This is a genomic window from Georgenia satyanarayanai (genome assembly GCF_009193135.1).
In the GTDB taxonomy this organism is placed as follows: Bacteria; Actinomycetota; Actinomycetes; order Actinomycetales; family Actinomycetaceae; genus Oceanitalea; species Oceanitalea satyanarayanai.
The window spans coordinates 1-55,850 of sequence record NZ_VUKC01000020.1 but is presented as its reverse complement, the minus strand read 5'-3'; the positions used below and the strand labels follow the sequence as shown (position 1 = coordinate 55,850).

Genomic DNA, 55,850 nt, shown 5'->3' with positions numbered 1-55,850 from the left:
TTGAGGCTCAACCGTTCCAGCGCGGGGATGATCTCGCTGGTCGACATCTCGGCCAGGACGGCGATGAGAGCCGGGAGGTCCTGGGCCGACAGCGCGTCCTCGAGGTCGGCGCAGTCGTCGGCGGTGGTGCTGTCCTTCACGGTGCTGGCCTCTTCCCCGAGTCGGTCACGTCCTGTCGTCGCTCGCCGCAGTCGGCAGCCACTGCCGCCCAGGCACACGCCGGTGGCCTCGATGTGTGCGGGCCCACCGCGCGGAGGCGATGACTGCCATCGACGATAGGCCACGGCTCTGGCGAGGACCTCGTCAGGTCTCGGTCACCGGTCGCGCGCCACCACGGTGTTCGACGCCTGCGCCCGGGGCCGCAGGACCATGAGGTCGACGTTGACGTGGTGCGGCCGGCCCAGGGTCCACGCGATCGCGTCGGCGACGTCCTCGGCGAGGAGCGGCTCGGCGACGCCCTCGTAGACCTTCGCCGCGGCTGCCTCGTCACCGAGCCGGTTGAGGGAGAACTCCTCGGTGCGGACCATGCCCGGCGCGATCTCGATGACGCGCACCGGCTGGCCGACGAGCTCGAGCCGCAGCGTCGTCGCGATGACCCGCTCGGCGTGCTTGGCGGCGACGTAGCCGCCGCCGCCCGGGTACGTGCCGTGGGCCGCCGTCGACGTCACGACGAGGACGTCCCCGGCCCCGGAGTCGCGCAGGTCCGGCAGCAGCGCCTGCGTGAGCCGCAGCGTCGACAGGACGTTCATCTCGTACATGACGCGCCAGTCCTCCACGCTGCCCGTCTCGACCGGGTCCGCGCCGCGAGCGCCGCCGGCGTTGTTGACGAGCGCGTGGAGCGGACCGCCCGAGCGCACGGACGCGACGAGAGCCGCGACGTCGTCCTCGTCCGTGAGGTCCGCGGCGACGGCGACGGCACCGGTCTCCTCGGCGAGCGCGGCGAGCCGGTCCGCGCGGCGGGCCGTCGCGACGACGTCCCACCCCTCGGCGCGCAGGCGCCGCACGGTCGCGGCGCCGATCCCGCTGGAGGCACCGGTGACGAGGGCGCGGCGGACGGGGGTGGGCGACGTGGTGTCCATGCCCCCATGGTGCCTGGCCGCGCGGGCGGCACGGCGTGGATACTGGGGCGCGTTCGCAGACGGCAGCGGGAGGCAGCATGACCATCGGGTTCATCGGGGCGGGCACCATGGCCGGCGCCATCGTGCGCGGCGTGACCGCGGCGGGCGTCGTCCCGGGCGGGGACGTGCTCCTCTACGACGTCAACGAGTCCGCGGCCCGGCGCCTCGCCGACGACGTCGGCGCCTCCGTGGCGGACTCGGCGGAGGCGGTCGTCGCGAGCAGCGACATCGTCGTGCTCGCCGTCAAGCCGCAGGTGCTGCCCGCCGTCCTGGGCGATCTGGCGTCCGCCGTCGTCGCGCGCCGCCCGGTCCTCGTGTCGATCGCCGCCGGGATCACGCTCTCCGCCCTGGACGCCCTGCTGCCCGGGGGTGACGTGCCGGTCGTGCGGGTCATGCCCAACGTCAACGCGATGATCGGCGCGGGCATGGCGGCCCTGTGCGGGAACGAGGCGGCAGGTGAGGCCGACGTCGCCCGCGTCGAGGAGATCTTCGCGGCCGTCGGCGGCACGGTCGTCCTCGCCGAGAAGGACTTCGCCACCTACACCGCGATCGCCGGCTCCTCCCCCGCCTTCGTCTTCACCTTCATCGACGCCCTCGCCCGCGGCGCGGTGCGCGACGGCATGCCCAAGGCCCTCGCCACCCGGATCGCCGCGCAGGCCGTGCTCGGCAGCGCCCGCATGGTCCTCGAGCGGGCCGAGGACGGCGTCAGCCCGGCCGACCTCGTCGACATGGTGTGCTCCCCCGGCGGGACGACCATCGCCGGGATCGTCGCGATGGAGGAGGCCGGCTTCACCCCCGCCGTCGTGCGCGGCGTGCGGGCGGTCGTCGACCGGGACCGCGCGCTCGCCGACTGAGCGCCCCGCTCTCCCCGCGCCGACCAGCGGTTTCGGCGCTAGCGTCCCCGTGACCGGACGACGAGGAGAGGCAATGAGCGACAGCGGCAGCACGATGAACGGACGCATCCTCGGCATCAGCCTGGCGGCGGCCATGGGTGGTTTCCTCTTCGGCTTCGACACCGCCGTCATCAACGGCGCGATCGACGCGATGAGCGAGGACTTCGGCATCAGCGGCTTCCTCCAGGGCTTCGCGGTCTCCTCCGCGCTGCTCGGCTGCGTGCTCGGCGCGTGGCTCGCCGGGCCGCTGGCCGCCCGGCAGGGGCGGGTGCGCGTGATGATCATCGCCGCGGCGCTCTTCGCGGTCTCCGCGATCGGCTCCGGCCTCGCCTTCGGCACCTGGGACCTCATCGCCTGGCGCGCGCTCGGGGGCCTCGGCGTCGGCGCGGCCTCCGTCATCGCCCCCGCCTACATCGCCGAGGTCTCCCCCGCGGACGTCCGCGGGCGCCTCGGGTCCCTGCAGCAGCTCGCGATCGTCCTCGGCATCTTCGCCGCCCTCCTCTCGGACGCCTTCCTCGCCGACGTCGCGGGCGGCGCCGCCGAGGAGCTGTGGCTGGGCCAGGAGGCGTGGCGCTGGATGTTCATGGCCGAGGCGGTCCCGGCGACGATCTACGGGCTGCTCGCCCTCACCATCCCCGAGTCACCGCGCTACCTCGTCGACCAGGACCGCGAGGAGGAGGCCGCGGAGGTCCTCACGAAGTACACCGGCGTCAGGGACACCGCCGCGAAGATCAAGGAGATCCACCAGTCCCTCACGCGCGAGGCCCGAGAGAACCTCGGCGACCTGCGCGGGGCGTCCATGGGCCTCAAGCCGATCGTGTGGGTCGGCATCGCGCTCGCCGTGTTCCAGCAGTTCGTCGGGATCAACGTCATCTTCTACTACTCGACGACGCTGTGGCGCTCGGTCGGCTTCGAGGAGAGCCAGGCCCTGACGACGTCGGTCATCACGTCGGTGACGAACGTCCTCGTCACGATCGTCGCGATCCTCCTCGTCGACAAGGTGGGCCGTCGTCCGCTCCTCATCGGCGGCTCGGTCGGCATGGCGGTGACGCTCGGGACGCTCGCCGTCGCCTTCTCCCAGGCCCAGGGCACCGGCGAGGACGTCAGCCTCCCCCAGCCCTGGGGCACCGTCGCGCTCGTCGCCGCGAACCTCTTCGTCGTGTCCTTCGGCGCGACCTGGGGACCGATCATGTGGGTGATGCTCGGGGAGATGTTCCCGAACAAGATCCGCGCCACGGCCGTCTCGGTCGCCTCCGCCGTCAACTGGCTGGCGAACTTCACCGTCTCCACGACCTTCCCCACCCTCTCCGAGATCAGCCTCAGCCTCGCCTACGGGCTCTACGCCACCTTCGCCTTCCTCTCCCTGCTCTTCGTCCTGTGGAAGGTGCCCGAGACCAAGGGCCGCGAGCTCGAGGACATGACCGACGACGCACGGCAGAGCAAGGCCCGCACCTAGCCCCTCCGTCGCGGGGGCGAGCCGAGGCGTAGGCTTGCCGCGGACCCCGGGCCACGCCCGGTGGCGGGCCTCGACCTTGGGCCCACGGTCCGCGCGCGGCGCTGTGACTGCGCAGAGCTCATCCGTACCCCGCTCTGGAGTCCCGCGTGCCCCTGCCCCGCCGTGCCGCCGTCCTCGGCGCACTCGCCCTCGTCCTCACCGCCTGCTCCGCCGCGCCCGCCGACGACGCCACGACCGACGACGACGGCGGGAGCGCTGCGCCGTCGTCGTCCGCGGCCGGGTTCCCGGTGACCGTGGCGAGCTGCGGGACCGAGACCACCCTCGACGCCCCGCCCGAGCGGATCGTCACGATCAAGTCCTCGGCCACGGAGATGGTCATCGCGCTCGGCGCGGGTGACCGGCTCGTGGGGACTGCCTTCTCCGACGGCCCGCTGCCCGACGGCGTGACCGAGCCCCCCGTCCTCGCCGAGCGCAACCCCTCCCGCGAGTCCGTGCTCGACCTCGCCCCCGACCTTGTCTACGCCGGGTGGGAGTCCAACCTCTCCGACGACGGCGCCGGCGAGCGGGCGGGCTACGAGGAGCTCGGCGTCTCGACCTTTGTCTCCCCCTCCGCCTGCCAGGACCCGGCCCACCAGCCGGAGCAGCTGGGGTTCGAGGACGTCTTCGCCGAGATCGAGACGGTCGGGCGGCTCCTCGGCGCGCCGGAGGAGGCGGCGAGCCTCGTCGCCGAGCAGCGGGCGGCGCTCGACGCCGTCACGCCCACCGGTGAGGGGCTGAGCGCGCTGTGGTACTCCTCGGGCTCCGACACGCCCTTCGTCGGTGCCGGGGCCGGGGCACCGCAGATGATCATGAGCGCGGCCGGGCTGACGAACATCGCCGCGGACGTCGCGGACACGTGGACCTCGCTGTCGTGGGAGGTCGTGGCGGACCGCGACCCGGACGTCCTGGTGCTCGTCGACTCCGCGTGGAACACCGCCGAGCACAAGATCGAGGTGCTCGAGTCCAACCCGGTGACCGCGGCCATGCCCGCGGTCCAGGAGAAGCGCTTCCTCACGGTCCCCTTCCCGGCGACGGAGGCCGGCGTGCGCAACGTCGACGCCGTCGTCGAGCTCACCCGGCAGATCGACGAGCTCTCGCCGTGACCGACCTCGACCGCCGCGCGCCGGCCACCGACGCTCCGGCCCCGCGGGCCGGGGCCGGCCGGCCGCGACGGCTCGCGCTGGCCGGCCTGCTCGTCGGCCTGGTCGCGCTGCTCCTCCTCGCGATGAGCTGGGCGGTGACCGTGGGGCCGGCGTCGATCACGGTGGGACAGGTGTGGGGCTCGGCATGGCACCACGTGTGCTCGGCCCTCGCCCCGGGCGCGGTCACCTGCGCCGGCGACCCGCTCACCGCGATCCAGGACGCCATCGTGTGGCAGGGACGCGGGGCGCGGGTGGTCGCGGCGGCCAGCGTCGGGGCGGGGCTCGCCGTCGCCGGCACGGTCATGCAGGCCGTCGTGCGCAACCCGCTGGCCGACCCCTACCTCCTCGGCGTCTCCTCCGGTGCCTCCCTCGGGGCGGTCGCCGTCCTCGTGCTCGGGATGACGGTGCTCCTGCCGGTCGCCGCGTTCGCGGGGGCGGTCGGGGCGCTCGTCCTCACGCTGCTGCTCGCCGCGGGGCGCGGCGGTGGGCTGCCGCCCGTGCGCACCGTGCTGGCCGGCGTCGCGGTCGGGCAGGCGTGCTCGGCGCTCGTCAGCTTCGTCATCTTCTGGTCCGCGACGGGCGACTCCTACCGGGAGATCCTGTCCTGGCTGCTCGGCTCCTTCGGGGGCATCACCTGGGGCGAGGCGGCGCTCGCCGTCGGTGGCACGGTGGTCCTCGGTGGCCTGCTCGCGTCACGCGCGCGGGTGCTGGACGCCTTCGCGTTCGGCGACGTCTCGGCGTCCGCGCTCGGCGTCCACGTGAGGCGCGAGCGCTGGCTGCTCCTCGTCGTCGTCACGCTCCTCACCGCCGTCCTCGTCTCGGTGTGCGGGTCGATCGGCTTCGTCGGGCTCGTCGTCCCCCACGCCGTCCGGCTCGTGCTCGGCTCGCGCAACCACCGGGTCATGCCGGTCGCCGCGCTCGTCGGGGCACTGTTCCTCCTCCTCGCCGACACCGCGGCCCGCACGGTCTTCGAGCCGCGTGAGCTGCCGGTCGGGATCCTCACCGCCGCCATCGGTGCCCCGGTCTTCGCGGTCCTCCTGCGCCGGAGCCGGCTGTGAGCGGGTCCGCGCGGACCGGGACCCGCACCGAGGCGCTGACGCTCACCGTCGGCGGGGTCGGTGTGAGCCTGGGTGGGGCCAAGGTCCTGCGCGAGGTGGCCGCCCAGCTGCCGCCCGGTGAGGTGAGCGCCGTCGTCGGGCCCAACGGGTCGGGGAAGTCGACGCTGCTGCGGCTGCTCGTGGGGGCGCTCGAGCCGGACCACGGCACGGTCCTCCTCGACGGCCGCGAGCTCGCCGGGCTGTCCCGTCGTGCCCGCGCGCGCGAGCTCGCGCTGGTCGAGCAGGACTCGAGCGCGCCGGTGTCCCTCGACGTCCTCGACGTCGTCCTCCTCGGGCGCACCCCGCACCGCCCCACCTGGTCCGCGGACTCGCGCGACGACGTCGCCCTCGCCCGTGAGGCGCTCGGGCGCACCGGTGCCGCGCACCTCGAGGGCCGGGACGTCGCCACGCTGTCCGGCGGCGAGCGCCAGCGCGTCCACCTGGCGCGGGCGCTCGCGCAGACGCCACGGCTCCTCCTGCTGGACGAGCCGACCAACCATCTCGACGTCGGCGCCCAGCTCGACGTGCTCCACCTCGCGGGAGGGCTCGCGGCCACGGGTGTCACGGTGCTCACCGCACTGCACGACCTCAACCACGCGCTGCAGCACTGCGCCCACGTCGTCGTGCTCGACGCCGGGCGGGTCGTGACGGCGGGCCCGCCGCGCGAGGTCCTCACCGAGGAGCTCGTCTCCCGCGTCTACGGGGTGCGCGCCGAGCGGGTCACCGTCCGCGGCCAGGACCTCCTCCTCTACACCCGCGCCTGACGCCGACCGGATCGCGTCACGAGCACGGCCCTGGAGGGGTGACCCGCGGGGAAGCTCCGGCGCTACGCCCGTCCGTCGGCGCGGCCGCGGGCGTAGGCCTCGGCGGAGCCCTCACGGAAGAGGTCGTCGGCCGCGGAGCGGGCGAGCACGCGGGCACCGTCCCCGTCCGCCACCGTGACGAGGTGTGCCAGGCCGCGCACGACGGCCACCGGGCGGCCGTCGGCCTTGCCCTTGACCAGCTCGGCGGCCGCGGCGATCTCGTCGGCGGCGGCGATCGTCGTCATCCGCAGCTCGCGGCCGTACCCGTCGCGCCGTCCCCGGTGGTCCTGCAGCACGACGACGCCGGCGGCACCGATCGCGATGTCCGCGACGCCCTCGCGCCACGGCCGCCCGACGGTGTCGGTGACGACCACGCCCGGCCGCACCCCCAGGCGGGCGTCCAGGCCCCGGCGCAGGCGCCGCGCCGACTCGTCCGGGTCCTCCGGCAGGAGCAGCGCGGTGCCCAGCGGCACGTCGGAGGCGTCGACGCCCGCGGCGGCCATGACCAGCCCCTGCGGCGTCTCGACGATCCGCAGCGTCGACCCGTCCGGCCGCGGCCGCTCGGCCACCACCCGCACGGTCTGGGCGGCGATGGCCGCCTCCAGCTCCTCACGAGTCCGGGCGGCGACGAGCCGCCGCTCCGCCTTGGCCACGACCTTGCTCGCGACGACGACGACGTCCCCCTCGGCGACCCCGACGCTCCCGTCGGGCCAGACGAGCTCCCGGAGCGCGGGTGCGACGACGGCGGCGAGGTCGTCCCCGCCGGTGACCGGAGGCAGGCCCTCGACGGCCTGGGCGAGCAGCATCAGCGGCTCAGCTTGGGCAGCACGTCGCGGCCGAAGACCTCGACCCACTCACGCTGGTTGCGCCCGACGTTGTGGAGGTAGATGCGGTCGAAGCCGAGGTCGACGTACTTCTGGATCTCGGCGCGGTGGACGTCGGGGTCGGCGGAGATGACCATCCGGCCCTCGAAGTCTTCGGGGCGCACGAGCTTGGCCATGGCGGCGAAGTCGAAGGGCGAGCGGATGTCGGCCTTGGGGAACTTCATCCCGCCGTTGGGCCACTGGTCGAGCGCGTTCGCGAGCGCCTCCTCGTCGGTGGGCGCCCACGACATGTGGAGCTGGAGGATCTTCGGCATGGCCTCGGGGTCGCGGCCGACCTCCCGGGCGCCGGAGGCGAACTTGTCGAAGAGACCGGAGATCTTCTCCAGCGGCGCACCGACGGTGATGAGGCCGTCGGCGTGCTTGCCGGCGCGGCGGGCGGTGACCGGGCCGCCGGTGGCGACGTAGATGGGCGGTGCCTCCTCCGGCATCGTCCACAGCCGGGTCGACTCGAGCTTGTAGAACGTGCCCGAGTGCTTGGTGTCCTTGCCGGCGAGGGAGGCGGTGAAGAGCTTGCGGATGATCTCGATGGCCTCGAACATCCGGTTGATGCGCTCGGGCGCCTCGGGCCAGTAGCCGGCGGTGACGTGCTCGTTGAGCGCCTCCCCCGAGCCCAGGCCGAGCCAGTGACGCCCCGGGTACATCGCCGCGAGCGTGGCCGAGGCCTGCGCGACCATCGCCGGGTGCCAGCGGAAGGTCGGGGCGGTGACACCGGGCCCGATGTCCCCGCGGGTGCGCTCCCCCAGCGCCGACAGGACGTTCCACACGAACGCGGCCTGGCCCTGCGACGGCGTCCACGGCTGGAAGTGGTCGGCGGCCATGACGCCGGAGAAGCCGTGCTCCTCGGCCAGGGCGCTGATCTCCACCACCTCGGTGGGGTGGAACTGCTCAAGCGCCGCCGCGTACCCGATCGTGAGGTCCATGGGACCAGTCTGTCAGGTGTGACGGACCGCTCGCCCGCCCGCACCCCCTTGGACGGATGAGCCCACTGCCCCGCGGCCGTGGAACAATCGGGTCCCATGACCGACGCGCACGACCCCACCCCCGCCGCCCCGCTGTCCACCTCGTCCGTCCCGGACAAGGTCAGCCTCGACGGCCTGGAGGAGAGGTGGGACGCGCGCTGGGCCGAGCAGGGCACCTACGCCTTCGACCGCACCGCCACCCGCGAGCAGGTCTACTCGATCGACACCCCGCCGCCCACGGTCTCCGGCTCCCTCCACGTGGGCCACGTCTTCTCCTACACGCACACCGACGTCGTCGCCCGCTACCAGCGGATGACCGGCAAGCACGTCTTCTACCCCATGGGCTGGGACGACAACGGCCTGCCCACCGAGCGCCGCGTCCAGAACTACTACGGCGTGCGGGTGGACCCCACGCTCCCCTACGTCCCGGACTTCGTGCCCCCGCACGACGGCGGCGAGGGCAAGAGCGTCAAGGCCGCGGACCAGCAGCCCATCTCCCGTCGCAACTTCGTCGAGCTGTGCGAGCGCCTCACCCAGGAGGACGAGAAGCAGTTCGAGGCGCTGTGGCGCCACCTGGGCCTCAGCGTGGACTGGTCGCTGCACTACCAGACCATCGGGCGCGAGTCCCAGCTCGTCGCGCAGGCCGCGTTCCTGCGCAACCTCGCGCGCGGCGAGGCCTACCAGGCCGCCGCCCCGGGGCTGTGGGACGTCACCTTCCAGACCGCCGTCGCCCAGGCCGAGCTCGAGGCCCGCGACTACCCCGGCCACTACCACCGGGTCGCCTTCCACCTCACCGACCCGGCCGCCGGCGCCGGGCTCGAGCAGGTGACGGACGGCAAGGTCCACATCGAGACGACGCGCCCCGAGCTGTTGCCCGCCGTCGTCGCCCTCATCGCCCACCCCGACGACGAGCGCTACCAGGCGCTGTTCGGCACCACGGTGCGCTCCCCCCTGTTCGGGGTCGAGATCCCCGTCCTCGCCCACCCGGCCGCCGAGATGGACAAGGGCGCCGGCATCGCGATGTGCTGCACCTTCGGCGACCTCACCGACGTCCAGTGGTGGCGCGAGCTCGACCTGCCCACCCGCCCGGTCATCCGCCGCGACGGCCGTCTCCTGGCCGAGGCGCCGGAGTGGGTCGAGCAGTCCGCCGCCCTCGAGCTGTGGGAGCAGTCCCTCGCCGGCAAGACGACCTTCTCCGCCCGCAAGGAGATCGTCGACGCGCTGCGCGCCAGCGGCGACCTCGACGGCGAGCCGGTCGCGACCCAGCGCAAGACGAACTTCTTCGAGAAGGGCGACAAGCCGCTCGAGATCGTCACCTCCCGCCAGTGGTACATCCGCAACGGCGGCCGTCCCGGCACCGACTCCCAGGGGCGTGACCTGCGCGAGGCGCTCCTCGAGCGCGGCCGCGAGCTCGCTTTCCACCCCGACTTCATGCGGGTGCGCTACACCAACTGGGTCGAGGGCCTCAACAGCGACTGGCTCATCTCCCGCCAGCGCTTCTTCGGCGTCCCGATCCCCGTCTGGTACGGCGTCGACGAGGACGGTGAGCCCGACTACGGGCGCGTGCTCACGCCGTCGGAGGACGTGCTGCCGGTCGACCCGAGCATCGACGTGCCCGCCGGCTACACCGAGGACCAGCGCGGCAAGCCCGGGGGCTTCGTCGGCGAGGTCGACATCATGGACACGTGGGCGACGTCCTCGCTCACGCCGCAGATCGCCGGCGGGTGGCTGCGCGACGAGGACCTGTTCTCCCGCGTCTTCCCCATGGACCTGCGCCCGCAGGGCCAGGACATCATCCGCACGTGGCTCTTCGCGACGACGGTCCGGGCCCACCTCGAGTTCGACTCGCTGCCGTGGCGCGACGCCGCCATCTCCGGGTGGATCCTCGACCCGGACCGCAAGAAGATGTCCAAGTCCAAGGGCAACGTCGTCACGCCCCTCGGTCTCCTCCAGGAGCACGGCGCCGACGCCGTCCGCTACTGGGCGGCATCGGCCCGCCTCGGCACGGACGCGGCCTTCGACACCGGCCAGATGAAGATCGGCCGCCGCCTGGCGATCAAGGTCCTCAACGCCTCGAAGTTCGCGCTCACCATGGGCGGGGACACCCCGGCGAGCCTCGACGTCGCCGCGGTCACCGAGCCGCTGGACCGCGCGCTCCTCGCGGGGCTGGCGGACGTCGTCGAGAGCGCGACGACGGCGCTCGAGCGCTACGACCACACCCGCGCGCTGGAGCTGACCGAGACGTTCTTCTGGACGTTCTGCGACGACTACCTCGAGCTCGTCAAGGACCGCGCCTACGGCTCGACCGCGGCGGGGTACACGCCCACCGAGGTCGCCTCGGCCCGCACGGCGCTGGCGGTGACCACCGACGTCGTCCTGCGGCTGCTCGCTCCGTTCCTCCCGTTCGCGACCGAGGAGGTGTGGAGCTGGTGGCGCAGCGGATCGGTGCACGCGGCGCCGTGGCCCTCGGCCGCGCCGCTGCGGCAGGCCGTGACGGACGCCGACCCCGCTCTCCTCCACGCCACCGGCAAGGCCCTCGCGGCGCTGCGCAAGGTGAAGTCCGAGGCCAAGGTGTCCCAGCGGACGACCTTCGCGCGGGTGCGCCTGGAGCTGCCCGCCTCCGACGTCGACCGCATCGGCCACGCGCTCGCCGACCTGCGCGCCGCGGGCCGGGTGCGCGGCGACCTCGAGGTGATGGGGCGGACCGACCTCGAGGACGCCGTCGTCGGCGCCCACGAGCTCGACGAGCCGCCGGCCAAGACGCGCTGAGCGGGGAGAAGCGATGAACCAGCAGCGTCCCGAGGCGAGCACGCCCGGGGTCGGGCGGCTCGAGCCGCACATGTCCCTGCCCCGGGTGCTGGCCGACCGCCTCGCCCGTGATCCCGCCGGGGTGATCTTCGAGCGCAAGTCCTCGCTGGGCACCGAGTTCGTGCCGGTGAGCGTGCAGACCTTCGCCGAGGAGGTCACCGCCGTCGCCAAGGGCCTCATCGGGCTGGGCGTGGAGGCCGGTGACCGCGTGGCGATCATGGCGCACACGAGCTACGAGTGGTCGCTGCTCGACTTCGCGGCGTGGTGCGCCGGTGCGGTCCCCGTGCCGATCTACGAGACGTCCTCCGCCGACCAGGCCGAGTGGATCGTGTCGGACTCCGGCGCGCGGCTCGTCTTCGCCGAGACCCGCGGGATGGCCGCGCTCCTCCAGCCGCTCGTCGGCCGGCTCGAGCACCTCGAGCAGGTGCTCGTGCTGGACGAGAACGCCGTGGAGACCGTCATCGGCCACGGCGCGGACGTCCCCGCCGAGCGGGTCGCCGAGCGCTCCGACGCCACCGACATGTCGAGCCTCGCGACGATCATCTACACCTCGGGCACCACCGGGCGGCCCAAGGGCGTCGAGCTCACCCACGGCAACTTCGTCACGCTCGTCGTCAACGGCAGCGACGACCCGAACTTCTCCGGCGTCGTGCGCGGCGCCGACAAGCGCACCCTGGTCTTCATGCCCCTCGCCCACGTCTTCGCGCGGTTCGTCGAGGTGCTGTGCGTGTACTCCGGCGCGACGATGGGCCACGTCCCGGACGCGAAGAACCTCGTCGCCGACCTCGACGCGTTCCAGCCGACCTTCCTCCTCGCCGTCCCGCGCGTCTTCGAGAAGGTCTACAACTCGGCCGACGCGAAGGCCGGCTCCGGCGCCAAGCAGCGCATCTTCCGGTGGGGCGCGAAGGTCGCCATCACCTACTCCCGGGCCCTGGAGTCCGACGGCGGGCCGTCGGCCGCGCTCAAGGCGCAGCGCGCCCTGGCCGACCGGCTGGTCTACGGCAAGATCCGCGCCGCCATGGGCGGGAACCTCGCCTGGGCGATCTCCGGCGGCGGGCCCCTCGGTGAGCGGCTCGGGCACTTCTTCCGCGGCATCGGCGTCGGCGTGCTCGAGGGCTACGGCCTCACCGAGGTGGGCGCCCCCACCACCGTCAACCGGCCCGGCCTCACGAAGATCGGCACCGTCGGCCCGCCCTACCCGGGCACCCGCGTGGCGATCGCCGAGGACGGGCAGGTGCTCGTCAAGGGCGACCATGTCTTCCGCGGTTACCACGACAACCCCGAGGCGACGGCGCAGGCCTTCACCGAGGACGGCTGGTTCATCACCGGTGACCTCGGGCAGCTCGACTCCGACGGCTACCTGCGCATCACCGGCCGCAAGAAGGAGATCATCGTGACGGCCGGCGGCAAGAACGTCGCCCCGGCGGTGCTCGAGGACCGGCTGCGGGGCCACCCGCTGGTCTCCCAGGTCGTCGTCGTCGGGGACGGGCGTCCGTTCATCGGCGCGCTCGTGACCCTCGACGAGGACATGCTGCCCGGGTGGCTGGCCAACCACGACCTGCCCGCGATGAACGTCGAGCAGGCCGCGACCGACGAGCGGGTGCTCGCCGCCCTCGACCGCGCCGTCACCCGCGCCAACGAGGCCGTCTCGCGTGCGGAGTCGATCCGCAAGATCACCGTTCTCACGACCGACTTCACGATGGAGAACGGCTACCTCACCCCCAGCCAGAAGGTGAAGCGCGCCAAGGTCCTGGACGACTTCGAGCGGGAGATCAACACCATCTACGGCACCTGACGCCGCCCCCGCCCACACTTCCCCCCGCCCCAACTTCGCAATTGGTCGGTCTGCTGACGCTTTCGGCGCCGCTGCCGTCGGTCACTCGACCAATTGCGAAGTTGGGGGGGGGGTTACTCGGCCTGGCGCTGCTCTGCGGTGGCCTCGTGGTGGCGGATGACCTCCTGGACGATGAAGGTCAGGAACTTCTCGGCGAAGACCGGGTCGAGGCCGGCGACCTCGGCGAGGGCGCGCAGACGCTGGATCTGCTCCGCCTCGCGGCCCGGGTCCGAGGCCGGCAGGCCGAGGTCGGCCTTGATGTGCCCCACCCGCTGGGTGCACTTGAAGCGCTCGGCGAGCAGGTGGATGAGGGCGGCGTCGATGTTGTCGATCGTGCCGCGGGCACTGGCCAGCTCGCCGGGGATGGTCTCGCTCATGGCCCGATCCTAGGACGTGTCCCTAGGCCGGCCGGGCACGTCTCACGCACGACGGCGCCCCACCGGGCCTGCCGGTGGGGCGCCGTCGTCGTCTGTCAGGAGCGGGCGCTGTCCCCGCTCACCTTGTACGCGTGCTCGCTCGGGGTCGAGGCGTCACGCCACCGCAGCAGGGCACCGACGCCGTCGACGAGCTCGGCGGCCGCCTCGTCGACGATCGTGATGCCTGCCGCCTGCTCCGCGGCAGCGCGCCCGATCGCGAGGTCGGCACGCACCTCCCGCGGGGCGCTCACCCCCAGGTCGGCGACGAGAGCCTCGGTCGTGGCGATCTCGAGCGCCCCGTCCCCCGACCACAGGCTGCGCAGGCGCAGCTGGGAGTTCCGGCCGACCGTGTCCTCGCGCAGGATGAGCTCGGCGACCTGGCCGCGTGCGAGGGCCGCGACGACGTCGTCGACGCTCTGGGTCGCCGTCCCGTCCCGGCCCTCCTCCTGGCGGAAGCGGTCGAGCACCTCCTCGCGACGACGCGCCCGGAAGATCTCCAGCGCCTCGTGCAGGTTGCGCTCGAAAGCCTGCTCGTTGACGCCCGCGGCGCGGGAGCCGCCCTCGAGCACCGTGGCGATGGCCGCGGACTCGGCCCCCAGCCGCTCGCGCACGAGCGCCACGGCCCGCACGTCGCCCGTGAGGAGCAGCAGCTCGGGCCGGCGCTCGGTGACGATCCGCTCGAGCTCGACGGCGACGGTCTCCGCGTTTCGCTCCCAGGAGTCCTCGGCGCGGGCCTGCAGGCGGCGGGTCGCCATCCCGGCGCGGCGCACCTTGTTGATGACGTCCTGGTCGCCCTCGACGCTGCCCAGCTCGTCACCGGCCTCGTACTCGACGGCGGAGTGGCGCTGCAGGGTGAGATCGGCCCCCGTGCGGTCGATCTCAGCGAGCAGGTAGCCGACCGTGCCGTCCGCGACCTTGGCCAGCGCCACGACGTCGAGGCCCACGACCCCGGTGTCGTCCGACGGCGGTTCGGGCAGCACCCGGTCGACGACGACGCCGTCCGGCCCCGCCACGATCGTGCGCCCGTGCTTGCCGGGAACGTGGGTGGGGACGCGCACCTGTTCCTCGACGTGGTCGAGGGTGCTGGCGCTGACGCCTCGGCCCTCCAGCGTGCGGCGTAGATCGCGCCAGCGGGTGAGCACGGCCTGGTAGCCGTTCTCCGACTCGCGCGTGGCGTCGAACGTGACGGTGACGACGTCGTCGCCACTGGGAACCTGGCTCGTGAGCCAATCGATCTGCATGTGACAGCACCTCACTCGTCTCGCGTGCAGTGCTGTCTACTGTGGTCCACGAAACGCGGGGGCGCACCTCGCGGGCAGTGGCTCAGGCGCTCTTCTCGCGAGGCGGACGGCGCTTCTTCTCCCGCGGGACGAGGGTGGGGTTGACGTTCTGCTGGACGACCTCGGCCGTGATGACGACCTTCTCGACGTCGTCGCGGCTGGGGACGTCGAACATGGTCTCGCGGAGGATCTCCTCCATGATGGCGCGCAGACCGCGGGCGCCGGTCCCCCGCAGGAGCGCGAGGTCCGCGATCGCCTCGAGGGCGTCCTCGGTGAACTCCAGCTCCACGCCGTCGATCTCGAACATGCGCTGGTACTGGCGTACTAGGGCGTTGCGCGGCTCGGTGAGGATCTTGATGAGCGCGTCCCGGTCGAGCGGGGAGACGGTCGTGACGATCGGGAGGCGGCCGACGAACTCGGGGATGAGCCCGAACTTGTGGAGGTCGGCGGGCCGCACCTCGGAGAAGGGGTCGACGTCGGTGTCCGTGGAGCGCAGGGTCGCACCGAAGCCGATGCCGCTGCGGCCGATGCGGGAGGTGATGATGTCCTCCAGGCCCGCGAAGGCACCCGCCACGATGAACAGGACGTTCGACGTGTCGATCTGGAGGAACTCCTGGTGGGGGTGCTTGCGCCCGCCCTGGGGCGGCACCGAGGCCTGGGTGCCCTCGATGATCTTGAGCAGCGCCTGCTGCACGCCCTCACCGGACACGTCGCGGGTGATCGACGGGTTCTCGCTCTTGCGGGCGATCTTGTCGATCTCGTCGATGTAGATGATCCCCTTCTCGGCCTTCTTGACGTCGAAGTCCGCGGCCTGGATCAGCTTGAGGAGGATGTTCTCGACGTCCTCACCGACATAACCCGCCTCGGTCAGCGCCGTGGCGTCGGCGATCGCGAAGGGGACGTTGAGCATCTTCGCGAGCGTCTGGGCGAGGTAGGTCTTGCCGGTGCCGGTCGGGCCGATGAGGAGGATGTTCGACTTGGCCAGCTCGACGGCGTCGTCGGCGGCGGGGGTCTTCTCGGTGGCCTGGACCCGCTTGTAGTGGTTGTAGACGGCGACGGCGAGCGAGCGCTTGGCGGGCCCCTGGCCGACGACGTACTGCTCGAGGAAGTCGAAGATCGCTCGCGGCTTGGGCAGGTCGACCAGGCCGAGCTCACTGGCCTCGGCGAACTCCTCGTCGATGATCTCGTTGCACAGGTCGATGCACTCGTCGCAGATGTACACCCCCGGACCGGCGATGAGCTTCTTCACCTGCTTCTGGCTCTTGCCACAAAAGGAGCACTTGAGCAGGTCAGTACCCTCCGCACTCCGCGCCATGCTCACTCCTCTTCACCGATGGGGTCACCGTCCATTGGACACCATGACCGGCCCGCGTGTCTTGTCACCGGGCCGTGGTGTGTCGGGCGATACGTGGACGCGGCCCGGCACGGGTCCGCCGGCCGGGCGACTGCCCGGCCGGCGGAGGTGGCTCACGCGGTGATCGCGGGGGCCTGCGCCTTGCGGGACTCGAGGACCTGGTCAACCAGGCCGTACTCGAGCGCCTCGGCGGCCGTGAGGATCTTGTCGCGCTCGACGTCCTCGCGCACCTGCTCGACCGGCTTGCCCGAGTGGTGGGCGATGGTCTCCTCGAGCCACTCACGCATCCGCAGGATCTCGCGGGCCTGGATCTCGATGTCCGAGGCCTGGCCGTAGCCCCCGCCCTGGACCGCCGGCTGGTGGATCATCACGCGCGAGTTCGGCAGCGCCAGCCGCTTGCCGGGCGAGCCGGCCGCGAGCAGGACGGCCGCGGCCGAGGCCGCCTGGCCGAGGCACACCGTCTGGATCTGCGGCTTGATGAACTGCATCGTGTCGTAGATCGCGGTGAGCGCCGTGAAGGAGCCACCGGGCGAGTTGATGTACAGGGTGATGAGGCCGTCCGGGTCCGAGCTCTCCAGGACGAGGAGCTGGGCCATGACGTCGTCGGCCGACGCGTCGTCGATCTGCACGCCGAGGAAGATGATGCGGTCCTCGAAGAGCTTGGTGTAGGGGTCCTGCCGCTTGTACCCGTACGCGGTGCGCTCCTCGTACTGGGGCAGCACGTACCGCGCGGACGGCGCGGCCGGTGCGAGGCCTCCGGCGAGGGCGGAGCCGTCGAGGCGTCCGGCGCGGGCCATGAACTGGGATTCGATGCTCACTGGTGCTCCTGGGTGGTCGTCGTGGTCCGCTACTTGCCGGTCGTCCCGCCGCCACCGGAGACGGAGGCAGCGGACTCGACGACGTGGTCGACGAAGCCGTACTCCATCGCCTCGGGCGCGGTGAACCAGCGGTCGCGGTCGGCGTCCCGGTTGATCTGCTCGACCGTCTTGCCGGTCTGCTCGGCGGTGATCTCGGCCAGCACGCGCTTCATGTGGAGGATGAGCTCGGCGTTGATCCGGATGTCGGTGGCGGTGCCGCCGATACCGCCGGAGGGCTGGTGCATCATGACGCGCGCGTGCGGGGTGGCGTAGCGCTTGCCCTTGGCGCCGGAGGAGAGGAGGAACTGCCCCATCGAGGCGGCCATGCCCATGCCGACCGTCGCGACGTCCGGCTGGACGTACTGCATCGTGTCGTAGATGGCCATGCCGGCCGTCACCGAGCCGCCCGGGGAGTTGATGTAGAGGAAGATGTCGCGCTCGGGGTCCTCCGCCGCGAGCAGGAGCATCTGGGCGCAGATGGCGTTGGCGTTGTCGTCACGCACCTCCGTGCCGAGCCAGATGATGCGCTCCCTGAGGAGACGCTGGTAGATCGAGTCGCTGAGGCCGAGGCTGTTGCCCTCGTGGGCACCTCGAGGCTGGTGGCTCACGTACACGCTCCCATTGGTCGTCCGGGGCACCGGCGGTCGGGTAGACCCGCCGTGCGGCGATGTTCCTAGGACACTAACCCCGCCCGGGGCTCATCTCTGCCGCCTGCCGGGCGTTTTCGCTGTTGGCGCACCCGCGCACACCTGCGGGTACGCCGCAGGGCGGCGCCTGTCGGCACCGCCCTGCGGATCACTCGAGTCAGTCGGCGCTGGGCGCGGACTCGGCGCTGTCGGCCGAGTCGGCGCTGTCACCGGAGTCGGCGCTGTCACCGGAGTCGGCGCTCTCGCCGGAGTCGGCGGACTCCTCGGCCGGCTCGGCGGCGTCCGCGACGGCGGCGGCCTCGGCGAGTGCCGCCGCGGCGTCGTCGTCGTCGGAGCCGATGAAGTCGCTGAGGTCGACGTCCTTGCCCTCGCCGTCGACGACCTTGACCTTGCGCAGCGCCACGGCCAGCGCCTTGTTGCGCGCGAGCTCACCGGCGAAGATCGGGATCTGGCCCGCCTGGCCGGCGGACTGGATGAACTCGTTGGGGTCCATCCCGTACTGGCGGGAGGTGGACAGGAGGAACTCGAGGAGCTCGTTCTGCCCGACCTGCACCTCCAGCGCCTGGGCCAGCTCGTCGAGGATGAACTGGTCGCGCATGGCCTTCTCGGTGTCCTCGCGGACCTCCTCGCCGTGCGGGTCGTCCTCGGCCTTGCCCTCGGCCTCGAGGTGCGCCTTGATCTCGGCGTCGACCGCGTTCTTGGGCAGCGGGAAGTCGATCTCGCCGCGCAGGCGCTCGAGGAGCTGGTCGCGGGCTGCGACGGCGCGGTTGGAGTTCTTGTCCTTACCGACCTGCTCGCGCAGGTCCGCGCGGAGCTCGTCGATCGTGTCGAACTCGGAGGCGAGCTCGGCGAACTCGTCGTCGGCGGCGGGGAGCTCACGCTCCTTGACGCTGCTGACGGTGACGGTGACCTCGGCCTCCTCGCCCGCGCGCTCACCACCCACGAGGGTGGTGGTGAACGTCGTGCTCTCGCCGGCGGACAGGCCGGTGATGGCCTCGTCCATGCCCTCGAGCATCGTGCCGGCGCCGACCTGGTAGGACGTGCCGGTGACGGAGTCGACCTCCTCCTCGCCCACGGTCGCCTTGAGGTCGATGGAGACGAAGTCGCCGTCGGCCGCGGCGCGGTCCACGCCCACGAGGGTGCCGAAGCGCTCCCGCAGGGACTCGAGGCGCTGCTCGACGTCCTCGTCGGTCACCTCGACGGAGTCGACGGTGATCTCGTAGGCGGACAGGTCCGGGAGGGTGATCTCGGGGCGCACGTCGACCTCGGCGGTGAACGTGAGCTGGCCACCGACCGCGCCGGTGAGGTTGGGGACCTCGGTGACGTCGACCTCGGGCTGGCCGAGCGGCTTGATGCCGGTCTCGGCGACGGCGTCGCGGTACAGGCCCGGCAGCGCGTCGTTGACGGCGTGCTCGATGACGGCCGCCCGGCCGACACGCTGGTCGATGATGCGGGCGGGGACCTTGCCCTTGCGGAACCCGGGCACGTTCACCTGCTCGGCGATGTGCGAGTAGGCGTGGTCGATGCTCGGCTTGAGCTCCTCGTACGACACCTCGACGGTGAGCTTGGCCCGGGTGGGCTCAAGGGTCTCGACGGCGCTCTTCACTGCGATGCTCTCCACTCTTCGGTTCCATGGGACGCCCCCGCGCGGGGGAAGTGCGGGTGCTGTGCGTTCGCGAACCGAGGCAGACGGACGTGCGCACAGGCGCGTTCCATCGTAGAGCACCCTTGCGAGGGCCCGCGACGGCGCGGAGGAGCCCGGTGGCGTGACGTCCGCCGCAGGCAGGGTCGGGATGACAGGATTCGAACCTGCGACCTTCCGCTCCCAAAGCGGATGCGCTACCAAGCTGCGCTACATCCCGTTCGGCCGGTGGCCGCGTGCCGATTGTAGGCGACCGCCCACGGCGCGTTACACTCGGGTCTGCACGCCGGGAGACCGGCGCGCTGCGGGTGTAGCTCAATGGTAGAGCCTCTGCCTTCCAAGCAGATGGTGCCAGTTCGATTCTGGTCACCCGCTCCAGACACCAGCGCAGGTGCACCCTCCGAGGAGGCGGTCATGGGCCGACGGTTGGCGATCGGTGCCGCTCTCGCTGCCGTCGCGGGTGGCGTCGTCGTAGCGGCCAGGCCGAGCCGCCCGCCGCTCCCCCACCGCACCGGCACGTCGGCCGGAGGGATGGAGTACCTCGTCCTCGGCGACGGCCCCCGGTCGCTGCTCAGCATCCCGGGCGGCCCCGGGAGCGACCTGCCGACTGGCCTGCTCGGGCGGCTCAGCGAGCGTGAGGCGCGTCCCTACGTCGACGCCGGCTACGCGGTGTGGACCGTGACCCGACCCCGCGACATGCCGGCGGGTCACACGGTGGCGGACATGGGCGACGACTACGCACGCTTCGTCCGCGAGGAGATGGGCGGCGCCGTCGACGTCGTCCTGGGCCAGTCCTACGGCGGCATGGTCGCGCTCCACCTCGCCGCCGCCCACCCCGACGTCGTCGGCGCGGTCGTCCTCGCCGGCGCGGCCGCGAGGGTCGAGGAGTGGGGCACGGACGTGGACGCCCGCTGGGCGCGGCTGCGCGCGGAGGGCAGGCACGAGGAGGCGGGCGCCGTCTTCCTCGAGTACTTCCTTCCCGGACCCCGGCACGCAGGGGTCCGCAGGGCCCTCGGACCGCTCACGGGACGGCTCTTCGCCGGGTCGGCGACCCCGCCCGGCGACCTCCTCGTCGAGGCCGACGCCGAGCGCGCCTTCGACGCCCGGGACGTCCTCGCGCAGATCACCGCCCCGGTCCTGCTCCTCGCCGGCGAGGAGGACCGGTTCTTCTCGCTCGACACGGTGCGGGAGACCGCGGCGTGGATCCCGGACAGCACGCTCGTCACCTATCCCGGCCGCGGGCACGTGGCGACGATCTCGAGCAGCGACGTCCCCCGTGACGTCCTCTCCTGGCTCGAGCGGCACGGCCCGGGGACGCGAGACGGCCGCCACCCCGAGGGGTGACGGCCGCCGACGCGTGAGGTCGCGATCAGTCCGCGAACTCCAGGCCCTTCTGGTAGGCCTTGGCCAGGCGCCGGGGCACCTGGATCTCGCGGCCCTGGACGCGGACGGTCTGGAGCGTGGTGGGCTCCGCCTTCCACTGGGACCGGCGAGAGCGGGTGTTGCTACGGGACATCTTGCGCTTCGGAACTGCCATCTGCCCTGCCGCTCCTTTCGTGGTCGAGACGATTGCCGTCGTATAGCGTGCCACGGCGCAGGCGTCCGGGTCCAATGACGGACACCGCGGCCGGGTGTGACATTGCCCCCTCCGGGGCGTCCACAATGGCTGCACCATGGATGTTCGCACCCTTGCCGGCGGCGTGACCACCGCGACCGAGCTGGAGGTCCGCCGCTCGCGCTTCATCACGTGGCTGCGTCGCGCCGACGACGAGACGGCCGCCCGTGCGCTGGTGGAGGACGCGCGGCACACCTTCCCCGACGCCCGGCACCACTGCTCCGCCTTCGTCGTCCGCGTGCCGGGCACCAACCTCGTCGAGCGGTCCTCCGACGACGGCGAGCCGGCCGGCACCGCCGGCATGCCGATGCTCGAGGTGCTGCGCGGCAGCGGTCTGGTCGACCTCGGCGCCGTCGTCGTCCGCTACTTCGGCGGGGTCAAGCTCGGGACGGGCGGACTGGTACGGGCGTACTCCGACGCGGTGCGCTCGGCGCTGGAGAAGGCGCCCGTGGTGGTCCAGCGTGAGAGCCGCCTCCACGCGGTCACCCTCCCCCACGCCGACGCCGGCCGCGTGGAGTCCGAGCTGCGAGCGCTGGGTTTCGCCGTCGACGACGTCGCCTACGCCGAGCAGGCGACCCTCACCCTCGCGACCAACGACGACGGCGCACTCCGCTCCGCCGTCGCCGGCCTCACCGGCGGGTCGGTCGAGGTGCGGCCCGCCGGGACGCGCGTCGTCGAGCTCCCCGCATAGCCGGCCCCCGACACACCCCGCCCGTTCCCCGAGCGAATTGCTCTAGTTGGAGTAGAGCAAGTAAGGTGGCGGCATGCTCATTCGGATCGATCCCGCCTCGGCGCTCCCGCTGTTCGAGCAGCTCGCCGACCAAGTGCGCACCGCCGTCCTGCGCGGTGAGGTGACCAGCGGCGAGCGGCTGCCCTCGGCGCGGGACCTCGCCGAGTCGCTCGACGTCAACCAGCACACGGTGCTGCACGCCTACCAGCAGCTCCGCGACGAGGGCCTCGTCGAGCTGCGCCGCGGACGCGGCGCCGTCGTCACCGCCCATGCCGTCGAGCACTACGCCCCGCTGCTCGAGGCGGTCGCCGCCGTCCGCCGAGAGGCGACGCGCCTCGGTCTGCCGATGTCCGCCGTCGCCGCCCTGCTCACCTCCACCTCCACCGAGGAGACCTCGTGACCCACCCCCTGCCCCACCGTCGTCGCGCCTGGCTGCTCGGCGTCCTCGTGCCCGTGCTCGTCACGGCGGCCGCGTGGGTCGTCGCCGCCCGGCTCGTCCCCCGCCTGCCCGAGGAGGTCGCGGTCCACTGGGGCCCCTCGGGCGTGCCGGACCGCACCGGCTCGGTCGCCGAGCTCGTCGTGCCCATGGCCGTCATCAGCGGCCTCTCGCTCCTCGTCATGGCCGCGTTCTCCGTCCTTACCGGCCGCCAGGCCATCACCCGCCGCCTGACGCTCGGCCTCGCCGTGGGCATGTCGGCCCTGTTCGCCGGCATGACCCTCGCGAGCGTCGTCGTCCAGGTCGACGTCGCGACGGCCGCGGACGCCGGCTCCCCCGACGGCTGGCTCGTCGTCAGCATCCTCGTGGCGCTCGCGCTCGGGACGACCGCGGGCGCGCTGGCCGGGGCCGACCCGGCCCTGCCCGCCACCGGTACGGTCGCGGAGGGCGCCCCCACCGCGGACCTGCCAGAGGGACACCGCGCCGTGTGGGTCCGCGGGGTCGCGGGTCTCGGCACCACCGTCACCTGGGTGGTCGTCGCCGCCGGCGTGGTCGCCGCCGTGGCGCTGTGGCTCCTCGCCGACACGCTCCTCCCCCTCGTCGTCGCCGTCCCGCTGCTCGCGCTCGTCCTCACCATGACGACGTGGCAGGTCCAGGTCGACGCGCGCGGGCTCACCGCCCGCGGCACCTTCGGCTGGCCCCGGATCCACGTCCCGGCCGGGGAGGTCGAGCGCGCGGACGTCACCACGGTCCGCCCCTTCGCCGAGTTCGGCGGCTGGGGACTGCGCACGAGCGTCGGCGGCACGGTCGGCGTCGTCATCCGCTCGGGCGAGGCGATCGCCGTCGAGCGGTCCGGCGGACGACGCATCGTCGTCACCGTCGACGACGCCGCGTCGGCCGCCGGCCTCCTCAACACCTACGCGGCCCGCGCCCGGCACCACACATCCGCCCGGGATGCGACCAGCGATTGATCGCCCCGGGGCGCTGGTTTAGGGTTCAAGGAACGCAGGCCGGCACGTCGACCGGCCCGGCAGCAGTGAGAGGAGATGCCGTGCCCGTGCTCGCCGCCGCCCCCGCCTCCTCCCGCTGCCAGCGCTGTCTGTAGAGCGCCCGGCTCCAACCGTGCGGCCTGCCGCATGCCCGGCGCTCCCCGCCACCACCGTCGGTGGCCCCTTCCCCCGAACCTCCCGAAGCGAAGGAAGTCCCATGGCACGCATCTACGACGACGTCACCGCGCTCATCGGCCGCACCCCCCTCGTGCGCCTCAACCGCGTCACCGAGGGCCTGGGCGCCACCGTCCTGGCCAAGCTCGAGTTCTACAACCCCGCCAACTCCGTCAAGGACCGCATCGGCGTCTCGATCGTCAACGCGGCCGAGCAGTCCGGCGCCCTGCCCCCCGGCGGCACGATCGTCGAGGCGACCTCGGGCAACACCGGTATCGCGCTGGCGATGGTCGGCGCCGCCCGCGGCTACAACGTCGTCCTCGCGATGCCCGAGACGATGAGCCGCGAGCGCCGCGCGCTGCTGCGCGCCTTCGGCGCCGAGCTCGTCCTCACCCCCGGCTCGGAGGGCATGAAGGGCGCCGTCGCCAAGGCCGAGGAGATCGCCGCCGAGCGCAAGGGCGCGATCCTCGCCAAGCAGTTCGCCAACGAGGCCAACCCCGCCATCCACCGCCAGACCACCGCCGAGGAGGTCTGGAACGACACCGACGGCGAGGTGGACTACTTCGTCGCGGGCATCGGCACCGGCGGCACCATCACCGGCGTCGGCCAGGTCCTCAAGGAGCGCAAGCCCGGCGTCAAGGTCATCGCCGTCGAGCCCGCCGAGTCCCCGATCCTCAACGGCGGCCAGCCCGGCCCGCACAAGATCCAGGGCATCGGCGCGAACTTCGTCCCCGAGATCCTCGACACCTCCGTCTACGACGAGGTCATCGACGTCAACGCCGAGCAGTCGGTCGAGATGGCCCGCCGGCTCACCGCCGAGGAGGGCATCTTCGTCGGCATCTCCTCCGGTGCCGCGGTGACGGCCGCGCTCCAGATCGCCGCCCGGCCCGAGGCCGAGGGCAAGACGATCGTCGTCGTCATCCCGAGCTTCGGCGAGCGCTACCTGTCGACCCCCCTCTACAGCGAGTTCGCCGACTGACGTGCACAACTCCCACATCCGGTTCTGGGTGCTCCTCCGGGAGGACCTCGAGGCTGCGCGCCGCGGCGACCCCGCGGCGCGCAGCCTCGTGGAGGTGGCCCTCGGCTACCCGGGGGTCCACGCGCTGTGGGCCCACCGGGTCTGCCACCGGATGTGGCACGCCGGGCCGCTGGGCAAGCTGCCGGCGCGCCTGCTGTCCCAGCTCGTGCGCGCGCTGACCGGGGTCGAGATCCACCCGGGTGCCGTCCTCGGCCGCCGCCTGTTCATCGACCACGGCATGGGGGTCGTCATCGGGGAGACCTCCCGCGTGGGTGACGACGTCGTCCTCTTCCACGGCACCACGCTGGGCGGCCGCTCGATGACGAAGGGAAAGCGCCACCCCACGATCGGTGACCGCGTCGTCATCGGCGCGGGCGCGAAGGTGCTCGGACCGATCAGCGTGGGCGACGACGCCCAGATCGGGGCCAACGCCGTCGTCGTCAAGGACGTGCCGGCGGGCGCCGTCGCGGTCGGGGTGCCCGGCCGGGTGCGCGAGGCTCCCCCGGAGATCGACCCCTACGCCGACCCCGCGCTGTTCATCTGACCGACCCGCGGCGGCGCCGGGGGGCCTCAGTACGGGGAGCGGTCGGCCTTGTCCTCCCACGACCGGAACGGAGCCGTGGCGGCCGGCACGCGGTGCCCGACGACGGGCAGCAGCCCCCGGCGTCCCGGGTCGGTGAAGTAGTCGTGGAAGGCGGCGTCGTCGAAGCCCGCACGGGCGGCGTCGCGGCGGTCGGCGGCGTAGTAGACCGCGCCGACACGTGCCCACAGGGCGACCGCGACACACATCGGGCAGGGCTCACAGCTCGTGTAGACGACGGCGCCGCCCAGCGCGACGGACCCGGTCGCGGCGCACGCCCGACGGATGGCGACGACCTCCGCGTGGGCGGTGGGGTCGCTCGTCGCCACCACCCGGTTGGCCCCCTCGAAGCGTCGGCCGTCCGACAGGACGACGACGGCGGCGAAGGGCCCGCCCCCGCGCGCGACGTTGGTCTCGGCCCGCCGCACGACGTCGGTCAGCTCGGCGGTGACGGTCTCCTGCTCGTCTCCGTGCATGCCCTCGATGCTGCCCCCGCCCCCACCGCCGGCGCGAGGCCTTTCCTCACGCGGTGGCCGAGGGGCGGCGCTGCTCGCGGGGGCACCAGAAGACCCGCCGCCCGGCCATCTCGTCCTCGGCGACCGTGCTGCCGCAGCGCAGGCACGGGCGCCCCTCGCGGTGGTAGACGTACCAGCGGTCCTCGTCCTGCTGGCGGTCCCCGGGCTCGGTGGTGACGATGCGGCCGGTGGCGACGCCGTCGGACATGAGCGTGACGAGGTCGGCCCACATCTCCCGCAGCCGGGGGGCGGCGACCGTGCGGCCGAGCTTGCGGGGGTGCAGCCGGGCCCGGTACAGCGCCTCCGCCCGGTAGATGTTGCCGACGCCGGCGACGATCGACTGGTCCATGAGGAGCTCGCCCACCGGCCGGGCCCGACGGCGCACGTTGGCGACGAACTGCCCGACGTCGCCGTCGGCCCGCAGCGGGTCCGGGCCCAACCGAGCGTGCACCGCGTCCTTCTCCTGCGGCGTCACGACCTCGCAGGCCGTCGGGCCGGTGAGGTCGGCGACGCCGTGCTCCCCCAGCAGGCGCACCCGCACCGCCCCCCTGGGCTCGGGCACCGTCCACTCCGCCGGCGACGGCGCCTGCCCGTCGTCCGGCAGCGGTGTCTCCTCCTCGGCCACCCGCCGCCGGGGCGCGCCGATCGCGTGCGGCGCGTGGAAGGTGGTGTCACCGGAGAAGGTCCACGAGCCGTAGAGCCCCAGGTGCACACGCAGCCACCGGACGTGCTCGGTCTCCTCGCCGTCCTGCGCGAAGCCGAGGAACAGGTGCTTGCCGTGGGCGTCGGTGGCCACCAGCCGGCGCCCGTCGAGCAGCTCGGCCCCCGCCGCGAAACGGCCCTGCGGTGAGGTGACCTCCAGGCGCTCGCCGTGGAGCAGCTCCTCGAAGGCGAGCGCGAGGCGGTGGATCGAGTGGCCTTCAGGCATTGAGGTCCTCCACGGGGTCCCACAGGGCTCGGGTGAGATCGACGGAGCCGCCGGGGCGCCGCGGCGTCCCCTCGGTGCGGTAGTGCTCGGCGGCACGGGCGGTGAGCTGCTCGGGCAGTGAGCCGTCCGCACGGACCACCCGCCACCAGGCGACGGACCCACCCTCGCGGGACATCACCGCGCCGACCGACCGGGCCGACCCGCGGCCGGTGCGCGCGCGGGCGGCCTCGGCGATGAGCCCGTAGGTCGTCGCACGACCGGGCGGGACGTCGCCGGCGATGTCGAGGACGAGCTCGCTCCAGTCGGTCACGCCCGCCATTGTCCCAAAAACCGCTCGCCGCGCCGCCGCGGTCCCTGCCATGCTCCTGCGCGTGACCATCACCGACCCGCCCGACACCCCGTTGCCGCCCGCCTACCGCCTGGCCGAGCTCGACGACGCCGCCGACCGCGCGGCCATGCACGACATCGACAGGTGGGCCTTCGCCTTCGACCTCACCCCGGAGGATGAGCAGGTCCACGTGTGGGAGCTCGAGCCCGGTCGCAGCGTCGGGGTCTGGCACGACGGGCCGCGGGGCACCACGCTCGCAGCGATGCACTCGTCCTTCGCGTTCCGGGTCCAGGTGCCCGGCGGCGAGCGCCTGCCAGCCGCGGGCCTCACCTGGGTGGGCGTGCACCCGGGCCACCGTCGCCGCGGCCTGAGCCGCGCGATGCTTCACGCGCACCTGCGCCGCTCCCGCGAGCGTGGCGAGGTCCTGTCGGTGCTCAACGCGGCCGAGAGCGGCATCTACGGCCGGTACGGGTACGGGATCGCCACCCACCGGGTCTCCGCCACCCTCGGCCGCGGCGCGGAGCTCCGTCCCGTGCCGGGCAGCGAGGAGCTCGTCGTCGAGCTCGAGAGCGTCGACGGTCCTCGGCACAGTGCCGAGCTCGAGCACGTCCACGGCCAGGCGGTGCGCCCCGGGTGGATCACCCGGGACACCGACGCGCTGCGCCGGATGCGGGTCATCGACTGGCCCTCCGCCCGCCGCGGCGCCGAGCGGCGGCGTATCGCCCTCGTGCGGGACGCCGCTGGCGAGCCGCGGGGCTACGCGCTGTTCCGCCGCAAGGAGAAGTGGAGCGACGAGGGAAGGCCGGAGGGCACCGTCCACGTGCACGACGTCCTCGCGCTCGACGCCCCGGCGGCCCGGGCGCTGTGGGCGGCGTTGCTCGACCTCGACCTCATGGCGACCGTCGAGGTGGGCAACCTCGCGCCCGACGACGCCGTCCTCGGCCTGCTCACCGACGTCCGCGGCACCAACCGCAAGATCCACGACGACGTCTGGCTGCGCCTCCTCGACGTGCCGGCCGCGCTGCGGGCGCGGGCCTACCCGTGCGCCGTCGACGTGGTCCTCGAGGTGAGCGACCCGCTCGTCCCGGACAACACCGGCCGCTGGCACGTGCGCGGCGGCCCGGGCGGCGTGGACGTCACCCGCACCGAGGAGGCGGCACACCTCGCGGTGGGTGTCGCCGACCTCGGCGCCGCCTACCTCGGCGGCACGTCGCTGGCGGCGCTCGCCGCGGCGGGGCGCGTCACCGAGCTCGTGCCCGGCGCCCTGGTGCCGGCGGCGACCGCCTTCTCCTGGCCGGCGGCCGCATCCACCGGCTGGGGCTTCTGAGACGCCGTCCCCGTCCACGCACCGTGACGAGCGGACGCGCTCCGGGCCGGCCCCGCTCACGGCGGCTCCCGGAGCGGCGTCGCCTCTCAGCCCAGGCCGGCCCTCCGCGCGATGAGGTCGTGGACCTCGGCCAACGGCACGTCCACGGCCGACAGCGTCACCGGCCTGCCCTCCCGCCGTTCGACGAGGAGGTGGGTGCTCCAGTCCAGCCGCGACGGGACGTCACCGCGGACAGCGGTGATGTCCGTGTAGGGGATGCGGGTGGTGCGCACCCCGCGGACCACCAGCACGTCCTCGTGCAGCTCGACACGCGGCGGCCGGAGGACCACGGCGGCCGCGAACACGATGAACCCGACCGTCGGGACGAACGAGAGGAGACGACGGGGGTCCTCGCGCACCACGGCCACGGCCATGACGACGACGACGGCGGTGAAGACCGCGAGGGCGACCAGCATCCAGCGTGGTTGGCGCTGCGTGAGCACCAGCGGGCCGTCCATCCGCCGAGTCTGGCGCACCGGGCGGTCACCGACCAGGTCAGCGCCGCTCGTACTCCGCGAGCTGGTCGATGCGGCGCTGGTGGCGGGCGTCGCCGGAGAACGGCTCGGCGAGGAATGCCTCGACGAGGGCGATCGCCTCGTCGACCGAGTGCTTGCGCGCCCCCAGGGAGATGACGTTGGCGTCGTTGTGCGTGCGCGCGAGCGTCGCGGTGTCCAGGTCCCACGCGAGCGCGGCGCGCACGCCCCGGACCTTGTTCGCGGCGATCTGCTCGCCGTTGCCCGACCCGCCCAGCACGATCCCGAGGCTGCCCGGCTCGGCGACGACGGCCTCCCCGGCCGAGAAGCAGAAGGACGGGTAGTCGTCCAGGGCGTCGTAGGTGTCGGCCCCGTGGTCGACGACCTCGTGGCCCCCCGCGCTGAGGTGCTCGACGAGGGCGGCCTTGAGCTCGAACCCGGCGTGGTCGGCGGCGATGTGGATGCGCATGGCCCCTATCTTGCCGTGTCGCGGGACCGTCGTGGGCGCCGGTCTCAGCCCGCGCCGCCGCCCGCGCCTCCCGTATCGTCGGACCATGACGACTGACGAGACCACCACCTCGATGTCGTTCGAGCAGGCCATCGACACGACCGTGCGGCCGCAGGACGACCTCTACCGCCACATCAACGGGACCTACCTCCGCGAGCACGAGATCCCGGCCGACCGGGCCCGCGACGGTGCCTTCATGGTGCTGCGCGACCTGTCCGAGCAGCGGGTGCGCGACATCATCACCGACGCCGCCGCTGCCGAGGACGCCACCGGGGAGGCCAAGCAGGTCGGGGACCTGTACGCCTCCTTCATGGCCGAGGAGCGCATCGAGGCGCTCGGCACCGGACCGCTGCAGCCCGACCTCGAGCTCTTCACCGCCGCTCGCGACAAGGAGGCGCTCGCCCGCGCCATGGGCACCCTCGCCACCACGGGCGTCGGCGGCGCCGTCGCCCTCTTCGTCGACACCGACTTCAACGACCCGGACAGCTACCGCGTCTTCCTGTGGCAGAGCGGCCTCGGGCTGCCGGACGAGTCCTACTACCGCGAGGACGCCCACGCGGAGACCCGCTCGGCCTACGTCGCCCACGTCGCGGCGATGCTCGAGCTCTCCGGGCTCGTCACCGCCGACGAGGCCATGGGCGCGGCGCAGCGCGTCATGGACGTCGAGACCCGCCTGGCCGCCGGCCACTGGGACAAGGTGCGCTCCCGCGAGGCCGACCAGATCAACAACCCCCGCACGTGGTCCGAGGTCCTCGACTCCGCGCCCGGCTTCCCCTGGGACCCGTGGCGCGAGTCGCTCAACCTGCCCGCGGGCGCCGTCGACTCGACCATCGTCGGGATGCCGTCCTTCCTCACCCACTTCGCCGCCGCGTGGGAGGAGCTGGACGTCGACTCGCTGCGCATGTGGCTGCTGTGGCACGTCGTCTCGGCCCGCGCGCCCTACCTGCCGGCCGCCTTCGTCGAGGAGCACTTCGACTTCTACGGCCGGACCCTCACCGGGGCGCCGGAGATGCGCGAGCGGTGGAAGCGGGGCGTCTCGCTCGTCGAGGGCGCCCTGGGTGAGGCGGTCGGCAAGATCTACGTCGAGCGGCACTTCCCGCCCGAGCACAAGGCACGGATGCAGGAGCTCGTCGACAACCTCATCGAGGCGTACCGGCAGTCGATCACCGAGCTGGACTGGATGGGTGAGGAGACCAAGCAGCGCGCGCTGGACAAGCTCGCGGCGTTCACCCCGAAGATCGGCTACCCCGACCGCTGGCGCGACTACTCCACCCTCGAGACCGACGCGACCGACCTCCTCGGCAACGTCCGTCGCGCCGAGCTCTTCGAGACCGCCCGCAACCTCGCCAAGCTCGGCGAGCCCATGGATCGCGACGAGTGGTTCATGCCGCCGCAGATGGTCAACGCGTACTACAACCCGACGATGAACGAGATCGTCTTCCCGGCGGCCATCCTGCAGCCCCCGTTCTTCGACGTCGACGCCGACGACGCGTGGAACTACGGCGGCATCGGCTCGGTCATCGGTCACGAGATCGGCCACGGCTTCGACGACCAGGGCAGCAAGTACGACGGCACCGGCCGCCTCCACGACTGGTGGACCGAGCAGGACCGCACCGAGTTCGAGGCCCGCACCACGGCCCTCATCGCCCAGTACGACGCCTTCTCCCCCGCCCAGCTGGACGGGTCCCACCACGTCAACGGCGCGCTGACGATCGGGGAGAACATCGGCGACCTCGGCGGGCTGTCCATCGCGATCACGGCCTACGAGATCGCGCTGCGAAAGCAGGGCCTGTCCGGCCTCGAGGACGCCCCGGTGGTCGACGGGCTCACCGGGCTGCAGCGCATCTTCTACTCCTGGGGCCGCATCTGGCAGCAGAAGGCACGCGACGCCGAGGTGGTCCGCCTGCTGTCGATCGATCCGCACTCACCGAACGAGTTCCGCTGCAACGGCGTGGTGCGCAACCTCGACACCTTCGTCGAGGCCTTCGACGTCCAGCCCACAGACGCGCTCTACCTCCCGCCCGAGGAGCGCGTGCGCATCTGGTGACCTGCCGACGCACGGCGAGGGCCGCCCGGGAGATCCCGGGCGGCCCTCGTCGTCTCAGAACAGCTCGTAGCTCGCCCTGGCCACGGTGAATCCGTAGCCGGACCCGTCGTGCCGGCAGGTGACGCCCGACTCCGCGCTCTCGCAGGTGAAGCCGTGCGCCGTCGTCGTCTCCCCGTAGTCGAGGGCGGGCACGTCACCGGCGACGACGAGCGGCTCGCACGGCATCGACGCCCCGGCCGCCTCCACGCGCAGGTGCCCGCCGGCGTCCTCCTCCTCGCAGTCGGCGTCCTCGGGCTCGTACTGGAAGTTCGAGATGACGCAGTCCGCACTGTCGGGGGTGAGGGCGCACACGATGTTTCCCGACGGCGAGGCGAAGTACTCCGCCTCGGGTTCCTCCGTCGGGGTCGCGTCGTCGGTCGCCCCGTCCGTGCCGGCCGGGGCGGTGGCGGTGGTCGCGTCCCCGGTGGGCTCACCGCCGCCCGTGAGGCGGCCGGCGAGGAGGATGACGAAGAGCAGCACGAGGATGCTGACGGCGACGATGAGGAGCAGCTGCGCCGGCGTCAGCCGGCGGCCGGTGTCGGACATGGACCTTCCCGTCTCTCAAGAACCCCGACACGGTACGCGACGAGACCCCGTGGACGACAACCTAGCCGGTGGGGCGCGCGCCGAACACGGCGGTCCCGACCCGGACCATCGTCGCGCCAGCGGCCACGGCGACCTCGAGGTCGCCGCTCATCCCCATCGACAGCTCCCGTGCCCCGGCGGTGCCCGGCGCCCCGCTTGCCCCGACCTCGTCCCGCAGCATGGCGAGCCGCTCGTAGCAGGCCCGGACGACGTCGACGTCGTCGGACCGGGCGCCGATGGTCATGAGACCGCGCAGCCGCAGGTTCGGCAGGGCGGCGACGGCGACGGCGAGCGCGACCGCGTCCTCGGGTGCGACCCCGGCCTTGGTGCCTTCCCCGGAGGTGTTGACCTGGACGAAGACCTCGAGCTCACGTCCCTCGCGGCCGGCGAGACGGTCGAGCCGCTCGGCGAGCGCGAGCCCGTCGACGCTCTGGACGCAGCTGACGAGCGGGACGACCTTGCCGGCCTTGTTCGACTGCAGCCGCCCGATGAAGTGCATCTCGTGCGGCAGGTCGGCGAGGTCGGGGGCGGTGGCGGTGAGCTCCTGCGCCCGGTTGTGGCCGAGCAGGTGGGCGCCGGCAGCGATCGCCTCGCGGACGCGCTCCGCCGGCAGCGTCTTGACCGCCAGGAGGAGCTGGATCTCCCCGGGGTCGCGGCCGACGACGCGGGCGGCCCGGGCGACGCGGTCCCGGACGGCCTGCAGTGCTTCCCGGACCTCACTCACGGCCCGAGCCTATCGTCCTCCCGACCGGCTCCCGGATCCCGCCGCAACGGCGCACAGCCGGGCGTGACACGCCGCGCCGCGTCGGAGCGTGGCTCAGGGAACCCGGTAGGTCCAGGCGTCGTCGAGGAACTTGTCCTGGACGAGCTGCTCGGCGCGGGCCAGCTCCTCGGCCGTGTAGTCCGAGCGGACGGTGTCATAGCGCCCCTCGAAGTGGGCGATGAACGCGTCGATGATGTCCGCGCGGCTCATGCCGGTCTGCGAGCGCATCGGGTCGACCCGCTTGTTCGCGCTCGCCGTGCCCTTGTCCGACATCTTCTCCCGGCCGATCCGCAGCACCTGGAGCATCTTGTCGGCGTCGATGTCGTAGCTCATCGTCACGTGGTGCAGGACGACGCCGCTCGCGAAGCGCTTCTGCGCGGCGCCGCCGATCTTCCCGGCGTCGGAGGCGATGTCGTTGAGGGGCACGTACCGGGCGTTGACCCCCACCTCCTTGAGCGCGCCGAGCACCCAGTCGTCGAGGAAGGCGTAGGAGCGCTCGAAGCTCAGCCCCTCGACGAGGGAGGTGGGCACGACGAGGGAGTAGGTGATGCAGTTGCCCGGCTCCATGAACATCGCCCCGCCGCCCGAGACCCGGCGCACCACCGTCATGCCGTGCCGGGCCAGGCCCTCGGGGTCGATCTCGTTGCGCACGGACTGGAAGGAACCGATGACGACGAGCGGCGCGTCCCAGTCCCAGATCCGCATGAGCGGGCCGCGGCGCCCGGCGGCGACCTCACCGGGCAGGACCTCGTCCAGGGCCACGTGCATCGCGGGGGGCAACGCGCGAGGGCCGATGACCTCGAAGGTGTGGTCGGCCCAGCTCGTCGCGTGCCCGAGCGCGCGGCGCACCGCGATGCCGACGGCATCGGCGCCGAAGCCGACGAGCGCGACCTGCGGGTCCAGTGCCCGGGTCACCGCCTGCGCCAGCTCCTCGGCACCCGCCGTCGCGGGCATGCCCTCGAGGGCCGCGTTGATGTCCTCCAGCGCGGAGTCCGGCTCGAGGAAGAAGTCGCCCGAGACGCTGACGTGGCGCAGCCGGTCCTCGACGACGTCGAGGTCGACGGCGACCAGCTTGCCCTGGGGAACCTTGTACTCGCCTCGCACCTGTGCAGGCTACCGCGCCGCGCCCCGGCCGCCGCGGCCGGGTCAGCGGGGGTGGACGTCGCGGTGGAGCAGGCCGTAGACGACGGAGTCGACCAGCGCCTCCCAGCTCGCCTCGATGATGTCGGGCCCCACGCCCACCGTGCTCCACGAGCGCGCGCCGTCGGAGGTCTCGATGAGGACGCGGGTGGTGGCGTCGGTACCGGACTGGGTGTCGAGGATGCGCACCTTGAAGTCGATGAGCTCGAAGTCCTCGAGCTCGGGGTACACGTCGACCAGGGCCTGGCGCAGGGCGTGGTCCAGCGCGTTGACCGGGCCGTTGCCCTCGCCGGTGCACACGATCCGGCCGCGGCCGGTGTGGAGCTTGACGGTGGCCTCGGCGAGGGTGAGGGAGATGTCCTCACTGAGCGTCTGGACGATCGCCCGCCAGCTCTCGACGGTGAAGTAGCGCGGGCGGGTGCCGTCGAGCTCCTCACGGAGCAGCAGCTCGAAGGACGCGTCGGCGGCGTCGAAGGTGTAGCCCTGCGCCTCGGCGGCCTTGACCCGCTCGGTGACCCGGGCGAGCACGTCGGCGCGGCCGGACAGGTCGATGCCGAGCTCGCGGCCCTTGAGCTCGATGCTCGCCCGTCCCGCCATCTCCGAGACGAGCATGCGCATGTCGTTGCCGACAGCGACGGGGTCGATGTGCTGGTAGAGGTCGGGGTCCACCCGGATCGCCGAGGCGTGCAGTCCGGCCTTGTGCGCGAAGGCACTCGATCCGACGTAGGGCTGGCGGGCGTACGGGCTGATGTTGGTGATCTCGCTGATCGCGTGCGACAGCCGGCTCGACTCGCGCAGGCCCTCCCCGGCGAGGGTGTCCACCCCGTGCTTGAGCTCGAGGTTGGCGACGACGGTGACGAGGTCGGCGTTGCCGGTCCGCTCGCCGTAGCCGTTGACGGTGCCCTGGACGTGCCGCACCCCGGCCTCGACCGCGGCGAGGGAGTTGGCGACGGCGCAGCCGGTGTCGTTGTGGGCGTGGATGCCCAGGACGCCGTCGACGCGGGCGCGGACGTCGGTGACGATCTCGTGGACCCAGCCCGGGAGCATGCCGCCGTTGGTGTCGCACAGGACGGCGACGTGCGCACCGGCGTCGAGACCCGCGCGGATCGCGGCGACGGCGTACTCGGCGTCGTAGCGGTACCCGTCGAAGAAGTGCTCGGCGTCGAGGATGACCTCGCGGTCCTGCTCGCGCAGGTAGCGGACGGTGTCGGCGATCATCCGCAGGTTCTCCTCCCCCGTCGTGCGCAGCGCCCGCTCGACGTGCCGGATGTCGCTCTTGGCGACGATCGTGACGACGGGCGCCTGGGAGTCGACGAGGGCGCGGACCTGCGGGTCGTCGTGGGGACGGGTGCCGGCCTTGCACGTGGACCCGAAGGCGGCCAGCCGCGCGTGCCGCAGGTCCAGCTCCTTGGCGGCGCGCGCGAAGAACTCGGTGTCCTTGGGGATGGCACCGGGCCAGCCGCCCTCGATGTATCCGACCCCGAGCTCGTCGAGCAGCGGGGCGATGGCGAGCTTGTCGGCGACCGAGAGGTTCATCCCCTCCTGCTGCGCGCCGTCGCGCAGGGTCGTGTCGTAGACGTCGATGGTGAGCTCAGCCTGCGAGGCGAGGCGCGTCGTCGTGCTCATGGTGTCCGTTTCCCTCTGTCAGCCGTGGCAGTCCTGCTCCCCGGCGGGAGTGGTGCCGGGTCTCGGTCGCCGCCGGGCAGGTGGCCCCGGCAACAAAAAAACCTCCCGGGGTACGGGAGGTTGCGCACGTGGCGGGTGGTGCCGCGTGCGCTAGCCGATAATGAGCCGGAACTGCATGGGTTCATGATGCCACACGACCAGGGTGACCCGTACCACCCCGCCACGCGCCGTCAGGCGAGGGGCTGCATCCAGCCGTGCGGGTCCTCCGCGTGGCCGAACTGGATGTCGGTGAGCTGGGTGAAGAGGCGCGCGGTGACCGGTCCCGCCGCGCCGTCGCCGACGGTGACGTCGAAGGACTCCCCCGCCAGCCGCCCGATCGGGGTGATGACCGCCGCGGTGCCGCAGGCGAAGACCTCGCTGACCGAGCCGTCCCGGATCCCGGCGAGCAGACCCGCGAGCGGGATGTCGCACTCCTCGACGGGGGCGCCCTCGTCAGCGAGGAGCGTGAGGATCGAGGAGCGCGTGACGCCCTCGAGGATGGTGCCGGTGAGCGCCGGGGTGCGCACGACACCGTCGGAGCCGACGACGAAGACGTTCATGCCACCGAGCTCCTCGAGGTTGGTGGCCGTGCCGGCGTCGAGGAAGCACACCTGGTCGAAGCCGCGGGCGTACGCGGTCTGCTGCGGCAGCAGGCTCGCGGCGTAGTTCCCGCCGAACTTCGCGTTGCCGGTGCCACCGGGCCCTGCGCGGTGGTAGTCCTCGGCGACCCAGATCGAGACCGGCTGGAAGCCGTTGACGAAGTACGGGCCAACAGGCGAGGCGATGACGAGGTACTCGTACCGGTGCGAGGGTCGCACCCCGAGGAAGGCCTCGGTCGAGATCATGAAGGGGCGCAGGTAGAGGCTCGCGCCAGCAGTGTCCGGCACCCACTCGAGGTCCGTCTCCACGAGCGCCCGGATCGAGGCGAGGAAGTCCTCCACCGGCAGCTCGGGCATCGCCAGGCGCCGGGCGGAGGCCTGGAAGCGCCGGGCGTTGGCCTCGGGGCGGAAGGCCCAGGCCGAGCCGTCGGCGTGCCGGTAGGCCTTGAGCCCCTCGAAGATCTCCTGGCCGTAGTGGAGGACCGAGGCCGCCGGGGACAGCTCGAGCGGGGCGAAGCCCTCGACCCGGTGGCCCTGCCACCCGCCGTCGACCGTCCAGGTCGCCCGTGCCATGTGGTCGGTGAACTCCACGCCGAAGCTCAGCCGGTCCAGGGCGGCCGCGCGCTCGGCCGTCGTCCGCGGCCGCGAGCTGGGCACGATCGCGAACTCGGCAGGTGCAGTGGTCATGGCGGGCCTCCAGCGGTCCTTCGGTCATCCGCCCCCGAGGGCGGGTGCTGGTGCGTGCAGTGGTACTCGAGGGTAGCGCCCGGGACGGGCGTCGCCGGGAACCGGGTGCCCGGTCCCCGGCGCGGACAGCTGTCGGGCGTCGGGTCAGGCCCCGGCGACCGCCGCCGCGAGCGCGTCGCCGACCTCGCTCGTCGTGCGCGGGGTCGTCCCGCGGGCGGCGATGTCGGCGGCGACGGCGCGCTCGACGCGGGCCGCGGCGTCGTCGTGGCCGAGGTGGGACAGGAGGAGGGCGACCGAGAGCACGGTGGCGGTCGGGTCGGCCTTGCCCTGGCCGGCGATGTCCGGCGCCGAGCCGTGGACCGGCTCGAACATGCTCGGTGCGGTGCCGTCCGGGTTGACGTTGCCGGACGCGGCGAGGCCGATGCCGCCGGTGACCGCCGCGGCGAGGTCGGTGACGATGTCACCGAAGAGGTTGTCGGTGACGATGACGTCGAAGCGGGCCGGGTCGGTGACGAGGAAGATCATCGCCGCGTCGACGTGCAGGTAGTCCACCGTGACGCCGGGGAACTCGGCGTTGACGCGCTCGACCGTCCGTCGCCACAGGTGCCCGGCGTGGACGAGGACGTTGTGCTTGTGGACGAGGGTGAGCTTCTTGCGGGGCCGTGCCGCGGCGCGGGCGAAGGCGTCACGCACGACGCGCTCGACACCGAAGGCGGTGTTGACGCTCACCTCGTTGGCGACCTCGTGCGGCGTGCCGACGCGGATGGCGCCGCCGTTGCCGACGTAGGGCCCCTCCGTGCCCTCGCGGACGACGACGAAGTCGATCTCCCCGGGGTCCGCGAGGGGAGTGGCCACGCCGGGGAAGAGCTTCGAGGGTCGCAGGTTGACGTAGTGGTCGAGCTCGAAGCGCAGGCGCAGCAGCAGTCCCCGCTCGAGGACGCCGCTCGGCACGCCGGGGTCGCCGACGGCACCGAGGAGGATGGCGTCGTGCTGGCGGATGGCGGCGAGGTCCTCGTCGGTGAGGGTCTCCCCGGTGCGGTGCCAGCGGGCGGCGCCGAGGTCGTAGGGGGTCGTCCGGACGGCAACGTCGGTCAGGGCGGCGTCGAGGACCTTGAGCCCCTCGGCGACGACTTCCTGTCCGATGCCGTCGCCGGCGATCACGGCGAGGTCGATGGTGCGCGTCATGGCTCCAACCTACTGAAACCGTCCATTTGTCGGGACACAGGTCTCACATCCTGATCACCGCCCGGCGACCTTTCGCGCTCCTCGTCGGCTTTCCGACTTTCCGGCGAGCCTTCTCCTACTTTCGACGGGCGCACCCGGTCGTTCGCCCGTACGTTCGCCGCTGGCGCGAACGGACCTGTCATGGCTGCTCGCGCCGACCTCCACAACGACATCCGAACAGAGGCAACACCTTCATGAAGAATGCTTCACGCAGAGCACCCGGCGGCGCGGCCGGGCACTGGCTGGCACTCGTCGCCACCGCCGTCGTGGCGCTGATGACGCTGGCGCCCGCCACGGCATACGCGGACACAGCCACGGACGACGCCTTCTCCATCGGCGCTGCGCACCAGGCGCAGGAGGGCGAAGGCATCGCGCGTCTGTTCCCCGTCTTCACCAACGAGGAGAGCCGCACGTCCGGGGAGCCGGACGTGTGGGCGTACTGCATCGAGTACACCGTGCCCGCACGCTTCGACACCGAGGCGGAGGCCGCCGGGTGGAGCGAGTTCCGCGGTGACAACAACTTCAGCACGTCGCAGGAGGTCCAGGAGAAGGTCGCCTGGATCATCACGAACAGCTACCCCAGGCTCTCGCTCGAGCAGCTCGGTGAGGTCGTGGGGATACCGGACCTGAGTGTCAGCGAGGCCGTCGGCGGCACGCAGTACGCGATCTGGGCACTGACGGACGACGTCGCTGCGGACCTCAGCCCTGACGCGCGCACCGTGCGCGACTACCTCCTGGGCGAGGCCAACACGGGCCTCGCCGAGAGCGACGTCCGCGCCGAGGTGTCCCTCACCGCCTCGACCGAGCAGACCAACGCCGGAGCACTGGTGGGACCGGTGACGGTCAGCACCACCCAGGCCTCTGTCTCGCTCACCGTCAGCTCGTCCCTTCCCGTCGTCGACGCCGACGGCGCGGAGATCGACCTGAGCACCGTGGTGAACGGTCAGCAGCTGTACGTCGACGCGCGTGAGGAGACCGTGGCCGGTTCGGCCACCTTCACGGCGACGGCGACGGCGTCGCGGGTCACCGGCTCCATCCTCAACGTCCCGGGGGCCGCCGGCGCCGCCGCGGACCATGCCCAGACCATCATCCTCGTCGACACCGAGGGCGTCTCGGACGTCGCGAGCGCGACGCTGTCGTGGAGCGGTCTCCCGGACGAGCCGGTCGCCCCGGTGCTGCCCGAGGTGACGCAGGCCGTCTGCACCGACGAGGGTGACACGACCACCCCGTCGATCACACCGTCCGCCACCGAGGGCGTCGAGTACTCCTTCGACGAGGACGCGGTCCAGCCGGGCCGCACCGTCGAGGTCACCGCCACGGCCCAGGAGGGCTACACCCTGACCGCCGCCGAGGGCTGGACGCTCCACGACGACGGCGAGAGCGCGACGACCACCGTCGAGCTCGCCGCGGTCGACTGCGCACCCGTGCCGGTGCCGGAGGTGCCCGTCGCACCGACGGCGCCCGAGGTGACGCAGGCCGTCTGCACCGACGAGGGCGACACCACCACCCCGTCGATCACCCCGTCCGCCACCGAGGGCGTCGAGTACTCCTTCGACGAGGACGCGGTCCAGCCGGGCCGCACCGTCGAGGTCACCGCCACGGCCCAGGAGGGCTACACCCTGACCGCCGCCGAGGGCTGGACGCTCCACGACGACGGCGAGAGCGCGACGACCACCGTCGAGCTCGCCGCGGCGGACTGCGCCGTCGCGAGCGACGACGGTCCCGGGGAGCGGGCGCCCGAGACGTCGCCCGGGGTGAGGCTGCCCAGCACCGGCACGAGCGCCGCCGCGCTGCTCGGCGTGGTCGGTCTCCTGCTCGCGGGCGGGGTCGCGGCCGTCCTCCACCACCGCCGCCGCTCGCCTACCGCGTAGGTGAGACGACGGGGTGCCCGGCCGGCGGCCGGGCACCCCGTCACGTCCGTCCCCGCGGCGGCAGCGGGCGCGTCAGGTGGTGACCGGCACCCGGTCGTCCGCCCCACGGGAGTGGTGCTTGGGGTCGAGCAGCCGGAACCGCTCGAGGACGATCTCGCTGTCCTCGTCGAAGGCCAGCCCCACCTCGGCGAGCTCACCGGCGAAGAACGGCGCGTGGACGTCCCGCCAGTGATCGAGGGACAGGTCCCCCTCGCCCTCGGCAGCGGCGTGCTCGGCGTCGACTGCGGAGTACGGCACGACCTTGATCTCCGTCGTGACGATGAGGGCACGCGGGCGGCCGGCGCCGTCGAGGATGATCGACAGGTCACCGGGCGCCGGGACCGACTCCCCGCGCGCCGGGTAGGGCGCCGCGGCGCTGGACGTGGCCGTCTTGCGCCCGGCGAGGACGAGCCCCAGGAGCGAGTCCGCCTCGGCGGGCGCGGAGCCGAAGGACCACGCCGGCGGCTGCACCGTCCCGATCGCCTGCTGGCCGACGACGACGTCGAGCCGGTTGAGACCCGCGCGCTTGCGCGCCGTGGCCCAGTACGCCGCGACGGCGGCGTCCTGAGCTTCGCCGTGGCTGGGGTCGTGGTCGGTGTCGTTGCTCATGGGTCGAGTGTGCCAGTCCGCGTGACGTCCCGGTGCGTACGCTGGAACCCCGACGAAGGAGCGACCATGTCAACCCCTCCCCCTCCCCCGCCGCCCGGTGGGCCGCACGGCGAGCAGCCCTACGGCGAGCAGCCGACCGGTGAGCCGTCCGGCGGGTACCCGCCGTACGGACAGCAGCCCTACCCGCAGCAGGCGTACGGGCAGCCGACGCAGTCGGGTGGTGACGACCGGACGATCGCGATGCTCGCCCACCTGTCCCCGCTCATCGCGCTGGTCCTCAGCGCCGGCGTGCTGAGCTTCATCGGGCCCCTCATCGTCTGGTTCGTCTGGCGGGACCGCAGTCCGCTCATCCGCAACGCCGCCGTCAGCGCCTTCAACTTCAACGTCACCGTGTGGGTGGCCAACGCCATCGCCTGGGTCTGCGTGTTCACCGTCATCCTCATCCCGCTGTCCATCGCCCTGTGGGTCGGTGCCTTCATCGTCCAGCTCGTCCTGTCGATCAAGGGCGCGATGTCCGCCAGCCGCGGCGAGGTGTACCGCTACCCCCTGCAGGTGCCGATCCTCAGCTGAGGTCCGGAGGGTGACGCGGGGTGTCTCGCCGTGATTCCTCCCCCGTCACCCTGTCCGCTGCAGGCAGTCCGGGCATAGCCTCTCGCTGTCCCGGCGGGGACGGGCGGGCGAGGCGGGCCCGGACAGTCCGTCGCCGCGCACCCGGGTACCGGTCGCCCACCCAGGGACGGCCGTCCTCTCTCACGCCTGGAGAAGCCCATGCGCACGAAGTCCACCCTGGCAGCCGGAGCGGGCACGCTCGCCCTGGCCGCAACTCTTCTCACGGTCCCGGCCCAGGCCGACGACCAGCCCCCCGAGCCGGAGGTGGTCGCGGGCGGCCTCGTCGGCCCGCTCACGGTCGCCGCCGGCGACGACGGCGACGTCTACGTCACCCAGACCTTCGCCAACACGCTGTCCAAGGTCGACCGGAACGGGGAGGTCACCGACGTCTACACCCTCGAGGGCGGCCCGGAGACCGCCGAGCTCGTCGGTGTCGCCTACAGCGACGGCGCCACCTACCACATCGAGAGCGACTTCAGCGGTGAGGTGCCCACCAGCCACATCGTCCGGACGAAGGACGGTGAGCGCACCGTCGTGAGCGACGACCTGTGGGCCCACGAGATCGCCAACAACCCGGACCGGTCCCAGAGGTACGGCGTGACGAACGCCCGCGGCACGTGCCTCGACCAGCTCACCGCCTTCGAGGAGACGGCCGGCTTCCCGATCGTCAACTACCGCGGCATCGTCGAGTCCCACGCCTACCAGCTCGCGGTCCACGACGGCACCATCTACGTCGCCGACGCGGCCGCCAACGCGGTCCTCGAGGTCGACGAGAGCACGGGGGACATCTCGACGGTGAGCGTCCTGCCCGGGAAGACGATCAAGTTCACCGCCGGGCTCGAGGAGGCGCTCGAGGGCCAGCTCGGTGGGCTCGACATCCCGGACTGCATCGTCGGCAAGCGGTTCATCGCCGAGCCGGTGCCGACGGACGTCCAGGTGGGCTGGCTCGGGGGGCTGTACGTCAGCACGCTGGGCGGGAGCGCCGGTGAGGTCCTGCCGCTGAGCAGCGTCTACTGGATCAGCCCGGACGCCAAGCACACCTTCGAGGTCGCCGGTGACCTGCACGGTGCGACGGGACTCGACGTGACGCCCGACGGCACCGTCGTCGTCGCGGAGCTCTTCGGCGGGAGGGTCTCGGCCATCCGGCACGGCGAGAACGAGGCGATCACGCTCTTCGAGGCGGACTCGCCGGCCGACGTCACCGTCACCGACAACGCCCTGTTCGCCAGCACCGGCACCTTCGGTGAGGGCGGACTCGTGAGGTGGGGCTACGGCGACTGACAGGCCGTCAACGCACGAGGCGCCGGCCGGGGAATCCCCGGCCGGCGCCTCGTCGTCGGTCAGCGCGCGGCGCTGCCCTCGGTGTAGTCCGAGTCCTTGGTCTCGACCCAGCTGAAGAGCTTGCGCAGCTCGCGGCCGGTCGTCTCGATCGGGTGCTGCTCGCCCTTGGCGCGCAGCTCCTTGAACTCCGGCGCGCCGGCGTCCTGGTCGGTGATGAAGCGGTCCGCGAAGGCGCCGGACTGGATGTCGGCGAGGACGCCCTTCATGTTCTCCTTGACCTCCGGGGAGATGACCCGCGGGCCAGAGACGTAGTCGCCGTACTCGGCGGTGTCGGAGATGCTCCACCGCTGCTTGGCGATGCCGCCCTCCCACATGAGGTCGACGATGAGCTTGAGCTCGTGGAGCACCTCGAAGTAGGCGACCTCGGGCTGGTAGCCGGCCTCGGTGAGGACCTCGAAGCCGTACTGGACGAGCTGGGAGGTGCCACCGCACAGGACGGCCTGCTCGCCGAAGAGGTCGGTCTCGGTCTCCTCGGTGAACGTGGTCCTGATGCCGCCGGCGCGCAGGCCACCGATGGCCTTGGCGTAGGACAGCGCGGTGTCCCAGGCCTTGCCGGTCGCGTCCTGCTCGACGGCGACGATGACCGGCACGCCGCGGCCGGACTCGTACTCGCGGCGCACGAGGTGGCCCGGGCCCTTGGGGGCGACCATGACGACGTCGTGGCCGGCGGCCGGCTTGATGTAGCCGAAGCGGATGTTGAAGCCGTGGGCGAAGAGCAGCGTGGCGTCGGCCTTGAGGTTGGGCTCGATGTCCCGCGCGTAGAGGGTGCGCTGCACCTGGTCGGGAGCGAGGATGACGACGACGTCGGCACCGGAGACGGCGTCGGCGATGCTCGCGACCTGCAGGCCCTGGTCCTTGGCCTTGGCGGCCGACGAGCTGCCCTCGCGCAGGCCGACGGTGACGTCGACACCGGAGTCGCGCAGATTCAGTGCGTGGGCGTGCCCCTGGCTGCCGTAGCCGATGACGGCGACCTTCTTCCCGGCGATGACGGACAGATCGGCGTCGTCGTCGTAGTACAGCTCAGCCACAGTGTTCTCCCTGGTGTTTGGTGTGGTGGCCCTGGGAGGGCCGGTCCTTCGTGGTCAGTATGGGGGTCAGGCGGTCCGGACCCGCTCGAGGGCGCGGTCGGTCATCGAGCGCGCGCCGCGGCCGATGGCCACGGTGCCGGACTGGACGATCTCGCGGACGCCGTGCGCGTCCAGGGCCGTGAGCAGCGCCTGCAGCTTGGAGTGCGAGCCGGTCGCCTCGATCGTCACGGCGTCCGGGGCCACGTCGACGACGTGCGCCCGGAACAGCTCGACGACCTGGAGGACGGCGGTGCGCGAGGCGTCGTCGGCCCGGACCTTGACGAGCAGGAGCTCGCGCTGGACGGAGGACTCCGGCTCCAGCTCGACGATCTTGATGACGTTGATGAGCTTGTTCAGCTGCTTGGTCACCTGCTCGAGGGGCAGCTCGGCAGCGTCGACGACGACCGTGATCCGGGAGATCTCCGGGTGCTCGGTCGGGCCGACGGCGAGGGAGTGGATGTTGAAGGCGCGGCGGGCGAACAGCGCGGAGACGCGGGTGAGCACGCCAGGCTTGTTCTCCACCAGCACCGAGAGGGTGTGACGGGTACTCATCGCTTTCCTCGCTTCACTCGTCGCGGTCCCACGAGGGGGTGATTCCCCGCGCGTACTGGATGTCGTCGTTGCTCACACCGGCGGCGACCATCGGCCACACCATCGCGTCGCGGCTGACGACGAAGTCGACGACGACGGGACGGTCGTCGATCTCCATCGCCTTCTTGATCGTGTCGTCCACGTCCGCGACGGTCTCCGCGCGCAGGCCGACGCAGCCGTAGGCCTCGGCGAGCTTGACGAAGTCGGGGATGCGGGCGGTCTGGTGGCCGGTGTTGAGATCGGTGTTGGAGTAGCGGCCGTCGTAGAAGAGCGTCTGCCACTGCCGGACCATGCCGAGGGAGGAGTTGTTGATGACGGCCACCTTGATCGGGATGCCCTCGAGGGCGCAGGTGGCGAGCTCCTGGTTGGTCATCTGGAAGCAGCCGTCGCCGTCGATCGCCCACACCGTGCGGTCCGGCATGCCGACCTTGGCGCCCATGGCGGCGGGGACGGCATAGCCCATGGTGCCCAGGCCGCCGGAGTTGAGCCAGGTGCGCGGGTGCTCGTAGCGGATGAACTGCGCGGCCCACATCTGGTGCTGTCCAACACCTGAGGCGTAGATCGACTCGGGCCCGGAGATCTCCCCTATGCGGCTGATGACGTGCTGGGGCGCGACGTGCCCGTCCGCGGTCGGCGTCCAGCCCAAGGGGTAGGTCTCGCGCAGCTCGTCCAGGCGCTGCCACCACGCCTCGATGTCCGGCTTGCCGAACTGCTCGTGGGCGGCGGCGAGCTCGGTGACGAGGTCGGGGATGGTGTCGGAGAGGTCCCCGACGATCGGGACGTCGGCGTGCCGGTTCTTCGAGATCTCCGCCGGGTCGATGTCGGCGTGGACGATCGTCGCCTTCGGCGCGAAGGAGGAGAGCTGCCCGGTGACGCGGTCGTCGAAGCGGGCGCCCAGCGTGACGATGAGGTCGGCCTGCTGGAGCGCCGCGACCGCGGCGACGGACCCGTGCATGCCCGGCATGCCCAGGTGCTGGGGGTGGGAGTCGGGCAGGGCGCCGCGGGCCATGAGCGTGGTGACGACGGGGGCACCGGACAGGTCGGTGAGCCGGCGCAGCGCCTCGGAGGCCTGCGCGCGGATGACACCACCGCCGACGTAGAGCACCGCGCGCCGCGAGGTCGCCAGGAGCCGGGCCGCCTCACGCACCTGGCGCGAGTGCGGCTTGACCGCGGGGCGGTAGCCGGGCAGGTCGAGCTGCTGCGGCCACGCGAAGGTGGTCCGGGACTGCTGCGCGCTCTTGGCGATGTCGACGAGCACCGGGCCGGGGCGGCCGGTCGAAGCGATGTGGAAGGCCTCGGCGATACGCGCGGGGATCTCGTCGGGGTCGGTGACGAGGAAGGAGTGCTTGGTCAGCGGCATCGTGGCGCCGACGATGTCGGCCTCCTGGAAGGCGTCGGTGCCGATCGCGCTGGCTCCCACCTGACCGGTGATCGCGACGATCGGCACGGAGTCCATGTTGGCGTCGGCCAGCGCCGTGATGAGGTTCGTCGCGCCGGGACCGGAGGTCGCCATGCACACCCCGACCCTGCCGGTCGCCGCGGCGTAACCCGTCGCGGCGTGCCCGGCGCCCTGCTCGTGGCGCACGAGGATGTGACGCAGCCGCGTGGAGTCGAAGAGCGGGTCGTACGTCGGCAGGATCGCCCCGCCGGGGATCCCGAAGATGACCTCCGCGCCGACCTCCTCGAGGGACCGGACGATGCTCGTGGCGCCGTTGACCTCCTCGCGGATCTGGCCGGCAGGCGCGACCGGCGCCGGGACGACGCTGGGCGCCGACGGCTGCGGGGTGGTGCGGGGCGGCGCGGGGACTGGTCCCTTGGCCATGGTGACCCTCCTGGTACCTCGGTGGTGGTGCGGCAGACCGGCAAACAAAAAACCCCTCGACCCGAGGTGGGTGCGAAGGGATGCGCGCAGCGGGACCGGCTCAGCGGTCGGCGGCTGCGCGCCTGTGAAGTACGACGTCCTGCTGCATGCCGAAACTGTAACCCCGCCCACCGGCACAGCCCAAACCGTCTCATATACTGGCTTCCCGTCCCGCTATCTGACACACCCCCGACAGCCGACTTACCGCCGACAGCCGACTTACCGCCGACAGCCGACTTCTCTCCTCAGCGCTCCCGGGGTACCCGTCGTGCCACGCGCAGGCGATGACCCGCTCCTCGAGGTCGTCCGCCCGGGTCTGCCACGTCTCGTCTCTGCCACGTCTCGACGCAGGCGTCGCAGCCGCACCCCGGGAAGGGGAGCACGCCGCGTGCACCCGGACGCCCGCGTCGTCGGTGATGGCGAGGGGCAGCGGCGCCGCCGGGCGGTGAGCCACCGCCCCAGCGCTCCCCGTATGGCGAGTTCGTGCACGCCCCGCGCGGGCGGGTACTGCTGGCCGGACGGAGGACGCCATGCCCGCGAACCTTCCGGCACGCGCGACCGGGGGACCGGGTATACATGAGCCATGCGTGCCGTCCATGCCACCAAGGCCGGGGGCCCGGAGGTCCTCACCGTCGTCGACCTGCCCGACCAACCGCCGGGTCCTGACGAGGTCCGGGTCGAGGTCGCCGCCGCCGGGGTGAACTTCATCGACACCTACCGCCGCGGTGGGGTGTACCCGATGGAGTTCCCGCACGTCGTCGGGTCCGAGGGCGCGGGCACCGTCGTCGAGGTGGGCGACGGCGTCAGCGAGTTCTCCGCCGGGGACCACGTCGCGTGGGCCGCCGCACCGGGCAGCTACGCCGAGCGGGTGAACGTGCCGGTGCGGGAGGCGATCCCGGTACCGCGGGGCATCGACCTCCACACCGCCGCCGCGCTCCCCCTCCAGGGGATGACCGCGCACTACCTCAGCGCCTCGACCTTCCCGGTCTCCCCCGGTGACGTCGCGCTCGTCCACGCCGGTGCGGGCGGGGTCGGGCTCCTGCTCACCCAGCTCGTCGTCCGCCGGGGCGGGCGGGTCATCTCGACCGTCGGCACCCCGGAGAAGGAGCAGCTCTCCCGCGAGGCCGGTGCGGAGCACGTCGTCCGCTACACCGAGCTCGACGACCTCACGGCCGAGCTGCCGCAGATCGTCCGCCAGCTCACCGACGGGCGCGGCGTCGACGTCGTGTACGACGGCGTCGGCAAGGCGACCTTCGACGCCTCCCTGGCGAGCCTGCGGCCCCGCGGGATGCTCGTCCTCTTCGGCGGCTCCAGCGGTCAGGTACCGCCCTTCGACCTCCAGCGGCTCAACGCCGCGGGATCCCTGTTCGTCACGCGCCCGACGCTCGCGCACTACACCGCGGACCGCGCCGAGCTGCTGTGGCGGGCCGCCGACCTCTTCCACGCCGTCGCCGACGGCCTCGACGTGCGCATCGGGCAGGAGTTCCCCCTCACCGAGGCCGCCGCCGCCCACGCCGCCCTCGAGGGCAGGCAGACGACCGGCAAGGTCCTGCTCGTCCCCTGACCCGTCCCTCCCCCACGTAATCCGAGAGCCGGGTTCCTCCGCGTGAGGAACCCGGCTCTCGGCGTCGAGCAGGGGTGAGCTAGGCGAGGATGGCGCCCGTGCTCGCCGACTGGACGAGCTTGGTGTACTTGCCGAGCACGCCCTTGGTGAACTGCGGGGCGATCGGGACCCAGCCCTCGCGGCGCCGGGCCAGCTCGTCCTCGTCGACCAGGAGGTCGAGGGTCTTGCCGGCGACGTCAAGGCGGATCCTGTCACCGTCACGGACGAAGGCGATGGGGCCCGCGTCGACGGCCTCGGGCGCCACGTGCCCGACGCACAGGCCGGTGGTGCCGCCGGAGAAACGGCCGTCGGTGAGGAGGAGGACGTCCTTGCCCAGCCCGGCGCCCTTGATCGCGCCGGTGATGGCGAGCATCTCGCGCATGCCCGGGCCGCCCTTGGGTCCCTCGTAGCGGATGACGACGACGTCACCGGCCTGGATCGTGCCGTCCTCGAGCGCGTCCATCGCGGCACGCTCACGCTCGAAGACGCGGGCGGTGCCCTCGAAGACGTCGGAGTCGAAACCCGCGGACTTCACGACGGCACCCTCCGGCGCGAGAGAGCCACCGAGGATCGTGATGCCGCCGGTCGCGTGGATCGGGTTGTCCAGCGCGCGCAGGATCTTGCCGTCCGGGTCCGGCGGGTTGATGCCCTCGAGGTTCTCGGCGACGGTCTTGCCGGTGACCGTGAGGCAGTCGCCGTGGAGCAGACCGGCGTCGAGCAGCGCCTTCATGACGACGGGAACACCGCCGATGCGGTCGATGTCGTTCATGACGTATCGGCCGAAAGGCTTGAGGTCGCCCAGGTGGGGGACGCGCTCGGCGATGCGGCTGAAGTCGTCGAGCGTGAGGTCGACCTCGGCCTCGTTGGCGATCGCGAGGAGGTGGAGCACGGCGTTCGTCGAGCCGCCGAAGGCCATGACGACGGCGATCGCGTTCTCGAGCGACTTCTTCGTGATGATGTCGCGGGCGGTGATGCCCTGGCGCAGCATCTCGACGACGGCCTCACCGCTGCGGTGGGCGAAGGTGTCGCGGCGACGGTCGGCCGAGGGCGGAGCGGCGGAGCCGGGCAGGGACATGCCCATGGCCTCGGCCACCGAGGCCATGGTGTTGGCGGTGTACATGCCACCGCAGGCACCCTCGCCAGGGCAGATGGCGCGCTCGATGCGGTCGAGGTCCTCGCGGCTCATGAGCCCGCGGGAGCACGCGCCGACGGCCTCGAAGGCGTCGATGAGGGTGACGTCCTTCTCGGTGCCGTCCTCGAGCTTGACCCAGCCGGGCATGATCGTGCCGGCGTAGAGGAAGACGGCCGCGAGGTCGAGGCGGGCCGCGGCCATGAGCATCCCCGGCAGCGACTTGTCGCAGCCGGCCAGGAGCACCGAGCCGTCGAGGCGCTCGGCCTGCATGACGGTCTCGACGGAGTCGGCGATGATGTCGCGGGAGACGAGGGAGTAGTGCATGCCCTCGTGGCCCATCGAGATGCCGTCGGACACCGAGATGGTGCCGAACTGCAGCGGGTAGCCGCCGCCGGCGTGGACGCCCTCCTTGGCGCCCTGGGCCAGGCGGTCCAGCGAGAGGTTGCAGGGCGTGATCTCGTTCCACGAGCTCGCGATGCCGATCTGGGGCTTGGCGAAGTCGTCGTCCCCCAGGCCGACGGCGCGGAGCATGCCTCGCGACGCCGTCGCCTCGATGCCGTCGGTGACCTGACGGCTACGCGGCTTGATGTCAGTGGCTTCGGTGGTCATGGCTGGAGTCTAAGTCTCCGCACCGCCACCGTTGGTCCCCGTTCGAGCGGCAAGACATGGCTGCGGGGCGGCACCTCCCGGTCGGAGGTGCCGCCCCGCAGGGTCAGGCCGGGGTCAGTCCGTCAGGCGACGGCGAGCGACGAGCACCCCGCCGGCACCGGCGAGCAGCACCGTGAGGACACCGAGCATCCAGACGTCGGCGCCGGTGGTCGGTAGACGCCCGCTCCCCGGACCGTCGGTCGGGGCCGCCGTCGGGGTACCCGTCGGCTCGGCGGTGGTCGGCTCCTCGGTCGGCGCCGGGGTGGTCGGCTCCTCGGTCGGCGCCGGGGTGGTCGGCTCCTCGGTCGGCTCCTCCGTCGGCTCCTCGACGGGCGGCTCGATGAGCGCGCCCTCCGGGCCGGCCCACAGGAGCGCGGCCGCGACGTCGTCGAACATCCCCCGCGGGTGGGTGCGGAAGAAGGGGTCAGTGCCGAAGACGAGCGCCCGGGTGCCGTCCTCGGTGACCGCGGAGATCACCGAGGGCTGGCCGGAGGCCTGCTCGGGCCCGCCGCTGCCGTCCTGGTTCGGCAGCCAGTGCCCGCTGAGCAGCGGCTCGGCGGCGAAGGTCTGCTCGACCGTCACCTCCTCCCCGAGGTCGGTGAAGTACGCCGGCCCGTAGGTGAAGGCAGCCTCCTCGGCCTGGGCGCCGATGACGCCGTCGGCGGTGTCGACGAGCACGACACCGTTGGCGCGGCCCGGCCCGCTGACGGCCGACGCCTCGAAGAGCTCGAAGGTGTCGGCCGCCCACATGCCCGCCTGCGCGGAGGCGACGACGCCCTTGCCGGCGTCGAAGTAGTCGTCCAGCTCGCGGGCGGCCCGGGCTGCGGCGTCCCCCTCACCGAGGCGCAGCTGCGTCCCGAGCCAGAGCACGTCGATCTCGTCGAGGTCGACGCTGCCGTCGGCGAGGCCCTCGGGCGTCACGCGGACCGGGTCGACGAAACCGAGGCCGGTGAGGACGAGCTCGTCCTCACCGCCGTAGGACGCCGAGCTGGTGTAGCCGACGCGCAGCGCGGACAGGCCGCGGGCGTCGTCCTCGGCGAGCTCACGCCCGTCCGTGGCGACGAACACGACGCCGAGCAGCTCACTCAGGGTGGCCGCCTCGTCCAGGCCCTCGGGGCCGACGACGACGGTGCCGTCACCGACGTCGACGACGGGCACCTCGGCGGTGAGCAGGAGGTTGACCGCCTGGACGGGCGCGACGCCGTCGAGCGCGAGGCTCACGTACTCGGCGTCCTCCGGGAAGGCACCGGTCGGGGGCGCGACGACAAGTGGCGTCACCGGGACGGGCAGGGCCGGGTCGGTCGTGTCACCGACCCGGTCCACGTCGGCTCCCCACAGCCGGCCCAGGCTCCACGCGGAGATGTCGTACATGCTCGGGACCCGGTCGGAGATGTCCGACCCGTCGGAGAGGAGGACGTTGGCCAGTCCGCGCAGCGGCTGGTGCATGTCGACGACGAAGGTGCCCGCCGGGTAGTCCTGGCCACCGGCACTGAACGCCGCGTCGGCGGTGCCGACCTCGACGCCGTGGGCGAGCAGGTGGTCGACGAGCGTGGCGGCGTCGGTGGTGCCCGCGGGGATGACGTAGGCGCGCGGGAAGTCGGTGCCCGTGACGTCGGGCTCGTCCCACTCCTCGGTCCACTCGTCGGGGCCGGCGTAGTCGTCGGGGTCCGGGTTGGCCGGGATCTCGCGCAGCGGCTCACCGGCCTCGCCACGTCGGAAGATCTCCATCTGGTTGCCGAGGATGGCGTCGCGGTTCTCGTCGACGTAGTCGACCGTCGACTCGATGACCTGGTGGCCGACCGCACGGTTGGTCGCCAGCCGGCGGGCGCTCTCCTCGGGGTCGTTCGTCCGGCCGGGGCCGAGCTCGACGGTGTAGGCGATCGAGCCCTGGAACTGGACGTACTGCGGGGTGAAGATCGGCGGCCAGCCGTCCCAGCCGTCCGGGATGTCACGGAACGGGATGATGATCCCGCCGTCCTCGGTCAGCGGGTTGCCCTCGATGTCGGCGGCGACGACGTCCTGCTCGATGCGCAGCGCGGCGGCGTAGGAGTACGGCATGAGGAGGTCGTGCTCGTAGTTCTCGCCCTGCGGGGGACCCGTGGGCTCCACCTGCAGGCTGCCGGTGTACCCGTGCAGGTCGATGAAGAAGACCGGCTGCAGGTCCCCGGTGAGGTCGCGGATCGCCCGTGTCTCCGGCGTCGTGTTCGTGATGAAGTCACGGTTCGCGTCGAGGTTGAGCGCCGTGGCACGTGTCCCGGCCACCCGACCGTCGGGGTTGTTGCTCACGGTGAAGTACAGGCGGTAGCCCTCGGCGAGGGCCACGGCTTCCTCGTCACCGGCCTCGAGCGCCTCCACGAGCTCGGTGATGTAGGAGAGGGAGGCGTCGGTGCCGTCCCACTCGTTGCCGTGGATGTTGTTGTTGAACCAGATCGGCGGCTTGTAGCCGGCCATGAGCTCGGCGTCGTCCTGGGCGGCGTCGGCGTCGTGCTTGATCCGGTCGCGCCACTCGTCCTGCTGGGCGCTCTCCTCCGCCGTCTCGGGGGACGTGATCGTCACGAGGTACAGGTCGCGTCCCTGCGTGGACTGCCCGACGACCTCGGTGGAGACGTACTCGTTGCCCTCGGCGAGGTCGTTGAGCAGCGGCGCGATCTCGTGGAAAGGGATCGCCCCCCGGCCGTAGGACTGGTCGTCCTCGTCGACCGGCGGCTCGGTGAGCGGCTCCTGCCGCGGATAGGGCACACCGTCGTCCTCGGGAGCGGCGCTCACCGTCGGGGGCGTGACCACGGTGGCCACCGGGCCGGCCCCCGAGGCGGGTACCGTCACCGCGCCCAGCAGCACGGCGGAGACCGCCGCGCCGCACCAGACTCGTCGTCGAACCTGCATCGTGTTCCTCTCGTCAACTGTTCGGAAGGTGTTGCGGAGGTGCGCCAGCAGCGGGGTGGAGCGGCTAGAGGACCTTCGACAGGAACGCCTGGGTGCGGGCGTGCTGGGGGGAGGCGAGGACCTCGGCCGGGACGCCCTCCTCGACGATGAGGCCGTCGTCCATGAAGACGAGCCGGTCCCCCACCTCGCGGGCGAAGCCCATCTCGTGGGTGACGACCATCATCGTCATGCCCTCGGCGGCAAGGAGCTTCATCACGTCGAGGACCTCACCGACCAGCTCGGGGTCGAGCGCGGAGGTCGGCTCGTCGAAGAGCATCATGTCGGGGTTCATCGACAGGGCGCGCGCGATGGCGACGCGCTGCTGCTGGCCGCCGGACAGCTGGGCCGGGTACGCGCCGCCGCGGTCGGCCAGGCCCACACGCTCGAGCATGGCGCGGGCCACCTCGGCCGCCTCCTGCTTGCCGCGCTTGAGCACGCGGCGCTGGGCGATGGTGAGGTTGCCCATGACGTCGAGGTGCGGGAAGAGGTTGAACTGCTGGAAGACCATGCCGATCCGGGTACGGACGGCGTCGATGTCGCAGTCGGGGTCCAGGATGTCCTGGCCCTCGATCCGGAGCGAGCCTCCCGTGGGCTCCTCGAGCCGGTTGACCGTGCGCAGCAGCGTCGACTTCCCCGAGCCGGAGGGCCCGATGACGCAGACGACCTCGCCCCTGTGCACCGACAGGTCGATGCCCTTGAGGACCTCGTTGTCGCCGAAGCTCTTGCGCAGACCCACGATCTCGATCGCGGGCGCGTCGGTGGTGGCCGTCATCGTCCCCTCGCCATTCGTCGTTCGAGGACCGCCACGAGCCGCGTGAGCGGGATCGTGATGACCAGGTAGAGCAGGGCGCCCATGATGAGCGGTGTGCCGTTGCCCGTCGTCGTCTGACCGTCCCGCGCGAAGGTCGTGAGCTCCTTGGTGAGGACCGTGGAGCCCGCGATGAACAGCAGCGAGGTGTCCTTGAGGAGCAGGACGAACTCGTTGGTGAGCGGCGGGATGATGATGCGGAAGCCCTGGGGCAGAACGATCCGCACCATCGTCTTGGCCGGGGACATGCCGAGGGACCGGGCCGCCTCGCTCTGTCCCCTGGGCACCGCCTGGATGCCGGACCGGATCACCTCGGCCATGTAGGCGGAGGCGACGAAGATCAGCCCGACGAGGCCGGCCCCGACGTTGCCGCCGGGGATCCGGAAACCGAAGGCGATCGGCACGACGTACGCCATCGCGAAGATTGTCAGAAGCGCCGGCAGGCCTCGGAAGAGCTCGATCCAGGCGGTTGCGAACCACCGGTAGGGCCCCACGCTCGACAGCTTCATGAGGGCGAACGCGATACCCAGCACCAGTCCCCCGACGAAGGAGATCAGGGTGAAGAGGAGCGTGTTCTTCAGTGCGATCGTGATGATCTCGGGGAACTGGTCCCGGGCGATGTCGAGACGGAAGAACTGGTTGGTGATCCGGTCCCAGTCGGCGAGCAGGGCCACGGCCGCGAGGACGGCGAAGAACAGGACGTACATCCCCGTCCGTGTCAGCCGCCGGCGTGTGGTGAGACGCATGGGTCTACTGGGGGTCGACCGCGAAGTAGGAGTCGTAGATCTCCTGGTACGTACCGTCGTCACGCAGGCCCTGGAGCGAGGAGTCGATCGCCTCGACGAGCTCGGTGGACGCGTCCTTGGCCATCGCGTAGCCGTACTGCTCGTCCGTCGAGTACTCCTCGACGATGACGTAGCTCGGGTCGGACTCGGCGTTCTCGATGTTGACGGGCAGGTCCTGGAGGATCGCGTCGATCTGTCCGGCCTGGATCGCCGACCACAGCTCGGCGTTGCCCGGGTACTCGACGAGGGAGGCGCCCTCCGCGTTCTCCCGCGCGTAGGACAGGCCGGTCGTCCCGGCCTGGACACCGACGTTCTTGCCCACGAGGTCGGCGATGGACTCGATGCCGGAGTCGGGCGCGACGAGCAGCGACTGGAGGGAGTCGTAGTACGGCTCGGAGAAGGTGAGGTTCTCCTCGCGCTCCTCGGTGATGGTGATCGCCGAGGCGCCGATGTCGCACTGTCCGGACACGAAGGTGGTGCCGGACTGCAGCGCCTCGAAGCTGACGTTCTCCACGGCGAGATCGAGCTCGAGGTCGTCGGCGATCGCCTGGAGGAGGTCGATGTCGAAGCCGCTGTACCCGCTCGGCGCCTCGGGGTCCTCGAACTCGAAGGGCGGGTAGGGGATGTTGGAGCAGGCGGTGAGCGTGCCCTCGTTGACCAGGCCGAGGCCGGCGCTCTCACCGCTCTCGCCCTCGTCGCCGCCACAGGCCGACACGAGCAGGAGCGCCGCGGCCGCGGACGCGGCGAGCGCGGTGCGTCGAGCCAGAGGGGAAGAGTTCATTGTCCGTTGTCCTTCTGCTGGGTGTGAGACGGCTGGCGCCATGCTACGCGGTCCAACGTTACCGGCGAGTCACATGGCGTCCCCGCTCGAACGCCCACGAAGCGCAGACTTCTCGTTGTTCCGGGACCTACCATCGTGATGGATCGCACCGAGGCGGGAGGCATCGATGACCACGACGGAGACCATCGCGGCCGAGGCGTCCGTGCTCGCGCAGACCTACGCGCCACTGCCCGTCGTGCTGACCGCGGGACGAGGCGTGTGGGTCCGAGACGTCGAGGGGCGGGAGTACCTCGACGCCCTGGCCGGGTACTCCGCCCTCAACTTCGGGCACACCCACCCGCTGCTCGTGGCAGCGGCCGAACAGCAGCTCCGCCGGCTCACCCTCACCAGTCGCGCCTTCCACAACGACCGGCTCGCTGGATTTGCGACGCGACTCGCCCGCCTGTGCGGCAAGGACCGGGTCCTGCCGATGAACACGGGGGCGGAGGCGGTCGAGACCGCGATCAAGGTGGCACGGAAGTGGGCCTACACACGGCGCGGACTGCCGGACGGTCGGGCACGGATCATCGTCGCCGAAGGGAACTTCCACGGCCGCACGACGACGATCGTCGGGTTCTCGACCGACCCCGCGGCACGCACGGGCTTCGGCCCGTACGACGGCGGCTTCGACGTCGTCCCCTTCGGTGACGCCGCTGCGCTCGAGGCGGCTGTCACGCCGACGACGGCGGCGGTCCTGGTGGAACCGATCCAGGGCGAGGCCGGAGTGATCGTCCCGCCGCCCGGCTATCTCGCCGCGGTGCGAGAGATCTGCGACCGCCGCGGCCTTCTGCTCCTTGCCGACGAGGTGCAGAGCGGGCTCGGCCGCACCGGTCACACCTTCGCCTGCGACGCCGAGGAGGTGGTCCCGGACATCTACATCCTCGGCAAGGCCCTGGGCGGTGGAGTGCTTCCCGTCTCCGCGGTCGTCGCCGACCACGAGGTGCTGGGGGTGCTCGGTGTCGGGGAGCACGGCTCGACGTTCGGGGGCAACCCCCTCGCCTGCGCGGTGGGCGAGGCGGTCGTGAGCCTGCTGGAGCCGGGGGACATCCAGGCTCACGTCCGCCGGCTCTCGCCGGTCCTCGAGGACGGCCTGGCACGCTTCGAGGCGCTCGGGGTCCTGCGCCACCGCGTCCGCGGGCTGTGGGCCGGCTTCGACCTCGACCCACGGGTGGCGAGCGGACGCCGGTTCTGTGAGGAGCTGCAGCACCACGGTGTTCTCGCCAAGGACACGCACGGCGCCACTGTCCGCCTCGCTCCCCCGTTGGTGATCGACGAGGAGGAGCTCGTGCTGCTTCTCGAGCGCGTGGAGTCGGCGCTGCTGGCGTTGCGCCGGTCGTGAGTTTCCGGGTGGTGGAACGCGTAAGGGCCGCACCTGGAGGTGCGGCCCTTACGGAATGGGTGTTCGGCGGTGTCCTACTCTCCCACGTAGTCTCCCACGCAGTACCATCGGCGCTGAGGGGCTTAGCTTCCGGGTTCGGAATGGGACCGGGCGTTTCCCCCTCGCTA

Annotated in this window: 51 protein-coding genes, 2 tRNA genes and 1 rRNA gene (1 of these 54 running past the window's edge); 21 read left to right on the top strand and 33 right to left on the bottom strand. The window is 72.2% G+C overall.

The genetic code is table 11. From position 1 onward, the window contains the following. Positions 1-140: the 5' portion of a magnesium transporter gene (mgtE, locus tag GD632_RS15165; protein WP_226924915.1), read on the bottom strand. 1,210 nt of this gene lie to the left of the window's left edge; 140 of the gene's 1,350 nt are visible here — the first part of the coding sequence; the start codon lies at positions 138-140; its stop codon lies off the left edge, out of view. A 174-nt stretch (positions 141-314) separates the two neighbouring features. After that, entirely contained in the window at positions 315-1,079 is a 765-nt protein-coding gene (locus tag GD632_RS15160) for an SDR family oxidoreductase (protein ID WP_152193053.1), read from the bottom strand. A 77-nt stretch (positions 1,080-1,156) separates the two neighbouring features. Here GD632_RS15160 and proC point away from each other — a divergent pair, with 77 nt between their 5' ends. The 5 genes from proC to GD632_RS15135 all read left to right on the top strand — a co-directional run bounded on the left by proC (position 1,157) and on the right by GD632_RS15135 (position 6,509). Beyond that, positions 1,157-1,972: a pyrroline-5-carboxylate reductase gene (gene proC / locus GD632_RS15155; protein ID WP_152193052.1), complete on the top strand. Its 816-nt coding sequence runs from the start codon at positions 1,157-1,159 to the stop codon at positions 1,970-1,972. Positions 1,973-2,045: 73 nt separating this feature from the next. Continuing rightward, positions 2,046-3,467 carry a sugar porter family MFS transporter gene (locus tag GD632_RS15150; RefSeq protein WP_152193051.1) on the top strand — a complete coding sequence of 474 codons (1,422 nt, stop codon included), beginning with the start codon at positions 2,046-2,048 and terminating at the stop codon, positions 3,465-3,467. A 146-nt stretch (positions 3,468-3,613) separates the two neighbouring features. Next, positions 3,614-4,609, top strand: coding sequence for a putative F420-0 ABC transporter substrate-binding protein (locus GD632_RS15145; RefSeq protein ID WP_152193050.1), 996 nt, complete (start codon positions 3,614-3,616; stop codon positions 4,607-4,609). Next, positions 4,606-5,706 (top strand): iron chelate uptake ABC transporter family permease subunit, encoded by a 1,101-nt coding sequence (locus GD632_RS15140; RefSeq protein WP_405002546.1) that lies wholly within the window; start codon positions 4,606-4,608, stop codon positions 5,704-5,706. Before GD632_RS15145 ends, GD632_RS15140 begins: the two co-directional genes overlap by 4 nt. Further along, positions 5,703-6,509 (top strand): ABC transporter ATP-binding protein, encoded by an 807-nt coding sequence (locus tag GD632_RS15135; RefSeq protein ID WP_226924914.1) that lies wholly within the window; start codon positions 5,703-5,705, stop codon positions 6,507-6,509. Before GD632_RS15140 ends, GD632_RS15135 begins: the two co-directional genes overlap by 4 nt. A 62-nt stretch (positions 6,510-6,571) precedes the next feature. Here the strand turns inward: GD632_RS15135 and cofE are convergent, their stop codons facing one another. Then, positions 6,572-7,354: a coenzyme F420-0:L-glutamate ligase gene (gene cofE / locus GD632_RS15130; RefSeq protein WP_152193049.1), complete on the bottom strand. Its 783-nt coding sequence runs from the start codon at positions 7,352-7,354 to the stop codon at positions 6,572-6,574. Then, the gene (locus GD632_RS15125) at positions 7,354-8,352 is read right to left on the bottom strand and encodes a TIGR03557 family F420-dependent LLM class oxidoreductase (RefSeq protein WP_152193048.1); all 999 of its coding nucleotides are present in this window, start codon (positions 8,350-8,352) and stop codon (positions 7,354-7,356) included. Before GD632_RS15125 ends, cofE begins: the two co-directional genes overlap by 1 nt. A gap of 96 nt (positions 8,353-8,448) precedes the next feature. Between GD632_RS15125 and valS the strand changes: the two genes are divergently transcribed. After that, complete coding sequence (valS, locus tag GD632_RS15120) at positions 8,449-11,160, top strand: valine--tRNA ligase (RefSeq protein WP_152193047.1); 2,712 nt, start codon at positions 8,449-8,451, stop codon at positions 11,158-11,160. A gap of 13 nt (positions 11,161-11,173) precedes the next feature. Next, positions 11,174-12,994: an AMP-dependent synthetase/ligase gene (locus tag GD632_RS15115; protein ID WP_152193046.1), complete on the top strand. Its 1,821-nt coding sequence runs from the start codon at positions 11,174-11,176 to the stop codon at positions 12,992-12,994. Positions 12,995-13,107: 113 nt separating this feature from the next. Here GD632_RS15115 and GD632_RS15110 read toward each other — a convergent pair whose 3' ends face one another. The 7 genes from GD632_RS15110 to GD632_RS15080 all read right to left on the bottom strand — a co-directional run bounded on the left by GD632_RS15110 (position 13,108) and on the right by GD632_RS15080 (position 19,449). Further along, positions 13,108-13,410 carry a chorismate mutase gene (locus GD632_RS15110; protein ID WP_152193045.1) on the bottom strand — a complete coding sequence of 101 codons (303 nt, stop codon included), beginning with the start codon at positions 13,408-13,410 and terminating at the stop codon, positions 13,108-13,110. 95 nt (positions 13,411-13,505) lie between these two features. After that, complete coding sequence (locus tag GD632_RS15105; protein ID WP_152193044.1) at positions 13,506-14,690, bottom strand: baeRF2 domain-containing protein; 1,185 nt, start codon at positions 14,688-14,690, stop codon at positions 13,506-13,508. An 82-nt stretch (positions 14,691-14,772) separates the two neighbouring features. Next, a complete protein-coding gene (gene clpX / locus GD632_RS15100; RefSeq protein ID WP_152193043.1) occupies positions 14,773-16,044 on the bottom strand; it encodes an ATP-dependent Clp protease ATP-binding subunit ClpX in 1,272 nt (423 codons plus the stop codon). Between the two features lie 152 nt (positions 16,045-16,196). Continuing rightward, on the bottom strand, positions 16,197-16,901 hold the full coding sequence (locus tag GD632_RS15095) for an ATP-dependent Clp protease proteolytic subunit (RefSeq protein ID WP_152193042.1): 705 nt from the start codon (positions 16,899-16,901) through the stop codon (positions 16,197-16,199). A gap of 29 nt (positions 16,902-16,930) precedes the next feature. Next, on the bottom strand, positions 16,931-17,548 hold the full coding sequence (locus tag GD632_RS15090) for an ATP-dependent Clp protease proteolytic subunit (protein WP_193311508.1): 618 nt from the start codon (positions 17,546-17,548) through the stop codon (positions 16,931-16,933). Between the two features lie 196 nt (positions 17,549-17,744). Beyond that, positions 17,745-19,208, bottom strand: coding sequence for a trigger factor (gene tig / locus GD632_RS15085; protein ID WP_193311507.1), 1,464 nt, complete (start codon positions 19,206-19,208; stop codon positions 17,745-17,747). A 167-nt stretch (positions 19,209-19,375) separates the two neighbouring features. After that, positions 19,376-19,449: transfer RNA gene (locus GD632_RS15080), tRNA-Pro, on the bottom strand. An 84-nt stretch (positions 19,450-19,533) separates the two neighbouring features. On the opposite strand from GD632_RS15080, the gene GD632_RS15075 reads away from it, so the two are divergent. Both GD632_RS15075 and GD632_RS15070 read left to right on the top strand, forming a co-directional pair. Then, a tRNA-Gly gene (locus GD632_RS15075) sits at positions 19,534-19,607 on the top strand. Positions 19,608-19,643: 36 nt separating this feature from the next. Next, complete coding sequence (locus tag GD632_RS15070) at positions 19,644-20,573, top strand: alpha/beta fold hydrolase (protein ID WP_193311506.1); 930 nt, start codon at positions 19,644-19,646, stop codon at positions 20,571-20,573. Positions 20,574-20,598: 25 nt separating this feature from the next. Here GD632_RS15070 and rpmF read toward each other — a convergent pair whose 3' ends face one another. Beyond that, a complete protein-coding gene (gene rpmF / locus GD632_RS15065; protein ID WP_110853715.1) occupies positions 20,599-20,766 on the bottom strand; it encodes a 50S ribosomal protein L32 in 168 nt (55 codons plus the stop codon). Positions 20,767-20,902: 136 nt separating this feature from the next. Between rpmF and GD632_RS15060 the strand changes: the two genes are divergently transcribed. From GD632_RS15060 to epsC, 5 genes are all read left to right on the top strand, one after another. After that, a complete protein-coding gene (locus GD632_RS15060; protein WP_152193038.1) occupies positions 20,903-21,535 on the top strand; it encodes an IMPACT family protein in 633 nt (210 codons plus the stop codon). Positions 21,536-21,608: 73 nt separating this feature from the next. Beyond that, positions 21,609-21,974 (top strand): GntR family transcriptional regulator, encoded by a 366-nt coding sequence (locus tag GD632_RS15055; RefSeq protein WP_152193037.1) that lies wholly within the window; start codon positions 21,609-21,611, stop codon positions 21,972-21,974. Further along, positions 21,971-22,981: a DUF1648 domain-containing protein gene (locus GD632_RS15050; RefSeq protein WP_152193036.1), complete on the top strand. Its 1,011-nt coding sequence runs from the start codon at positions 21,971-21,973 to the stop codon at positions 22,979-22,981. Before GD632_RS15055 ends, GD632_RS15050 begins: the two co-directional genes overlap by 4 nt. Positions 22,982-23,216: 235 nt before the next feature. Then, positions 23,217-24,152, top strand: coding sequence for a cysteine synthase A (gene cysK / locus GD632_RS15045; protein WP_152193035.1), 936 nt, complete (start codon positions 23,217-23,219; stop codon positions 24,150-24,152). Between the two features lies 1 nt (position 24,153). Further along, complete coding sequence (gene epsC / locus GD632_RS15040) at positions 24,154-24,735, top strand: serine O-acetyltransferase EpsC (RefSeq protein WP_226924913.1); 582 nt, start codon at positions 24,154-24,156, stop codon at positions 24,733-24,735. Positions 24,736-24,761: 26 nt separating this feature from the next. Here the strand turns inward: epsC and GD632_RS15035 are convergent, their stop codons facing one another. Genes GD632_RS15035 through GD632_RS15025 form a run of 3 tightly spaced genes read right to left on the bottom strand, consistent with a single transcriptional unit; the run spans position 24,762 to position 26,533 of the window. Continuing rightward, complete coding sequence (locus GD632_RS15035) at positions 24,762-25,247, bottom strand: nucleoside deaminase (protein ID WP_152193034.1); 486 nt, start codon at positions 25,245-25,247, stop codon at positions 24,762-24,764. A gap of 46 nt (positions 25,248-25,293) precedes the next feature. Beyond that, a complete protein-coding gene (locus GD632_RS15030) occupies positions 25,294-26,214 on the bottom strand; it encodes an Fpg/Nei family DNA glycosylase (protein ID WP_152193033.1) in 921 nt (306 codons plus the stop codon). Then, the gene (locus GD632_RS15025; protein ID WP_152193032.1) at positions 26,207-26,533 is read right to left on the bottom strand and encodes an MGMT family protein; all 327 of its coding nucleotides are present in this window, start codon (positions 26,531-26,533) and stop codon (positions 26,207-26,209) included. The genes GD632_RS15030 and GD632_RS15025 overlap by 8 nt, the downstream gene beginning before the upstream one ends. A 52-nt stretch (positions 26,534-26,585) precedes the next feature. Between GD632_RS15025 and GD632_RS15020 the strand changes: the two genes are divergently transcribed. Then, the gene (locus GD632_RS15020) at positions 26,586-27,869 is read left to right on the top strand and encodes a GNAT family N-acetyltransferase (protein ID WP_226924911.1); all 1,284 of its coding nucleotides are present in this window, start codon (positions 26,586-26,588) and stop codon (positions 27,867-27,869) included. 86 nt (positions 27,870-27,955) lie between these two features. Here GD632_RS15020 and GD632_RS15015 read toward each other — a convergent pair whose 3' ends face one another. After that, a complete protein-coding gene (locus GD632_RS15015) occupies positions 27,956-28,366 on the bottom strand; it encodes a hypothetical protein (protein ID WP_152193030.1) in 411 nt (136 codons plus the stop codon). Positions 28,367-28,403: 37 nt separating this feature from the next. After that, the gene (locus GD632_RS15010) at positions 28,404-28,850 is read right to left on the bottom strand and encodes a ribose-5-phosphate isomerase (RefSeq protein ID WP_152193029.1); all 447 of its coding nucleotides are present in this window, start codon (positions 28,848-28,850) and stop codon (positions 28,404-28,406) included. 85 nt (positions 28,851-28,935) lie between these two features. Between GD632_RS15010 and GD632_RS15005 the strand changes: the two genes are divergently transcribed. Further along, entirely contained in the window at positions 28,936-30,936 is a 2,001-nt protein-coding gene (locus tag GD632_RS15005) for a M13 family metallopeptidase (RefSeq protein WP_152193028.1), read from the top strand. A 54-nt stretch (positions 30,937-30,990) separates the two neighbouring features. On the opposite strand, the gene GD632_RS15000 is transcribed toward GD632_RS15005, so the two are convergent. The 6 genes from GD632_RS15000 to GD632_RS14975 all read right to left on the bottom strand — a co-directional run bounded on the left by GD632_RS15000 (position 30,991) and on the right by GD632_RS14975 (position 37,599). After that, positions 30,991-31,521 (bottom strand): hypothetical protein, encoded by a 531-nt coding sequence (locus GD632_RS15000; RefSeq protein ID WP_152193027.1) that lies wholly within the window; start codon positions 31,519-31,521, stop codon positions 30,991-30,993. A gap of 61 nt (positions 31,522-31,582) precedes the next feature. Beyond that, positions 31,583-32,284: a YggS family pyridoxal phosphate-dependent enzyme gene (locus GD632_RS14995; RefSeq protein WP_152193026.1), complete on the bottom strand. Its 702-nt coding sequence runs from the start codon at positions 32,282-32,284 to the stop codon at positions 31,583-31,585. 93 nt (positions 32,285-32,377) lie between these two features. Beyond that, positions 32,378-33,427, bottom strand: coding sequence for a lipoate--protein ligase family protein (locus tag GD632_RS14990; protein WP_152193025.1), 1,050 nt, complete (start codon positions 33,425-33,427; stop codon positions 32,378-32,380). A 42-nt stretch (positions 33,428-33,469) separates the two neighbouring features. Beyond that, positions 33,470-35,089 (bottom strand): citramalate synthase, encoded by a 1,620-nt coding sequence (gene cimA, locus GD632_RS14985; RefSeq protein ID WP_152193024.1) that lies wholly within the window; start codon positions 35,087-35,089, stop codon positions 33,470-33,472. A gap of 230 nt (positions 35,090-35,319) precedes the next feature. Continuing rightward, on the bottom strand, positions 35,320-36,414 hold the full coding sequence (locus tag GD632_RS14980; protein ID WP_152193023.1) for a branched-chain amino acid aminotransferase: 1,095 nt from the start codon (positions 36,412-36,414) through the stop codon (positions 35,320-35,322). Positions 36,415-36,558: 144 nt separating this feature from the next. Further along, positions 36,559-37,599, bottom strand: a complete 1,041-nt coding sequence (locus tag GD632_RS14975) for a 3-isopropylmalate dehydrogenase (protein ID WP_152193022.1) — start codon at positions 37,597-37,599, stop codon at positions 36,559-36,561. A 233-nt stretch (positions 37,600-37,832) separates the two neighbouring features. Here GD632_RS14975 and GD632_RS14970 point away from each other — a divergent pair, with 233 nt between their 5' ends. Then, complete coding sequence (locus tag GD632_RS14970; protein WP_152193060.1) at positions 37,833-39,509, top strand: thioester domain-containing protein; 1,677 nt, start codon at positions 37,833-37,835, stop codon at positions 39,507-39,509. Positions 39,510-39,581: 72 nt separating this feature from the next. Here the strand turns inward: GD632_RS14970 and GD632_RS14965 are convergent, their stop codons facing one another. Beyond that, positions 39,582-40,157 (bottom strand): ASCH domain-containing protein, encoded by a 576-nt coding sequence (locus GD632_RS14965; protein ID WP_152193021.1) that lies wholly within the window; start codon positions 40,155-40,157, stop codon positions 39,582-39,584. Between the two features lie 66 nt (positions 40,158-40,223). On the opposite strand from GD632_RS14965, the gene GD632_RS14960 reads away from it, so the two are divergent. Continuing rightward, the gene (locus tag GD632_RS14960) at positions 40,224-40,727 is read left to right on the top strand and encodes a DUF4870 domain-containing protein (protein ID WP_193311505.1); all 504 of its coding nucleotides are present in this window, start codon (positions 40,224-40,226) and stop codon (positions 40,725-40,727) included. Between the two features lie 198 nt (positions 40,728-40,925). Then, positions 40,926-42,047: a ScyD/ScyE family protein gene (locus GD632_RS14955; protein ID WP_152193020.1), complete on the top strand. Its 1,122-nt coding sequence runs from the start codon at positions 40,926-40,928 to the stop codon at positions 42,045-42,047. 59 nt (positions 42,048-42,106) lie between these two features. On the opposite strand, the gene ilvC is transcribed toward GD632_RS14955, so the two are convergent. The 3 genes from ilvC to GD632_RS14940 form a co-directional block, all read right to left on the bottom strand. Next, positions 42,107-43,135 (bottom strand): ketol-acid reductoisomerase, encoded by a 1,029-nt coding sequence (ilvC, locus tag GD632_RS14950; protein WP_152193019.1) that lies wholly within the window; start codon positions 43,133-43,135, stop codon positions 42,107-42,109. A 66-nt stretch (positions 43,136-43,201) separates the two neighbouring features. Next, positions 43,202-43,726 (bottom strand): acetolactate synthase small subunit, encoded by a 525-nt coding sequence (gene ilvN / locus GD632_RS14945; RefSeq protein WP_152193018.1) that lies wholly within the window; start codon positions 43,724-43,726, stop codon positions 43,202-43,204. 13 nt (positions 43,727-43,739) lie between these two features. Next, positions 43,740-45,587: an acetolactate synthase large subunit gene (locus GD632_RS14940; RefSeq protein WP_152193017.1), complete on the bottom strand. Its 1,848-nt coding sequence runs from the start codon at positions 45,585-45,587 to the stop codon at positions 43,740-43,742. A gap of 622 nt (positions 45,588-46,209) precedes the next feature. Here GD632_RS14940 and GD632_RS14935 point away from each other — a divergent pair. Next, entirely contained in the window at positions 46,210-47,190 is a 981-nt protein-coding gene (locus tag GD632_RS14935; protein ID WP_152193016.1) for a quinone oxidoreductase family protein, read from the top strand. Between the two features lie 79 nt (positions 47,191-47,269). Here GD632_RS14935 and ilvD read toward each other — a convergent pair whose 3' ends face one another. From ilvD to GD632_RS14910, 5 genes are all read right to left on the bottom strand, one after another. Beyond that, positions 47,270-48,970 carry a dihydroxy-acid dehydratase gene (gene ilvD, locus GD632_RS14930; protein ID WP_152193015.1) on the bottom strand — a complete coding sequence of 567 codons (1,701 nt, stop codon included), beginning with the start codon at positions 48,968-48,970 and terminating at the stop codon, positions 47,270-47,272. A 114-nt stretch (positions 48,971-49,084) separates the two neighbouring features. After that, complete coding sequence (locus GD632_RS14925; protein WP_152193014.1) at positions 49,085-51,892, bottom strand: M14 family zinc carboxypeptidase; 2,808 nt, start codon at positions 51,890-51,892, stop codon at positions 49,085-49,087. 64 nt (positions 51,893-51,956) lie between these two features. Beyond that, positions 51,957-52,703: an amino acid ABC transporter ATP-binding protein gene (locus GD632_RS14920; protein WP_152193013.1), complete on the bottom strand. Its 747-nt coding sequence runs from the start codon at positions 52,701-52,703 to the stop codon at positions 51,957-51,959. Beyond that, entirely contained in the window at positions 52,700-53,485 is a 786-nt protein-coding gene (locus tag GD632_RS14915; RefSeq protein WP_152193012.1) for an amino acid ABC transporter permease, read from the bottom strand. The genes GD632_RS14920 and GD632_RS14915 overlap by 4 nt, the downstream gene beginning before the upstream one ends. Positions 53,486-53,489: 4 nt before the next feature. Continuing rightward, entirely contained in the window at positions 53,490-54,305 is an 816-nt protein-coding gene (locus GD632_RS14910) for an ABC transporter substrate-binding protein (RefSeq protein WP_152193011.1), read from the bottom strand. A gap of 166 nt (positions 54,306-54,471) precedes the next feature. On the opposite strand from GD632_RS14910, the gene rocD reads away from it, so the two are divergent. Then, complete coding sequence (gene rocD / locus GD632_RS14905; protein ID WP_152193010.1) at positions 54,472-55,683, top strand: ornithine--oxo-acid transaminase; 1,212 nt, start codon at positions 54,472-54,474, stop codon at positions 55,681-55,683. 61 nt (positions 55,684-55,744) lie between these two features. Here rocD and rrf read toward each other — a convergent pair. Further along, positions 55,745-55,850: ribosomal RNA gene (gene rrf, locus GD632_RS14900) — 5S ribosomal RNA — on the bottom strand; the annotation flags it as partial.

What these genes read in the sequence shown, in the direction of transcription:
- GD632_RS15125 (WP_152193048.1), bottom strand. Translation starts at nt 8,352, where the DNA reads ATGGACCTCACGATCGGGTACGCGGCGGCGCTTGAGCAGTTCCACCCC.
- cofE (WP_152193049.1), bottom strand. Translation starts at nt 7,354, where the DNA reads ATGCTGCTCGCCCAGGCCGTCGAGGGCCTGCCTCCGGTCACCGGCGGG.
- GD632_RS15030 (WP_152193033.1), bottom strand. Translation starts at nt 26,214, where the DNA reads ATGCCTGAAGGCCACTCGATCCACCGCCTCGCGCTCGCCTTCGAGGAG.
- GD632_RS14970 (WP_152193060.1), top strand. Translation starts at nt 37,833, where the DNA reads ATGAAGAATGCTTCACGCAGAGCACCCGGCGGCGCGGCCGGGCACTGG.
- GD632_RS15105 (WP_152193044.1), bottom strand. Translation starts at nt 14,690, where the DNA reads ATGCAGATCGATTGGCTCACGAGCCAGGTTCCCAGTGGCGACGACGTC.
- GD632_RS14940 (WP_152193017.1), bottom strand. Translation starts at nt 45,587, where the DNA reads ATGGCCAAGGGACCAGTCCCCGCGCCGCCCCGCACCACCCCGCAGCCG.
- ilvD (WP_152193015.1), bottom strand. Translation starts at nt 48,970, where the DNA reads ATGACCACCGAAGCCACTGACATCAAGCCGCGTAGCCGTCAGGTCACC.
- GD632_RS14935 (WP_152193016.1), top strand. Translation starts at nt 46,210, where the DNA reads ATGCGTGCCGTCCATGCCACCAAGGCCGGGGGCCCGGAGGTCCTCACC.
- GD632_RS14910 (WP_152193011.1), bottom strand. Translation starts at nt 54,305, where the DNA reads ATGAACTCTTCCCCTCTGGCTCGACGCACCGCGCTCGCCGCGTCCGCG.
- clpX (WP_152193043.1), bottom strand. Translation starts at nt 16,044, where the DNA reads ATGGCGCGGAGTGCGGAGGGTACTGACCTGCTCAAGTGCTCCTTTTGT.
- cysK (WP_152193035.1), top strand. Translation starts at nt 23,217, where the DNA reads ATGGCACGCATCTACGACGACGTCACCGCGCTCATCGGCCGCACCCCC.
- GD632_RS14925 (WP_152193014.1), bottom strand. Translation starts at nt 51,892, where the DNA reads ATGCAGGTTCGACGACGAGTCTGGTGCGGCGCGGCGGTCTCCGCCGTG.
- GD632_RS15070 (WP_193311506.1), top strand. Translation starts at nt 19,644, where the DNA reads ATGGGCCGACGGTTGGCGATCGGTGCCGCTCTCGCTGCCGTCGCGGGT.
- GD632_RS15055 (WP_152193037.1), top strand. Translation starts at nt 21,609, where the DNA reads ATGCTCATTCGGATCGATCCCGCCTCGGCGCTCCCGCTGTTCGAGCAG.
- GD632_RS15115 (WP_152193046.1), top strand. Translation starts at nt 11,174, where the DNA reads ATGAACCAGCAGCGTCCCGAGGCGAGCACGCCCGGGGTCGGGCGGCTC.
- GD632_RS14965 (WP_152193021.1), bottom strand. Translation starts at nt 40,157, where the DNA reads ATGAGCAACGACACCGACCACGACCCCAGCCACGGCGAAGCTCAGGAC.
- rocD (WP_152193010.1), top strand. Translation starts at nt 54,472, where the DNA reads ATGACCACGACGGAGACCATCGCGGCCGAGGCGTCCGTGCTCGCGCAG.
- GD632_RS14915 (WP_152193012.1), bottom strand. Translation starts at nt 53,485, where the DNA reads ATGCGTCTCACCACACGCCGGCGGCTGACACGGACGGGGATGTACGTC.
- ilvN (WP_152193018.1), bottom strand. Translation starts at nt 43,726, where the DNA reads ATGAGTACCCGTCACACCCTCTCGGTGCTGGTGGAGAACAAGCCTGGC.
- cimA (WP_152193024.1), bottom strand. Translation starts at nt 35,089, where the DNA reads ATGAGCACGACGACGCGCCTCGCCTCGCAGGCTGAGCTCACCATCGAC.
- GD632_RS14955 (WP_152193020.1), top strand. Translation starts at nt 40,926, where the DNA reads ATGCGCACGAAGTCCACCCTGGCAGCCGGAGCGGGCACGCTCGCCCTG.
- GD632_RS15035 (WP_152193034.1), bottom strand. Translation starts at nt 25,247, where the DNA reads ATGCACGGAGACGAGCAGGAGACCGTCACCGCCGAGCTGACCGACGTC.
- GD632_RS14975 (WP_152193022.1), bottom strand. Translation starts at nt 37,599, where the DNA reads ATGACGCGCACCATCGACCTCGCCGTGATCGCCGGCGACGGCATCGGA.
- GD632_RS14960 (WP_193311505.1), top strand. Translation starts at nt 40,224, where the DNA reads ATGTCAACCCCTCCCCCTCCCCCGCCGCCCGGTGGGCCGCACGGCGAG.
- GD632_RS15150 (WP_152193051.1), top strand. Translation starts at nt 2,046, where the DNA reads ATGAGCGACAGCGGCAGCACGATGAACGGACGCATCCTCGGCATCAGC.
- GD632_RS15060 (WP_152193038.1), top strand. Translation starts at nt 20,903, where the DNA reads ATGGATGTTCGCACCCTTGCCGGCGGCGTGACCACCGCGACCGAGCTG.
- GD632_RS15010 (WP_152193029.1), bottom strand. Translation starts at nt 28,850, where the DNA reads ATGCGCATCCACATCGCCGCCGACCACGCCGGGTTCGAGCTCAAGGCC.
- GD632_RS14920 (WP_152193013.1), bottom strand. Translation starts at nt 52,703, where the DNA reads ATGACGGCCACCACCGACGCGCCCGCGATCGAGATCGTGGGTCTGCGC.
- rpmF (WP_110853715.1), bottom strand. Translation starts at nt 20,766, where the DNA reads ATGGCAGTTCCGAAGCGCAAGATGTCCCGTAGCAACACCCGCTCTCGC.
- proC (WP_152193052.1), top strand. Translation starts at nt 1,157, where the DNA reads ATGACCATCGGGTTCATCGGGGCGGGCACCATGGCCGGCGCCATCGTG.
- valS (WP_152193047.1), top strand. Translation starts at nt 8,449, where the DNA reads ATGACCGACGCGCACGACCCCACCCCCGCCGCCCCGCTGTCCACCTCG.
- GD632_RS15015 (WP_152193030.1), bottom strand. Translation starts at nt 28,366, where the DNA reads ATGGACGGCCCGCTGGTGCTCACGCAGCGCCAACCACGCTGGATGCTG.
- GD632_RS15025 (WP_152193032.1), bottom strand. Translation starts at nt 26,533, where the DNA reads ATGGCGGGCGTGACCGACTGGAGCGAGCTCGTCCTCGACATCGCCGGC.
- GD632_RS14980 (WP_152193023.1), bottom strand. Translation starts at nt 36,414, where the DNA reads ATGACCACTGCACCTGCCGAGTTCGCGATCGTGCCCAGCTCGCGGCCG.
- GD632_RS15005 (WP_152193028.1), top strand. Translation starts at nt 28,936, where the DNA reads ATGACGACTGACGAGACCACCACCTCGATGTCGTTCGAGCAGGCCATC.
- GD632_RS15110 (WP_152193045.1), bottom strand. Translation starts at nt 13,410, where the DNA reads ATGAGCGAGACCATCCCCGGCGAGCTGGCCAGTGCCCGCGGCACGATC.
- GD632_RS15000 (WP_152193027.1), bottom strand. Translation starts at nt 31,521, where the DNA reads ATGTCCGACACCGGCCGCCGGCTGACGCCGGCGCAGCTGCTCCTCATC.
- GD632_RS15160 (WP_152193053.1), bottom strand. Translation starts at nt 1,079, where the DNA reads ATGGACACCACGTCGCCCACCCCCGTCCGCCGCGCCCTCGTCACCGGT.